Raw genomic sequence first — 56510 nt, 5'->3', positions numbered from 1 at the left:
CCTTCACGGTCTGGTTGATGGCGTTGTCGACCTCCTGCATGTCGACCTTGGAAACGATGTCGAATGACGGCATAGAACCCCCTAAAAAATTCAGGTTGAGGTTGAGGAAACCTTGACCTGCTTTATCTCTTGATGACCTGCACCCCCGAAGGGATCTTGAAGCTGAACTTGCCGCTGGAGATGCCGCGGTTCGTCCTCACGTTGCTGAAGTCCATCCTGGTCGTATTCCCGATCTGGTCTATCACCGTGGAGGAGACGACCGGGAAGGGGGTGGAGGGTTTTCCCTTGGCGATGAAGCTCTCGACCGCGTCGCCGGAGATGGTCAACTGCAGCTTCGCCATGGCGGCGCTCTTCTTGTGCGGGGTGAGCTCCAACTGGTAGTTGCCGTTTTTGTCCTTCGGGTTGTCGGCGAAGGCGATGGCGAAGTCCTTGGAGACCTGCCCGAGGCCGGTCAGGTAGTTCATGGCGATGCCGTTGCCCGCCTCGAACATCTGGGCCAGGTCCATCACCATGACCTGCTTCTGGTCCGGGATGTAGTACCAGACCGTCTTGCCGTTGGAAACGATCTGCTGCTTCGGTTTGGTGTAGTTGAAGCGGAACATGGAGTCCTTGCTCCCACCCTTCTTTATGAAGAGTTCGCCCCCCCCCTTCTCGTCGCGCCTGAGCGCTTTGACGTGGCTTTTCTGGCTGAAGTCCGCCTGGAGGTCGTTCAGGGAGGCGTACCCCTGCTCCAGGGTGCGCACCACCTGGGGGAGCTCGGCGCAGAGGGCGGAAGTGACGGAAAGGGTGATCAGGGCGAGACACAGGACGACGGTTCTGGCTAGTTTCATGTTCGACCTCTGAAAATTAGTGAAGGTCTCGGGCGTGAGCTCGGGACCCTCTTGGTGCCGCATAAGCGGCGGTTTGACCGGGCATTCTGACATACAACCGGATATCGTGCAACTGTTTCATTGACCGAGGGAGGCGAGCATGGCGCCCAGCGACGTGGGGGAGGGCATGAGGAAGATGCTCCCCCCGCAGCGCGAGTCGGAAACGTCGAAGACGGTGTCGATCATGACCACCTTTTCCCCGTCGGCCCCGGGCTCCATGGCGCGCTCGAGGATCTCCCGCCCGTTCCCGGAGCAAAGTGCCGGGACCGAGGGGAGCAGGGTCATCTTGAGCGAGTTCCCAAGGGCGTTCAGGCAGGCCGAGGCGAGGATGTTGCCGACCTCCATGAGGGTCGCCCTTTCCATCTCGGAAAGCGGTGCCCCGGGCTGCGGGACCGCCCCTAAGAGGAGCTCGAGGATCCGGTGCGCGTTCTCCTCGAGAAGCATGATCAGGATGCTGCCGCGCACGTTGCCGAGGATCTGCAGTTGCAGCGCGAACACCTCGCGCGACTCCATGAGTATGGTCATCCCCGGGCCGTCGAGCACCTGCAGGCGCGGCACCTGGATGTGCACCCCTTTACCCATGAGCTGCGACAGGGCTACGGCGGCGTGCTCCATGCCGAGGCTGCACACCTTGGTCAGCGTCTTCAGTTCCGCTTCGTATTCTGCCTGGTCAGCCATGTCAGCCTCCGGAGGTTCCCGCGATGAAGCGGGGTGACCGCGATGCGTCTTATAGAAGTTCGGATATGTCGAGGATGGTGACGATCTCGCCGTCGCCGAGCGTCGCCCCGCCGGCCACCCCCGCCATCCCGTCGAGCGGTCTTCCCAGCCGCTTTACGAACAGTTCGTGCTGCCCCAGCAGGCGGTCCACCACCATGCCGACGCGGCGCCCCTTGGCCTCGGTGACGAAGAGCGGGAGGATCCCGTCGGGGAAGCGCCCCAGGGGGAGCCCCAGCACCCGGTTCAGGGATAAAAGCGGGATCGACTCGTCGTCTAGCTGGAACATCTGTCTTCTCCCCACCGTCTCGATCTGGCGGCGGGAGAGCTCCACGGTGCGCTGCACCGCGTTCACCGGGATGGCGGTCTTGATCTGGCCGCACTGTACCAAAAGCGCATGGATGATGGCGATGGTGAGCGGCAGCTTGAGCGTGATGGAGGTTCCCTGTCCCGGCTCGGACTCGATGCCGAGGGTTCCCCCCAGTTTCGCGATGGCCGCGTTCACCGCGTCCATGCCGACGCCGCGCCCGGAGATGTCGGTCACCTCTTTGGCGGTGGAAAAGCCGGGGATGCAGGAGAGCATGAGCGCCTGGCGCGGGGAGAGGAGTTCCCCCTCTTCGGGGGTGATGAGCCCCTTGCGCACCGCGGCCTCGATCATCGACTGCGGCTCCATGCCGCGCCCGTCGTCGCGCACCGTGATGTGGATCCGGTCCCGGTCCCGGGACACCGACAGCTTGACGAGTCCGCGCGCCGGTTTCCCGGCCCGCTCCCGCTCCTCCCCGTCCTCGATGCCGTGGTCCACGGCGTTTCTAAGTATATGGTTCAGGGGATCGACGAGCTGCTCCAGTACGCCGCGGTCCAGGCCTATCTCGCGCCCGGTGAGCTCGAAGTTGATCTCCTTGCCGCTTTTCTTGGCGACGGCGCGCACCGAGCGCTGGAAGCGGTCGCTGATCGCCTCGAAGGGCATCAGGCGCACCTTCATCACCTCGTCGTGCAGGGCGCGCAACAGCTTGGAGGTCTCGGATACCGCGTCGTTCAGGGCGGGGGAGGCGAGCTCGCGGCCGATGCTCAAAAGGCGCTGCTTGTTGGTGACCAGCTCGCCGGTCAGGTTGATCAGGTGGTCGAGGAGCTCGGTCTTCACCCGCACCGTCCCCCCAAGCTCCGTGGTGCTCTCCTTCGCCCGTTCCGCTTCCGCGGCGGGGGCGGGCTCGGAGGCCTGCGCGGGCTCGGCAGCCGTAGGGGCGGCCTTGGGTGCTTCGTCCGGCTTCTTCGCCTTCTTCTCCGGGGCGGGGACGTAGGACGCGAGCCGCGCGGCGTAACCGTCGGTCGGGAGGCTAGAGGGGCGCTCCTCCTCGACGTCCTGCAAAAGCGCGTCGATCAGGTCGACCCCTTCGAGCAACAGGTCGGCCACCCCGGCCCCGAAGGGGAGGGCGCCGTCGCGCACTCGCGCCATCAGGTCTTCCATGCTGTGGGCCACCACGACCACGTCGCCGTACTCCATCGAGGCCGCCATCCCCTTCAGGGAGTGCGCGCCGCGAAACAGCGCGTCGATGGCGCTCCGATCGGCCGGGGACTGCTCGAGCGCCACCACCTGCTCGGCGATGGTTCTCAAGTACTCCCGCGATTCCGAAAGGAAGAGGGCTTTGTACTGCGACATGTCCATCGGTTACCCCTGGACCACTTCCCTGAGCACCCGGGTCACCAGCTCCGGGTTGAAGGGCTTGAGGATGAAGGCCTTGGCGCCCGCCTCGGTGGCGGCGGTGGTGAGGGCCTCCTGGCCTATGGCGGAGCACATCACCACGCGGGCGGCGGCGTCGTACGCCATGATCTCCTGGAGCGCCTCGATGCCTCCCTTGTTCGGCATGACGATGTCCATGGTGACCAGATCCGGGAGGGATTCGCGGTACCTGGCCACCGCCTCATCGCCGTCGGACGCCTCGGCGCATATCTCGTAACCTTCTTCGGTTAGGATGTCGCGCAGCATTTTCCTCATGAACAGGGAGTCGTCTACTATCATGACCTTGATGGCCATCAGTTACCTCCTGGGGCGGATTTGGGTGCGGCCGCGCGCAGATCGTCCTCAAGGGAGGAGAGAAGCGTCTCTAGTCTCACCAGGCGCAGGTTCCCCTGCGGGGTCTCGAGGAGCGCCTCGATGAGGGGCTCCTCGGAGCGGGTCGCCCCGGTGATGCTCTGCGCGTCGATGATCGAGCCGACGGCGTCCACCTTCAGGGCGAGGTGGGCGAGCTTCGTGTCGATCACGAGGAGTTTCCCGGGAAGGGGCCGGCTTCCCGCTCCCAAATACTGTGCGAAGTCGAGGAGGGCGGTCAGGTTGCCGTGAAAGTTGATGAGGCCCAGGTAGTAGGGAGGGGCGCCGGCAAAGGGGTAGCTTTGCTGCGGCTCCATGACCTCGCAGACCTCGGTCAGGTTCAGGGCGAAGAGCTCGCGCCCCACGCTGAAAACGAGCAGGCGCTCCGCAGTCACGCCTCGGGCTCCGGCGCGGTTCCCGGGTCGACCTGGAAGCGCTCCACCGAGTGGAGCAGCTCGTCGGCCAATTTCGCGAGCTCCTGGGTCTGGTACACCATCTCCTGCATCGCGGCGTGCTGCTCCTCGGTGGCCGCGGAGACTTCCTCGGTGGAGGCCGCGTTGTCCTCTGCCACCTTGGCGATCTCGTCCACCATGGTCACCATCTTGGCGGCCCCGGTGGTCTGCATCTGGGAGAGATCGGCGATGGAGTTGGCCTTTCTCTCGGTATCCACGACGGTCGCCAGGATCTCCCTGAAGGCCTCGGCGGTGGTGTCGAGGTTCTTCTTGCCGCCGATGATGCCGCGCGAGCTGTCGGTGATGGTCTCCTGCACCCGGCGGCTCTCCACCTTGACGAGGTCGATCAGCTCGACGATCTCGGTGGCGCTCTTGGCACTTCCGTCGGCGAGCTTTCTCACCTCCTCTGCGACCACGCCGAACCCCTTGCCGGACTCGCCGGCGCGTGCCGCCTCGATCGAGGCGTTCAGGGCGAGGAGGTTCGTCTGGCGCGCCATCTCCACGATGAAGTCGGCGATCTTGCCCACCTGCTGCAGCTTGCCGTTAAGGTCCATGAACTGCATCGAGATGAGCTCGACCGAGTCGAAGAAGCTTTTCATCCGCTCCACCGAGTCGGTGGCGAGCTCGCCCCCTTTTTGCGCGGTCTGGCTCGTCTCGCGCGCCGCCTTCGCGGTCTCCTTCGCGCGCCGCGCCACGAGGTCGATGGAGATCGCCATCTCGTGGATCACCTTGGCCCCCTTGGTCAGCATCTCGGCCTGGTTCTCCGCGCCGCCGGAGATGGTCTCGATCGCCTGGGCCACCTCCTCGGTGGAGGCGTTTATCTGCAGTGCGGTGGAGGAGAGGGTGCGCGCCGATTCGGAGACCCGCTCCGAGGTGTCGCGGATCTGGCGCACCAGAGCTCTCAGGCTCTCCAGCATGGTGTTGATGGACTGCGCCATGGAGTGGGTCTCGTCCGGGAACCTGGGCTCCGGGAAGTCGACGTCGCTCGAGAGGTCCCCACGGCTGATCGATTCGGTCGCGCCGGTCAGGATCGAGATGTTCTTGGTGAAGCTCTTGGAGAAGAAGGAGCCGAGGATGAGCCCGATGGTGAGCGCCACCACGTAGGAGATGACGCTGGTCATCTCGGGGGAGTATTCCAAAAGCTTCACACCGGAAGGTACGAAGACCACGGCGGCGACGACGGCCAGAAAGCCTAGGATGAACTTGTAGCCGATTTGGATGTACATGAAGCGAGCTCCTTTTTGCTGCAAGAATCGGTGCACTAAACGGCCCGGTAGATCCGTTCCACCGGGCAGACGGTCCTGAAACGCCTGCGGGCCGTGCCGAAGAGGGTCTCGGACTTGCCGAGCACGAGGTAACCGTCGGGTGCGAGGGCGTCGGCGAAGGCGTTCAGGATGGTTTCCTGCCGCTCCCTCTCGAAATAGATGAGTACGTTGCGGCAAAGGATCAGGTCGCAAGGCTCCCACTCCTTGCGGTGGTTCAGGTCGGCCTGGGAGAAGGCGACCATGCCGGAGAGCTCGGGGCGCAGGCGAAAACGTACCCCCTCCGGCTCGAACCAGCGCTCCAGTTGGCCCGGGGCGAGCTCGCCCAGCCGGTCCGGGTGGTAGATCGCCTCGCGCGCCTGCTCGAGCGTCGCGGCATCGACGTCCACGCCCCGGATCTCGACCTTCCCGGCGTGCTTGGCGAAGCGCTCCTTAAGGATCATCGCCAGGGTGTAGGGCTCCTCACCCCCCGCGCACCCGATGCTCATGAGCCTAAGCCGCTCGCGGGAGGCCAAGAGCTCGGGAAGGACCGTGCCGGCGAGCTTCTCGAAGACGGAGGGGTTTCTGAAGAAGTGGGAGACGTGGATGGTGAGGACGCGCAGCAGGTGGTCCTGCTCGGCGGTGCTTTGGCCCAGGAGTTCGCCGTACGCCTCCGGGGAGGGGGACTGGGTGGCGCGCACCCGGATGTGGATGCGCCTCTTGACGCATTTGTCCTTGTACCCGTCCAGGGTGAACCCGGAGCGTGTCTTAAGGATGCGCCCGATGACCTCGAAGGTTTCCGGGGCGATATCCGGCTCGGCGCCGCCGCTTATGCCGTCAAGCATATGCCGCGCCGCGGGCGTTTGTCGCCGCTGCCGTGCCTGGTGCAACCGAGGTCATGAAAAGCCCCTGTGAGCTGGTAGTTGGAGATGCCGTTCAAACAGCAAATCAGATAGCACAACTGCGGCTCAAAAGTCAATGAGGACGTCTACTTGCACGAAAAAAGCCCCGCCTTGTCCGGGCGGGGCTTTTTGTCCTTCACGCGTGAAGGGGTAACCCTAGGATGCGAGGTAGGCGGCGATGTTCTCGGTTAGGGTGCGGTAGATCTTGCGGCACTCCTCCTCGTCGCGCTCAAGGAGCGTCACGCGGAAGCCCAGAAGCTCGGTGTTGAAGGAGGAGAGCGGCACCACGCAGATCCCGGTGTGGGCGAGGATGTAGTAGACGAAGCGCTTGTCCGGGGCCACGCCCGGCTGGTTCACGATCCCCTCGACGAGGGCGCGGATATCCGGGTTCGCGATGGGGAGGCTCTGGGTGTCGTTCAGCACCCCCTTCTTGAAGGGGACCGCCATGTAGAACGCGCCGTTGGTGCGGTTCACCGACAGCTCGGGCACCTTGGCGAGCGCCTCGTACATGATGTTGCTCATCTTCTCGTAGCGGGTGATGCGCTCCTTCAGGTAGTTCTGGTACTCGGGGTGCTTCATCACGGCGGGGAGGCAGCGCTGCGGCAGCGTCGTGGAGCAGACCTCGTTCATCTTGGTGGAGAGGATGGAGTTCACGAACTTCTTGAAGCGCGCATCGCGCTCGCCGTTGTAGACCTCGATCCAGCCGCAGCGCGAGCCGGGCCACGGCAGCTCCTTGGAGATCCCCTTCATGGCGATGGCGGGTACGTCGCCGATCACGTCGGAGATCGGGACGGTGTGCTCGCCGTTGTAGACGATGTTGCCGTACACCTCGTCGGCGATCAGGAACAGGTCGTACTTCTTTGCGATCGCCACGATCTGCTTCAGCACCTCGGGGGGGTAGACCATCCCGGTCGGGTTGTCCGGGTTGATGATCATGATGCCGGAGATCTGCGGGTTGTACTTCACGTGGCACTCGAGGTCGTCCATGTCCGGGTACCAGTTGTCCTCGGGTTTGAGGCGGTAGCAGACCGGGACGGCGTTTGCGTGCGCCGCCTCGCCGATGGAGTGCGTCGTGTAGGTGGGGGAGGGCATGAGCACGCGGCTCTCGGCCCTCAGGTTCCCGTACACCTTGGCGATGGCGTCGCCTAAGCCGTTGAAGAAGATGATGTCGTCCGGGGTGATCTGCGCGCCGCCGCGGCTGTTGGTGATGCTGCAGATGAACTCGCGGGTCTCGAGGACGCCGCGCGTCGGGCAGTATGCGTAACTGTCGTCGTTCATCGCCTCTGCCGCCACGATCTCCTTCATCCAGAGCGGGATGATCTCGCCCTTGACGATGGGGTCACCGATGTTTTCCCAGTTGATCTTCACGCCTAAGCGCTGCACCTTCTCGGCCACGGTGACGATGTTTCGGATTTCGTAGGTCAGTTCTCCCGCGCCGGGAGTAACTATTTCGTTGCGCATCTCTTTCCCCCCTGATGGTATGTATGCAGCCGTTGTTCGAGCGAATTTTGTATAAAAAAAGGCCGTGGGGGTCCCCCACGGCCTTTAGTAGAAATCTTTTGTTTTCTAATCAGCAGTGGCGGCTCTGGAAGTTTCTGGCCGCTGCTGCTGCGTGGACGATGCCACGTGATGTAACGCTGTTAGTATACATGACGCCTTGGATAGCATGCGGAAATGCCAATGTCAACGTTTTTTCTTTCTACCGGGCCACTTCGGTAGCCACGGTGAGCCTGCCGTCAGGGTCGCGCCAGCGCATCCAGCCGGCCGGGCTCTCAAGGCGCGCCCAGGCGTCCTCCACCTCGAGGATGCGCACGCGCTGGTCGCGCGCGACGGCCCCCGCCGCGCTCCCCGCGGCACCCGGGGCGCTTTTCACCTGGTACCACTCCTTCTTCATGCCGGGGAGCACGCGCACGCTCCGTCCCGGCAGGAACTCGCGCCAGGCGAGGTAGCGCCAGCTCCGGTCGTCCTGCACCCAGCCCTGGCGCCCCGCATCGTCCAGGGCGACCCGGGACCACCCGCGCCGCCTCTCGTACACCGCGACGAGCGCGCCGTCGGGCGCTCCGCCAAGGTGCGGCAGGGAAAACGGGGCGAGCTCGGTGAGCCGCTCCACGCCCGGCTCGCGGTAGAGCGGGACCGTTGCCGGCTTACACCCCGGGGCGTCCTGCACCATGAGGACGCCGCTGCCGCTGTAGGGGCGCGGCGCCGGCGGGGCGCCTGCCGCGGCCCCGGCGGTAAGGGCCAGAAGCATGGCTCCTGGCAAAAAGCGTCTCACATCTCCACCAGGGCGAACTCGTTGCCGTCCGGGTCGGCGACAACCGCCATTTTGCCCCACGGGCTCTTCTCCAGGGGCTCGGTGAAGCGCACCCCCTCGCGCACGAGCTTCGCGTAGAGCTCTTCGAGACCCTTCACCGTGAAGGTGATGCCGGTGTGGCGTCCGACGAGCTTTATCGCGGCGTCGTGCATGGCGAGCGAGACGCCGAGCGCGGTACCCTCGCCCGGGAGGAACTCCATCATGTACTCGGTCTCCTGACCGGCGGGAAGCCCAAGCTGCTCGCGATAAAAGCGGCGCGCGGCCTTGATGTCCTTGACAAATACAACGATATTCTTAATTTTCTCTACCATGGAAACCACCTTGAATGGTATGTTGTGACAGCGTTTTAGTTACATAGCAGAGTGAGCGGGCGCTGGCAAGGTTAATCGCCGACGACTTATCGTCCGCGGGAGGGATACGTGACGCAGCATTTCAAGCCCAGGGAGGTCTACGTCGCCTCCTCGTACATGGCCCCGGTGGGGCGCTACAACGGCCGCGAGCGCGAGGCGCTCACCTTCCTTGAGATGGCGGAAAAGGCGGGGGAGGTCTTCTCCGGGAGCCGCATCCGGCGCAGCGACGTCGGCGCGGTCGTGGTCGGCTGCCAGAACCCGGTCGCCTTCTCCGGGGTGGACAACACCGCCGCCAAGATCGCCGGCGTGCTCGGCATCTCCGGGGCGAAATCGGTGCTGATCGACACCGCGTCCTCGTCGGGCGCCTCGGCGCTCGAGTACGCCTACCTGCAGATCGCCTCCGGGCGCTGCGACCACGTCCTCGCCATCGGGATCCAGAAGATGAGCGACGTCGCCACCGGGCAGGCGACCCGCATCGTGGCCGGGGTGATCGACCGTGACGAGGCGGAGTTCGGCCTCTCCATGCCCGCCTGCGGCGCGCTGGTCGCGCGCTCCCTGATCGAGCGGCTGAAGCTCTCCACCGAGGAGTGGACCGCCTTCTCGGCGCTTTTAACGCAAAGGGCGCACCGCTTCGCCGCCAGAAACCCGGAAGCGCACCTGAACTTCGAGATCCCGCTCGAGGATTACTACCGCCAGATCGTCACCGGGAAGAACTACCGCTACTGGTGGCCCTTGCGCTACCACGACTTCTGCCCCATGTCCGACGGGGTCGCCGCGGTGCTTCTCTCCGCCACGCCGCACGAGGTGGTCGTCGCCGGCGTCGGGAGCGCCACCGACATCCCCACCATCGCGGACCGCCCCTACTTCCACAGCTTCCCCGCCACGGTGCGCGCCGCGGCCGAGGCGTACGCCATGGCCGGGATCAAGAAGATCACCGACTTTTCCGGCAAGATCCACGTCAACATGCACGACCCCTTCAACGGCTTCGGCCCGATCAACATGGTGGACCTGGGCTTCGTGCACCGGCGCCGCATCCTCGACGGGCTTTTGGACGACGAACTCACCGGGGAGAACGGGGCCTTCCCGACCAACGTGACCGGCGGGCTCAAGGGGCGCGGCCATCCGCTTGGCGCCACCGGGATGATCCAGATCGTCGAGAACCACCGCCTCATCACGCAGGGGCGCTTTAAGGCGGGGCTTGCCCACTCCATCGGCGGCCCGATCAACAACAACGTGGTGACCCTGCTGGAGAAGACCTCGCATTACCGGCAGCGCCCCCGCCCCGAGCTCGCCCCGTGGGGGCTGCCCCCCCTCGGGCGCATGAAGCCCAAGAACCTCACCGTGAACGAGCTCGTAAACGGCACCCCGGTCGAGGCGCGCTTCGTCGCCGCCACCACCCGCTTCAACTTCAAAAACGGCGAGCCGGAAGGGATCGTCATCATCGTCTCCTGCTTCGCGGAAGGGAAGCGCTACTCCTTCCTTTTCGGCGTGGGGGGCGAGCACTACGCGGAGATCGTGCAGCTGAAAACCGGCGACCCGGTGAGCCTCGAGCGCTCCGGGGAAGAGATCCTCGTGAACCGGATCCCGGTACGGAAGTTCTACCGGCGCACCATGGAAGGGGTGCTGGAGCTTGCCGGCAGCGGCTGGAAGAAACTCACCGGCAACGGCTAGAGGGTTTGCCTTGACAGGGCGTGCCGGATCGGTATATTAGCCGCCGGTCCGGGGTGCCCCGGGCAAGCTAGCATTGAAGGAGCAGGAAGGATGACCATGCTGTTCAAGATCCTGGGCGTGATCTTCGCCCTTTTCATCGTTTTGTTCGTTGCCATCGTGATCGAGGAGTCCTTCCTCGGGGGACGCCGCAGGAGAAGGCTCGAGCGCAAGGCGCGCGCCGAGGCCGAGGCCAGGGGCGCCGAGAGGGGCTAAAGAGCCGTCGGCGGGCCGGGAGGTTGCTTCATGGATGGCGCGGTGAAGGTCGTCGCGATCGTTGGGAGCTACGTGAGGGGGGGCGTCGTCGATCAGGTGGTGGACGAGGTCCTTGCCGGGGTGGTCGCGGCGGGGGGGAGCGCTGAGAAGCTCTACCTCCTCGACACCCACGTGGAGTTTTGCACCAACTGCCGCCTCTGCACCCAAGAGCCCGGGATGGCGCGCGGCATCTGCCCGATCGCGGACGAGATGTCCCGGGTGCTCGACCTGGTGGAGGGGTGCCAGGCGCTCGTCCTCGCCTCCCCCACCAACTTCGGTTCGGTGACCGCCGTCACGAAGCGCTTCGTGGAGCGGCTCGTCTGCTACGCCTACTGGCCCTGGGGGACGCCGGCCCCGAAGACGCGCTCGCAGGAAAGGCCGCGGCGCGCCGTACTCGTCGCCTCCAGTGCGGCGCCGGCCTTCATGGCGCGCCTTTTCACCCCCGTGCTGAAGACGCTCAGGCAGAGCGCGGATCTTTTGGGGGCTCGTTGCGTGGGGACTGTTTTCGTCGGTTTCGCGGCGCGGCAGGAGCGCCAGGGGGCGGGCAAGCGCGCCCTCAAAAGGGCGCGTCTTCTGGGCGAGAAGTTGGTACGCGAGCGGTAGCGGGCGCTACCTGCGGGGTGCGGAGGTCGTGAAGCCGTCCTCGCGCCCCCAGATGCGGCGCGGGCGCCTTGCCGGTACGCGGGCCGGCGCCGCGGCGTGTCCCAGGGTGAGCAGGTGCGGCAGGGCGGCGGCCGCGGCCAAAAGGGCCACCGGGGCGGCGGCCGTTCCCGCCTCGGCAAAGCTCTTCAATATGGTGATCGTTTCGTGCGTCATGCTCCCTCCGTGGTTCCAAAGCTGCATCGGGATCGGGACAAGCAAGAGGCGTTCCTCCGGCGCAACCCGCCGGTATCGCAGGATTTAGCCTCCCGGATGACCCGCTTTTGACGGAGGTTTTTTTGACTTTTGTTCCTTTTGTGACGGGAATTTGACGCGCGGCGGGTTCGCCTCCCTCATGAGTATCCCGTTGATTTTTCACCGGCAACTTTAGTATATTGACCCGGATAGCCCAAAGCCAAAGGAAGGACTTATGGTACGAAAAATACTGACCTATCCGGACCCGGAGCTGAAGAAGCGCTCCCTGCCGGTCACCGTGATCACCGACAAGACCCGCGAACTCGTGCGCGACATGGCCGAGACCATGTACGACGCCCCCGGCGTGGGGCTCGCCGCGCCGCAGATCGGCGTGCACCAGCGCATCGTCGTCATCGACGTCTCCTGCAAGGACGAGAAGCCCGAGCTGATCGTCGCCATCAACCCCGAGATCATCCACGCCGAGGGTGAGGCCTTCGAGGAGGAGGGGTGCCTCTCGGTGCCGAAGTTCTCCGCCAACGTGCGCCGTCATGCCCGCGTCGTGGTGAAGATGCTCAACCTCGAGGGGGAGGAAGTGGTGATCCGCGCCGATGATCTCCTCGCCATCGCCTTCCAGCACGAGATCGACCACCTGGACGGCGTCCTCTTCATAGACCACCTCTCCCCGCTCAAGAAGGGGATCTTCAGGAAGCGCTATCAGCGCGCCCTGGAAGAAGCAAAGGAGCAGCATTGATGACCGGTTTGCGCATCATCTTCATGGGAACCCCCGAATTCGCCTGCCCGACCCTGCGCACCCTCATCGACCGCGGTGAGAACGTGGTGGCCGTGGTCACCCAGCCGGACCGTCCCAAGGGGCGCGGCCAGCAGACCCTCCCCCCTCCGGTGAAGGTGCTGGCCGAAGAGCACGGCATCAAGGTCTTGCAGCCGGTGAAGGTGCGCCTTCCCGAGTCGATCGAGGAGATCCGCGCCCTCGAGCCTGACCTCATCGTGGTGATCGCCTTCGGGCAGATCCTTCCGAAGGCGCTCCTCGACATCCCGAAACACGGCTGCATCAACGTGCACGCCTCGCTCCTGCCGCGTTACCGCGGCGCCGCGCCGCTTAACTGGTGCATCATAAACGGCGAGAGCGAGACCGGGGTCACCACCATGATGATGGACGTGGGGCTCGACACCGGCGACATGCTCCTGAAAAGCGCCACCCCCATCGATCCGGACGAGGACACCCAGAGCCTGCACGACCGGATGTCCAAGCTCGGCGCGGAGCTTCTGGCCGAGACCCTGGACCGCCTGGTCGCGGGCGAGCTCGTCCCGGAGAAGCAGGATGACTCCCTCACCTGCTACGCCCCGATCATGAAGAAAGAGGACGGCCTGATCGACTGGCAAAAAAGCGCCCGCGACATCAAGAACCAGGTGCGCGGCATGACGCCGTGGCCAGGCGCCTTCAGCTATCTCGACGAAAAGCTCCTCAAGGTGTACAAGGTGCAGACCGCGACCGGAACCGGCGTTCCCGGCACCGTGCTCGCCGCCTCGCGCGACGGCATCGAGGTCGCCTGCGGCGAGGGAAGCCTCCTGATCAGCGAGCTGCAGCTCGAGGGGAAAAAGCGGATGGCCGCCGGGGATTTCCTGGCCGGCTACAAGGTGCAGGCGGGACTTGCCCTAGGTAGAAAGGATGCCGCCGTTGGCGTTTAAAGGAACCCATCAGAAGCCGCCCCAGAAGCGGCTCTTCGTCGCCCTCATGGGAGTGACGTGCCTGCTCGTCGTGGGTCTCATCTACCTCGGGTGGTACGTTCCCACCATGGGGCTTGCCAACATCCATCCGGATCTCCCCCGTATCGTCGGCATGGTGTTCGCCGTCCTCTCCGGCATCGCGGTGCTCGGCACGGCGCTTCTCGTGCTCACCACCGCGCTCGGCAAGGACATCCTGGGTACCAAGTTCATGCGCGGCGTGGTGATCAAGTTCCTCCTGCCGCTCATCGAGCAGATGGGGAAACTCTGCGGCATCTCCAAGGACACCATCAGGCAGTCTTTCGTGGCGATGAACAACTCGCTGGTCATCTCGCAGCGACTCAAGGTGAAGCCGGACCGTATCCTCATCCTGCTGCCGCACTGCCTGCAGCTCGCCGAGTGCGAGATCAAGGTGACCGGCGAGATCAACAAGTGCATGCGCTGCGGCCGCTGCGACATCATGGGGCTTGCCGACCTGGCACAGCGCTACCAGGTGGACATCTCGGTGGCGACCGGCGGCACGCTCGCCCGCAAGGTGATCATCGAGAAGCGCCCGAAGCTCGTGCTCGCCGTCGCCTGCGAACGCGACCTCACCTCGGGCATCAAGGACTGCTACCCCCTTCCCGTGATCGGGGTGCTGAACGACCGCCCCTTCGGACCCTGCTTCAACACCCGCGTCGACGTCGAGAAGATCGACGCCGCGCTCCGCTCCGTGCTGGCCTAGACCCATGTCGATCCGCAAGACAACACCATGCCCTTCGGCGCCGCTACGTGTAGCGGCGCTTTGCTTTACGCTCATGATGCTCGCCGCCGCTTTAGCGACCGCCTCGGAAATCACCGGCTACCGCGTGATGCGCGAAGCGGTCACCGACCGCGCCGGGCGGGCGCTCTGGGCGGTGCGCGGTTTCAAGAAGGACGGCGTGGAGCACCGGCTCGCGGTCGATGCGGAGAGCTTCGCGAGCTTCGACCTCCCGGCCGCCCAGCTTTTTCCCGTCAAGGACGTCCCTGTCGACTCCTTCCGGCGCACGCGGCTTGGTCGCGCCGTGTACCGTTACACCGCTTCCCCCTACCGGCTGCAAAACGGCGGCGCCACACGCGCCGAGAGCGGCGCGGACGGCTGGTTCCTCACCGTCGACCTCTGCCCCTCCAAGCGCCCCTTCGAGCGCGAGCTTTTCGGGACAGCGGAGGCTTTGGGACAAGGGGCGCCGGTCCCGGTTGCCGTGATGGTCTCGGGGCTGTGGCTTTTAAGCCACCCGGATGAGGTCGCCTACCTGAAGGGGGAGGTCGCCTCGGGCAGGCTCGCCGTCACCTGGGTGAACCATTCCTGGCACCACCATTACGATGCGAAGGCGCCGCTCGCGGAAAACTTCCTCCTCGCCCCCGGCACCGACCTGACCGCCGAGGTGCTCCACGTTGAGGAGCTCCTCCTCGCGCGGGACCTCGTTCCCTCCCCCTTCTTCCGTTTTCCCGGCCTCGTGTCGGACCGTGCCGCCATGGAGCGCCTGGGCGAGCTCTCCCTGGTGCCGATCGGTGCCGACGCCTGGCTCGCCAAGGGTGAGGAGCCGCACCGCGGCAGCTTCATCCTCGTGCACGGCAACGGCAACGAGCCGAAGGGGATCAGGCTCGCGCTGCCGCTTTTGAGCGAGAAAAAGCCGCACCTGCTTCCCCTTTCAGAGGCCTTCGCCCGCTAAGCTTTCAGACTGCTCCCCAGTTGACGGGCCTGCGCGCCGTAGCGCTTCGGCCTGCGAAGTGGAGAGTGGGGGCGGTGGCCAAGGAAGCGATGGCTCCTTCCCCCACCCCCGTACCCCCTCCCGCAAGGGGAGGGGGCCTGACTGACAACGCAGCACTTTGTCGAGGTGCGTCATGAAGCCTTTCTTTCTCGTCATCCTCACCCTTGTCGCGACTCTCGCCGTCACCGCTCCCGGGCCCGCCGGGGCGGCCGAGCGACACGTCGTTGCCGTCTCTTATGCCCCGGTGCTGAACACCCCCGACTTTCCCGGCAGCTTCGGCGGCGCCGTCCGTCTCGACCCCTGCCGCGGCGTGCGTCCCGTCGAGTTCATCGCCCTGCCGGGAACCATCTTCACCGTGCAGGGCGAGCTCACGCGCTCCGGCGTGAAAATCCTGCGCGTCACCACCAACGACTACCCGTACCCCTCGAAGACCGGGCTCTTCGTGGACGAGCGCTTCGTGAAACAGGCGAGCGGTCCCGTCACGGAGCGCAGCCGGAACCTTCCGGCGCTCGAAGAGATCCGGAAACGGCTCCTATCCGCCATGGGCAAGCCGTACGTCTGGGGCGGGAACGTGAAGGACGGCGTGCCGCTTTTGAGGAAGTACTACCCGCAGGGGGACCCGCTCTCCGGGGTGGACTGCTCGGGGCTTCTGTACGAGGCGACCGACGGCTTCACGCCGCGCAACACCTCGACGCTCATCAACTACGGCGAGCCGGTGGCGGTGGCCGGGCTTTCCGCGGAGGCGATCGCGCGGAAGCTCGAACCGCTCGATCTTTTGGTGTGGAAGGGGCACGTGATGATCGTGCTCGATGCGGACTCGGTGATCGAGAGCCGGATGGGGTGCGGCGGGAAGCAAAGCGGCGTCATGATGACACCGAAGCTGGAACTCTTGAAGGGGATCATGAAGACGCGCAGGCCCGCGGACCGTTTCCCGGAGGGAAGCGCCGGAGACCGGGCCTTCGTGGTGCGCCGGTGGTTTTCCCGCGCGGGGGGAGGCGTTTAGGCGCGGGCGCTCTTGAGGCTTAAAGCCGCGCCCTTCCTGGCGATAAGCGGGACCTCCCCCTGCAGCTCTTCGGAGGTGGGGAGGGAGCCTTGCGGCACCACGTTGAGGAAGACCTCCACGACCCCCGGGTCGAGCGACTCGCCGCTCATGGCGGCCACCATCTCGCGCGCCTTGGCGAGGGGGTAGCGCTTGCGGTAGGAGCGGTCCATGGTGAGGGCGTCGTAGACGTCGGCGACCGAGACGATGCGCGCCTCGAGCGGGATCGCCTCGCCGGCGAGCCCCAGGGGATAGCCGGTGCCGTCGTATTTTTCGTGGTGGTGGCGGATGATGTTGCGGGCGACCTCGGAGAGCCTCGCCTTGTCCGCCAGGTCGGCGCCCCAGTCGGTGTGCATCTTCATGGTGGCGAACTCGTCCGCGTTCAGGCTGCCGCTGCCGTTAAGGATCACCTCGGAGACGCCGATCTTGCCGCAGTCGTGCAGCCAGCTGCCGTACTTGATCTGGCGCTGGGTCTCCTTGGAAAGGCCCATGGCGTCGGCGATCAGGAGGGCGTACACGGCGACCCGGTCGCAGTGCCCCTTGGTGCTCGGGTCTTTCAACTCGATGGTCTGGGCGAGGGAGCGGAGCACCGCTTCGTCCTCGCGGCGCATGGAGCGCACGGTGCGGTAGCGCTTCACCCCCTCCTGCACCACGTCGAGGATCTCCTGTTCCTTCCAGGGCTTCAGGAGGTAACGGTAGACTTCCGAGTTGTTGATCGCGGCGAGGGCGGTGGCGAGGTCTACGTAGGAGGAGATGAGCACCTTCACGGTGTCCGGCGAGACGTGGCGCAGCTCGGTGAGGAAATCCAGCCCCGACATCCCGGGCATCTGGTTGTCCGATACCACCACCGCGATCTCGTGGTGCCGGAAGAGCTCCAGCGCCTCCTCCGCGCTGCCGGCGGTGAGGAGGTCTATCCCCTTCGACTTGAAGAGATCGACGGATGCCTGCAGGATCAATTTGTTGTCGTCCACGAACAGAATTTCAGCCGCCATCGGTGCTTCCCCTCGTTCATAACATGCGCATATCCGCGCAGATGCGGTTCCGACCCCGGAGGTCGTTCGCGCTGCATGGTATGCCTTCATGAATTACTTGTCAATTCTAATCTAATGTAGGAAGAAAGCGCAGGAACCGGTCACTCGGCGCAGCAGGAGAGCTGACCCAAGTCCCTCTTGAAGGCCTGGGCGCAAAGGCGTAACCCTTCACCCATCGAGGGGTAGACGTGCAGGGTGTCGGCGAGTTCGGAGACGGTCATGCGGCAGCGTATGGCGAGCGCCGCCTCGTTGATGATGTCGGCGCCGCGGTGCAGGCAGAGGTGGACGCCTATGATGCGGTCGGTCGCGCGGTCGGCGACGATCTTGACCGCGCCGTCGAGCGAACCGGTGACGTGGGCCTTTGGGATCGCCGAGGCGGGGATGGTCTGGCACTCGACGTCGAAGCCCGCTTTTTTCGCGGACTCCTCGCCGTGACCGACCATGGCCACTTCCGGATCGGTGAAGATGGCCATCGGGAGGCTTTCGTAGTCGAGGGCGCAGTGGCAGCCGGCCTGCAGCATGTTTTCGACCGCGGCGATCCCCTCGCGCGCCCCGACCGTGGCGATCTGCATCCCGCCGGTCACGTCGCCGGCTGCCCAGACGCCCGGGGCGGTGGTGCGCATCTCGCGGTCCACCTTGATGAAGCCGCGCGCGTCCAGTTCCACGCCGGCCTGTTCGAGACCGATCCCCTCGGTGGCGGGGGCGGTCCCTACCGCGATCAGAAACTGCTGCGAGCGGAACTCGCGCGGCTCCCCGTCGATGAGCGCCTCCACCCTGACGCCTGCTCCTTCCTTTGCCACCGAGCAGACCGCGGCCCCGACCACCACCTGCATCCCCTCGTTTTCCAGCGCCTTTTGCAGGGCAAGCGCCGGCTCGGCCTCGACGGAGGGGAGGACCCGGGTGCCGTGCTCAAGGATGGTGACCGGAACGCCCAGGCGCAGGAACATCTGCCCAAGCTCAAGGGCGATCACGCCGCCCCCCACGATGGTGAGGCTCTCCGGGAGCGATTTCAGCATCAGCGCACTCTTGCTGGTCAGAAAGGGGGTCTTCTCGAGGCCGGGGATCTTCGGGACGCGCGGGTGCCCGCCGGTGGCGATGAGGATGCGGTCGCTTTCGATGACCCGGTCTCCCACCTGTATGGTCCCCGGGGCGGTGAAAACGGCCTTCCCCTTCACCAGGGAGAGCTCAGGCAGCCGCTGCAAAACGTCGAGGTACTTCTCCTCGCGAAGCCTTTGCACCACGGCGAACTTGTGCCCGTCGAGGATCTGGTACTCCACGCCGTCTCGGCGCACGCCGAGGCCGAGCCGCTCGCCAAGCTGCGCCTCGTGCCGGAAGAGGGCGCAGTGGATCAGGGTCTTCGACGGGATGCACCCCCAGTTGATGCAGGTGCCCCCGAGGATGCTCCGCTCGATCATGATCGATTTGACTCCGTGCTCCTTCGCTCTCAGCGCCGCGGCGAACGCGGTGGAACCCGAGCCGACTATGACGATGGTATCGCTGTCTCTCATGTGAAAGATCCCCCCCGATGAGTTTACCGTAAAGGGGTGACCGGTAAACAGAAGAATTCACCGGTTTTTTTCCTGCTCCCTTTACCCGCCCCCCGTCGCGAGGTTGCCGCAGCCCGGTTTTCCGCCCTTTTTCCGGTGATATTCCTTGACAGCGCACTTGCCGCTGTTGTAATCTGGCGAGCCTAACTGTTTGGATACAGTAAACTTTTTTCTGCCAAAAGCTGCACCACTTGAAAATATTGTTTAGATCGGAGGCGGCGTGTTGACATTTCAGGATCTGATCCTCTCCCTGCAGGGTTACTGGGCAGGGCAGGGGTGCGTAATCCAGCAACCCTATGATACCGAGAAGGGGGCGGGTACCTTCAACCCCGCCACCTTCCTGCGCGTGCTCGGGCCCGAGCCGTGGAAGGTCGCCTACGTGGAGCCTTCCCGTCGTCCCACCGACGGGCGCTACGGCGAGAACCCGAACCGTCTGCAGCACTACTACCAGTTCCAGGTGATCATGAAGCCCTCTCCCATGAACATCCTGGACCTCTACCTCGACTCGCTGCGCGCCTTCGGCATCGACCCGAACAAGCACGACATCCGCTTCGTCGAGGACGACTGGGAGTCCCCGACCCTGGGCGCCTGGGGGCTTGGCTGGGAGGTCTGGCTGGACGGCATGGAGATCACCCAGTTCACCTACTTCCAGCAGGCGGGCGGCATCGACCTGAAACCGGTCTCCTCCGAGATCACCTACGGCTGCGAGAGGATCGCCATGTACCTGCAGGGGGTGGACAACGTCTACGACCTCGAGTGGGTAAAAGGGGTCAAGTACGGCGACATCCACCACGAGAGCGAGGTCGAGTTCTCCACCTACAACTTCGAGGAGGCCGACGTCGACATGCTCCTCTCCCTCTTCAAGATGTACGAGAAGGAGTGCATCCGCCTGGTCGACAAGGGGCTCGTGCTCCCGGCCTACGACTACGTCATGAAATGCTCCCACACCTTCAACCTCCTGGACGCCCGCGGCGCCATCTCGGTCACCGAGCGCGCCTCCTACATCGGCAAGGTGAGAAACGTAGCGCGTCTTTGCGCCGAAGGTTACCTGCAGATGCGCGAGCGGCTCGGCTTCCCGCTCCTGAAAGGAGGTCGCTAATGGCTAAGGATCTGTTCCTCGAGATTGGATGCGAAGAGATTCCCGCCGGTTTCGTCCCCAAGGCGATGGCCGACATGGAAGCCCTCATGAAACGCGAGCTGGAGACGGCGCGCATCGAGTACGGCGAGATCGTGACGCTTGGTACCCCGCGCCGCCTGGTGCTCGCGGTGAAGGGGATGGCCGAGCGCCAGCCCGATGCCGAGCTGACCGCCATGGGACCTGCGAAAAGCGCCGCCTACGACGCCGACGGCAACCCGACCAAGGCGGCCCAGGGCTTCGCCCGCGGCCAGGGTGTGGACGTGGCCGACCTTAAGGTGGTCATGACCCCGAAGGGGGAGTACCTTGCCGCGATTAAGAGCGAGGTCGGACGCGACACCGCCGAGCTCCTCCCCGAGATGCTCCCGCGCCTGATCGGCGCCATCCCGTTCAAGAAGTCGATGCGCTGGGCCGATTTCGACGTCCGCTTCGCCCGCCCGATCCACTGGATCGTGGCGCTCTTCGACGGCGTCGTCGTTCCCTTCTCCTTCGGCAACATCGAAAGCGGCAGCGCCTCGCGCGGCCACCGCTTCATGGCCAACACCACCTTCCCGGTGCGCGACCTCGCGAGCTACTTGGAAGAGTGCGAGCGCCACTTCGTGATCCCGGACCCGGAGAAGAGAAAGGCGATCATCCGCCAGGAGATCGAGCGCGTGGCGCGCCAGGCGAAGGGGAACGTCCTTGCCGACGAGGCGCTCCTCGAGCAGGTCGCCTTCCTGGTCGAGTACCCCTCCGCGGTGCACGGCACCTTCTCCCCGGACTTCCTCGTCGTCCCGCGCGAGGTGCTCATCACCTCGATGCGCGAGCACCAGCGCTACTTCTCGCTGGTCGACGACCAGGGGAAACTGCTGCCGGGCTTCATCACTATCAACAACACCCTCACCGAGGACCCGTCCGTGGTGGTCAAGGGGAACGAGCGCGTGCTGAGGGCCCGCCTTTCCGACGCCCGCTTCTTCTTCGACGAGGACCACAAGGTGAAGCTTGAGTCCCGCGTGGAGAGCCTGAAGAGCGTGGTCTACCAGGCGAAGCTCGGCACCTCCTACGAGAAGATGGAGCGCTTCCGCGAGCTCGCCAAGGGGCTCGCGCAGCGGCACAACCCGGAGGTGGTCGAAAAGGCCGCCCGCGCCGCCACCCTTTGCAAGGCGGACCTCGTCTCCGGCATGGTGGGCGAGTTCCCCGAGGTGCAGGGGATCATGGGGCGCGAGTACGCCCTGCACGACGGCGAGGACGCGGCGGTAGCCAACGCCATCGCCGAGCACTACCTCCCGACCCAGGCGGGGGGCGAGCTCCCCGCCTCCGACATCGGCGCCTTCGTTTCCCTTGCCGACAAGGTCGACACCATCTGCGGCTGCTTCAGCGTCGGGCTCATCCCGACCGGCTCCGCCGACCCCTACGCGCTGCGCCGCTCCGCGCTCGGCATCATCAACATCATCCTCGAGAAGAAGTACCGCGAGCCCCTCTCCGGGCTCATCCGGGCTTCCCTCGAGCTCCTCGCCGCCAAGGCGACCCGGCCGGTCGAGGACGTCTACCGCGACGTGCTGGAGTTCTTCCGCGGCCGTTTCGTGAACCTCATGGCGGACCGCTTCCCCTCCGACGTGGTGGACGCGGTGGTCTCGGTCTCCTTCGACGATCTGGTCGAGGCGGCCGCCAAGATCGAGGCGCTTGCCGACTTCAGAAAGCGCGAGGACTTCGGCGCGCTGGCCGTAGCCTTCAAGCGCGTCTGCAACATCGTGAAGGACGGGGTGGACACACCGGTGGACGCGGCGCTCTTCCAGGAGGATGCCGAAGGCGGGCTCTTCCAGGCGCAGCAGGCGGTGAAAGGGAAGGTGGAGGCCGCCGTCGAGCGCGCCGACTACCTCTCCGCGCTCACCGAGATCGCCACCTTGAAGCCCGCCGTGGACCTCTTCTTCGACAAGGTGATGGTCATGGCCGAGGACGAGCGGGTGCGCGGGAACCGCCTGGCGCTACTCACCTCGATCGCGAGGCTCTTCGGTCGCCTCGCCGATTTCGCGAGGTTATCGGCATGATGAGACTGCGACAGCCGGAACCGGGATGCCGAAACCTCGGGAAGGGCGCCGCAGCGGTAACACTGAATATCTGACGCTCACGTAAACAGCCGTCCGGGTGAAACTCCCGGCGGCTGTTGCCTTTTTTGGATTATGTGTATACTTTAAGCTCCAAATTAATTAACAAACTGTAAGGAGGGTGCACATGGGAACGCAGTACGTTTACTTCTTCGGCGCGGGCAAGGCTGACGGCAACGCCAAAATGAAAGAGCTTCTGGGTGGCAAGGGGGCGAACCTGGCCGAGATGACCGCCATCGGTCTCCCCGTCCCGGCGGGCTTCACCATCACCACGGAGGTCTGCACCGAGTACTACAAGAACAACCAGCAGTACCCGGCCCCGCTCGCCGTAGAGGTCGAAGCGAACCTCGCCCGTGTGGAAGCGCTCATGGGGAAAAAGTTCGGCGACGCCAAGAACCCGCTCCTCGTCTCCGTCCGCTCCGGCGCCCGCGCCTCCATGCCGGGGATGATGGACACCATCCTGAACCTGGGGTTGAACGACACCACGGTGCAGGGGATCATCGCCCAGTCCGGCGACGAGCGTTTCGCCTATGACGCATACCGCCGTTTCGTGCAGATGTACTCCGACGTCGTCATGGGGATGCACAAGGACGAGCTGGAGCACCTCCTCGAGCGCAAGAAGGAGGCGCGCGGCGTGCACCTCGACACCGAGCTGGCCGCTTCCGACTGGAAGGAGCTCGTCTCCGAGTTCAAGGCGAAGATCAAGGCGACCCTGGGTGTGGACTTCCCCGAGGACCCGAAGGAGCAGCTCTGGGGCGCCATCGGCGCCGTGTTCGGCTCCTGGATGAACCAGCGCGCCATCACCTACCGTAGGCTGAACAACATCCCGGCCGACTGGGGGACCGCGGTCAACGTGCAGTCCATGGTCTTCGGCAACATGGGGGATGACTGCGCAACCGGCGTCGCCTTCACCCGCGACCCCTCAACCGGCGAGAACTACTTCTACGGCGAGTACCTGGTGAACGCGCAGGGCGAGGACGTCGTTGCCGGCATCCGCACCCCGCAGCCGATCAACCGCGCCAAGTACAAGCCGGGCGACCTCCCCTCCATGGAGGAGGTGCTCCCCGAGTGCTACCAGCAGCTCGTGCAGATCCGCGACATCCTGGAGCGCCACTACAAGGACATGCAGGACATCGAGTTCACCATCGAGAAGGGGATCCTCTACATGCTGCAGTGCAGAAGCGGCAAGAGGACGGCGAAGGCCGCCATCAAGATCGCGGTGGACATGGTGGCCGAAGGACTCATCGACGAGAAGACCGCGGTGCTGCGCGTGGCCCCTTCCCAGCTCGACCAGCTCCTGCACCCCTCCCTCGACCCCAAAGCCGAGAAGAAGGTGATCGCCAAGGGTCTTCCGGCTTCCCCGGGTGCCGCCTCCGGCGAGGTGGTCTTCACCGCCGACGAGGCGGAGAGCGCGGCGAAGCTCGGTCACAAGGTGATCCTGGTGCGCGTCGAGACCTCCCCCGAGGACATCCACGGCATGCACGCGGCGCAGGGCATCCTGACCGCCCGCGGCGGCATGACCTCGCACGCGGCGGTCGTCGCCCGCGGCATGGGCAAATGCTGCGTCGCCGGCTGCGGCGACATCAAGGTCGACTACCACGCGGGCCAGTTCGTCGCGAAAGACGGCACCGTCATCAAGAAGGGTGACGTGGTCACCCTCGACGGCTCCACCGGCGAGGTGATGAAAGGGGCGGTTCCCATGGTCGCAGCCGGCGTCGGCGGCGATTTCGCCACGGTCATGGCCTGGGTGGACAAGTTCCGCAGGATGAAGGTGCGCGCGAACGCCGACACCCCGCACGACGCGAAGACCGCGCGCGACTTCGGTGCGGAGGGGATCGGCCTTTGCCGTACCGAGCACATGTTCTTCGAGGCGGACCGCATCGCCGCGGTGCGCGAGATGATCCTTTCCGCCGACCTCGAGGGGAGGAAGAAGGCGCTCGCCAAGATCCTCCCGATGCAAAAGGGTGACTTCAAGGGGCTCTTCCGCGAGATGAAGGGGCTCCCGGTCACCATCCGTCTCCTCGACCCGCCGCTGCACGAGTTCCTCCCCCAGGAGGACAAGGACATCGAGGCGCTCTCCGCGACCATGGGCGTCTCCGCGCAGACCCTGAAGCACAAGGTCGAGTTCCTGCACGAGTTCAACCCGATGCTCGGCCACCGCGGCTGCCGTCTCGGCGTCACCTTCCCGGAGATCTACGACATGCAGGTACAGGCGATCATGGAGGCCGCCTGCGAACTCGTTAAGGACGAAGGCTTCCAGATCGTCCCCGAGATCATGATCCCGCTCGTCGCGGTGACCAAGGAACTCTCCATCATGCGCGCCAACGCGGTCGCCGTCTGCGAGGACGTCCAGAAGCGCTACGGCGTCAAGGTCGACTACCTGATCGGGACCATGATCGAGCTGCCGCGCGCCGCCATCACCGCGGACAGCATCGCCACCGAGGCCGACTTCTTCTCCTTCGGTACAAACGACCTGACCCAGACCACCTTCGGCCTTTCCCGCGACGACGCCGGCAAGTTCCTCCCCTTCTACGTGGAGAACGGCATCCTCGAGGACGACCCGTTCGTGACGCTCGACCAAAACGGCGTCGGCGCCCTGGTGCGCATGGGTTGCGAGAAGGGACGCGCAACCCGCCCGAACATCAAGCTCGGCATCTGCGGCGAGCACGGCGGCGACCCCGCCTCGGTCATCTTCTGCGACTCGGTCGGGCTCGACTACGTCTCCTGCTCCCCGTTCCGGGTGCCCATCGCGCGCCTGGCCGCTGCCCACGCCACGCTGAACGCGCAGGCGGCCGCTCCCGCCGCCAAAGGTGCCGCGGCGGGAAAGGCAAGTGACGCCCTTGAGCAGCCCGTGGCAGGCGCCTAGTCCGGCAGGCCCCACGGCGGGGACGTCGCAACCGCGCCGGAAACCTTGACATGCGGAAGTTAAACGTGTAATAGCCGATAACGCGTCCATGACGCGAGACGGGGGCGGCCGGCAACGGCCGCCCGACAAAAACGAAGGCAGTACCAGGAGAAAGAGAATGGCAAAAGGTGTAGTGAAGTGGTTCAACGACGCGAAGGGTTTTGGGTTCATCGAGCAGGAAAACGGGGGGGACGTGTTCGTGCATTTCTCGTCCATCCAGGGGGACGGCTTCAAGTCCCTCGCCGAAGGTGACTCGGTGACCTTCGACGTGGTCCAGGGCGCCAAAGGGCCCCAGGCCGCCAACGTGGTCAGGAACTAGGCTCGCCTTTGTCCTTGATCGGGCCCCGACGCTCTCGTCGGGGCCTTTTTTAGTGTCCGTCAGGACGGTGTCCCATGCGTATCAACGAAAAATCCGACTCCCGCTCCGTAGCAAAGAAGGAAAAGGGAAGCACCGCCCCGGCGAAAGGGGTGGCGGCCCCCGGCGCACCCCTGTTCGCCGGTCGGCTCGCCGCCGTCGCCAAGGCGAGTTCCGATTACCCGGGCGAGCTGCAGCGCCTGAAGGAGGAGATCGACCGGGCCGGGGACATCCTCGAGCAGGAGCCGACCATCGCGAACTTCAAGGCGTTTCGCGAGCTTTTGGGCACCATGGCGCGCAAGGTTTCCGCCGAGGCGTACCGGATGGAGCTTCTCGGGGGCGGGATGTCCGGGCGCAGCCACGAGGTGATCACCGTGATCGACAAGGAGGCCGACCTCCTCTACCACCTGGTCATGCGCGAGCAGAAGGACCACATCCGCATCGTCGCCCAGATCGTGAAGATCAAGGGTTTGGTCGTCGACTTCCTCCTCTAGCGGGAGCTTTCCGAATTAAAAAGGGGGACCGGTCATCCGGTCCCCCTTTTCGTCATTTGCACCCGCATCCCTTGGAGCCGTCGGGGCTCGCGGGCATTCTCTTGCCGCACTTCTGGCACCGCCAGAAGAGGCCCCCTCAGCCGGGCATCAGGATCATGAGCCCCTGGCAGTCGGGGCAGCTCTTCTCGTTGGTCATCTCTTGACCCTCCTTTTCATTGAATGTCATACCTCAGCGGACCGCGACGGCGATTTTGCCCACGCCGCCGATCTCGGCCACCACCTGGTCCCCGCTTTTGATCGGGCCGACGCCCGCGGGGGTGCCGGTCAGGACGAGGTCCCCGGGCTCCAGGGTGAAGACCGAGGAGAGGTAGCTGATAAGTTCCGGGATGCGGTGGATCATGAGGTCGGTGCCGCCGTCCTGGCGCTTCTCGCCGTTCACGGTGAGCGTGATGCGCAGGGCCTGCGGGTCGGAAACCTCCCTCGCCGGGACGAACCCGGAAAGGGGGCAGGCGGTGTCGAACCCCTTGGCGATGTCCCAGGGAAGCCCCTTCTTCTTGAGCTCGGCCTGCACGTCCCTGAGCGTCAGGTCGATCGCCACGGCGTAACCGGCCACGTGGGAGAGCGCATCTGCGGCCTCGATGTCCTTCCCTTTTTTACCGATGAGGAGCGCGAGCTCCGCCTCGTGATGGCAGTCGTTGGAGTAGGGGGGGATGACGATCTCCTCGCCCGCGCCGATGACGCTTGAGGCGGGCTTGGTGAAGATGACCGGGCGCTCCGGCGTCTCGTTCCCGAGCTCCTTTATGTGGTCCGCGTAATTGCGACCGATGCAGAGGATCTTGCCGATCCTGACCGGCTCCGCGCTTCCCTTCACTTGTACGCTTTTCATGACTCTCCCGTTTTCTAGGCCGCCCGGACCGCGCGGTCCAGCCGGCACCCCTGCCAGCTCCCGCGCCGCTTCAGCTCGTTCAGCACGGCATACCACATCTGGTTGTTTTTTAGGTTCCAGTTCGGCGCCACGCGGATGGAAAGCGGTGCCGAGCCGTAGAGACGCTGCACCGAGACCCGCGCCGGGAGCTCCTCCAGGAAGTCGCAGGCGGCGGCGATGTACTCGTCCACGCCGATCGGCTGCCAGCTCCCGTCGCGGTACATCTGGGCGAGCCGCGTGTTCTCGACGGCATGGAGCTGGTGCAGCTTGACCGAGGTGACCGGGAGGCCCGCGATGAGCCGCGCCGTCTTCAGGAACCCTTCGCGGGTCTCGCCCGGGAAGCCGTGGATCAGGTGGGTGCAGATCTCCATGCCCCGGCCCGAGAGGCGCTCGACCGCGTTCAGGTACTCGGCCAGGGTGTGCCCCCGGTTGATGCGCGAGAGGATGGCGTCGTCCATCGACTGAAGCCCCAGTTCGACGCAGACGTAGCGGTCGCGGGCGATCTCGCTCAAAAGGTCGATGGCACCGGGTGCCAGCGAGTCGGGCCGCGTCCCCACCGAGATGCCGAGCACGTCCGGGTGGTCGAGGGCGCGCCGGTAGAGATCGGCCAGCCGCTCCACCGGAGCGTAGGTGTTGGTGAACTTCTGGAAGTAGACGATGAACTTCTCGCTCCCGAGGCGCTCCCGGTGGTACGCCATTCCCGCCGCCATCTGCTCCTCGATCGGGATCACGGCCACCGTCTCCTTGGGCGAGAAGGAGCTGTTGTCGCAGTAGATGCACCCGCCGGTGCCGCGGCTGCCGTCGCGGTTGGGGCAGGTGAAGCCGCCGTCCACGTTCACCTTGCTGACGCGGCAGGAGAAGCGGCGCCTGAGGTAAGAGCCGTAGGAGTTTATGCGCAGGTCGCTATGGATCAGTTCGCTCGTGGTCATCTAGTCGTTGTGCTCCAGTGGGGGGAGCTGTGCCAGCAGTTTCTTCGCGGCGTCGCGCGGCTCTTCTGCCGAGAGTATCGCGGAGATGAGGGCGATGCCGTGGACGCCGCAGGCGACCGCCTCGGCGCAGTTCTCCTGGTTCACCCCCCCGAGTGCGAAGACCGGGATCTGCAACAGCTCGGCCACGTGCGCGAGCTTTTGCAGCCCGACCGGCTCGCCGTACTCCGCCTTGCTCGGCGTATAGAAGACCGGGCCGAAGGTGATGAAGTCGGCCCCCATCTCCTGCGCGGTGATCGCCTGGGTCTGGTTGTGGCAGGAGACGCCGATCAGCCGACGCTCCCCTATAAGCCTCCGCACCTTGTAAAGCGGCAGGCTCGAGCTCCCTATGTGGACCCCGTCGGCGTCGACGGCTAAGGCCACGTCGGTGCGGTCGTTGATGAAAAGCTTCGCGCCGTAGCGCGCGGTGAGACGCCTCAGTTCATGCGCGGTCTCGTACAGCTCCTTGCTGCTCGCCCCCTTGTCCCTTAGCTGCACGGCGCGCACGCCGCCGCGCAACGCCTCCTCGACGACGAACTCGAGGTTGCGCCCCAGGGTTTCCCCGCGCCCGGTGATCAGGTACAGGTTGAAGTCGATCCAGGGGGAGTGGAGTTCTCTCACGAGATGAGGCCCGCAAGCGGTGACGAGGCGCTCGCGTAGAGCTTCCTCGGGATGCGCCCCGCCTTGTAGGCAAGGCGCCCGGCGCGTACCGCCATGTTCATGGCGAGCGCCATGGCGACCGGGTCCTGGGCCCCGGCGATCGCGGTGTTCATGAGAACGCCGTCGCAGCCAAGCTCCATGGCGATGGCCGCGTCGGAGGCGGTGCCGACACCGGCATCGACGATAACGGGGACCTTCACCGTCTCCAGGATGATCTGGATGTTGTACGGGTTGCGGATGCCGAGTCCGGAGCCGATCGGAGCGCCCAGCGGCATGACGGCGGCGCACCCCATGTCCTCGAGACGCTTGCAGATGATGGGATCGTCGCTCGTGTAGGGGAGCACGGTGAACCCTTCGGCGATGAGGACCTTGGCGGCCTTCAGGAGTTCCTCGTTGTTGGGGTAGAGGGTCTTCTCGTCGCCTAGCACCTCGAGTTTCACGAAATCGGAGAGACCGGCCTCGCGGGCGAGCCGACAGGTCCTGATGGCGTCGTCGGCGGTGTAGCACCCCGCGGTGTTCGGCAAAAGGGTGTATTTCTTCAGGTCGATATGGTCGAGGAGGGACTCCTTGGTCCGGTCCGAGATGTTGACGCGTCTCACCGCGACGGTGATGATCTGGGCGCCGGAGACCTCGATGGCGCGCACCATCTGCTGGAAATCGGCGTATTTGCCGGTCCCCACCATGAGGCGGGAGTCGAATTCACGTCCTGCGATGACGAGCTTGTCGTTTGATTCGGGCATCACTGTTCTCCAATCGGTGTGTCGCGTTGGTCGGCTCCGGTCGCTTGCCGCAAGGCTAAAGCGCGGAGGAAAGAGGCCGTGGGGCTGGGTCAGGCGCGCGCGGCCCCGCCGCCTACGAAGTGGACTATCTCCAGGGTGTCCCCATCCTTCAGCTGCGTGGTCTCGTACTGCGCCTTCGGGAGGATCTCGAGGTTCAGTTCTACCGCAACCCGGCGCGGGTCGATGCCGAGGGAGACCAGGTACTCCTGAATGGTAAGGGGATCGATCGATACGGCTTCGCCGTTGGTGGTGATGTTCACTGCTGCTCCGTCTTTAAGCGTGGGGTTCGTTGCTGCCGGTGTGGTGGGGGCAAAAAAGCCGGGTACGGGGATGCCCCGACCGTAAACTAGCAATACGGCCCCTCCCTGTCAATCGTTTTCTTCCGCGCAGTTGCGGCCGGAAGGGGGCGTTTTGCGGGGGATGTGGCGGATTTGTATACGGCTTAGGCCGGGGCGGAGGATTCGGCGTCCGCGTCATCGGGAGCCGGCAGGGAAGGGGTCGGGGCGGGGTGCAGCGGCAGCACGACGGTGAAGGTGGTCCCCACCCCCTCCTGGCTCTCCACTTCGATCCTTCCCCCGTGCTCCTGGATGATGCCGTAAGAGACGGAGAGGCCGAGCCCGGTCCCCTTGCTCGACTTGGTGCTGAAGAAGGGGTCGAAGATCTTGTCCAGGTTCGCCTCCGGAATGCCGCAGCCGTTGTCTGTGATCTTCACGGAGGCGGTCTCCGTTTTCTGGTCGAACCCGGTCACCACGATGAGCATCCCTTCCCCCATCATGGCGTGTCCCGCGTTGACGAACATGTTGACCAGGACCTGCTCGATCTGGTTCGAGTCGAGGTGCAGCGCAGGGAGCCTGCCCGCGTATTGCCGCACTATGGTGACGTCCTGGAAAAGGATCTGGTGCCGGACCAGTTCGAGCGCGGCGTCGGAGATGTCGTTCAGGGAACAGGGGGCCTTCTGCGGCGGGGCGCAGCGGGCGAACTCGAGCAGCCCCTTGACGATGTCGGCGCAGCGCTTGGTCTCCCGCAGGACCGTCTCGATGTCGCGCTTCAAAGCCGGGTCGAGGGTCGGCGCGCTCTGGACCAGGGAGGAAAACACCATGATCCCGGTGAGCGGGTTGTTGATCTCGTGCGCGATCCCCGCCACCAGCTCACCCAGCGAGGCGAGTTTTTCCGAGCGGATCAGCTGCGCCTGCATGCGGGTCACCTCGAGGGTGCGCTGCTGCACCATCTGCTCCAGGTCGCGCCCCCACCCCTCGAGCTCCTCACGCGCCTTCTTCAGGTTGAGCGTCATCGCGTTGAAGGCGTCGGCGAGTTCGCCCAGTTCGTCGTTCGCAAAGCTTGCCACCGAGCCGTCGAGCTCCCCGCGGGAGAGCATGTGCGTGTGCGCGAGTAGCTCTCGGACCGGGCGGTTCACGAGCTTTTGGGTGAAGTAGGTGAGACTGATCGAGGTGAGGGTGATGAGGAGCAGGGTGAGAAGGAGCATGCGGTCGCGGTAGGCGACGATCAGGGAGTGCATGCGATCAAGCGGCACGACCACGTCAAGCACCCCGAGCACCTTGAGCTTTTCGGGATGGAAGTGACAACTCGCCGTGTAGCAGCTCTCCTCGTTGTAGATGGCGTTGGTGATGCCGAGGAACTCCTCCCCGGAAGGGGAGTAAAAGCGGCGGCTGCGGTGCATGGAGGACGCGGTGAGCAAAAGCTGCGGTCCGCCGTGGCAGACGCCGCACACCTCGGAATACTTGCTCAGAATGGTGCCGATCTCGGCATCGTCGGTGGAAAAGATGATGCGGCCGGTCTTGTTGATGAGGCGGATCCTCTCCACCCCCTGCTGAGCGCCCAGCTCCTGTATCGTCTTGTAAAACAGCGGCCGGTCGTCCCTGAGCATCTGGTTGTGCGTGGTTCTGATGATGGTCTCGGAGACGCGATCCGCTTCGGCGATGGCCTCCTGCAGCAGGAGGCCCTTAAGACTTCTCAGATTAAGATAGGCGAAGAGGGCGATGGTGCAAAGGAGCACGAGGCCGGTGGCGAGGGCAAGCTTGGAAATGAGGTTGAGGCGCACGTTCGCCCTCCGCCGGCTTGCCGGCGCCCAAGGGGGCACCGGGTAGTCAAGATGCCAGTACGGCGTTACTTTTTTGGGGCTTGACTTCTTTAGAACATAATTCTATATTTTGGCTACAAACTGTCCCCGAGGGGCTTATTTTCCCCTGTATGACGGGACTGCTTGTTTTAACCCAGCGTCATACCATACATGATGCGCGGTTTGGGATAAGGCGAGTTTAAACACATTAAAAGGGTTTATCAAGCGATTAATTTTCTTGACACGGCTGGTCAAATGGCCTAGTTACTATTGTTTGAAATTTTTTTGACATAAGAATAGGTGCAGCCAATGGCGAAAAAAGAGAAATCAGAGTACATCATCCAGGCCGTCTCCCATGCGCTCGACCTCCTGGAGCAGTTTCACGACGAGGTGGACGAGCTGGGGGTGACCGAGCTCTCCAAACGGCTGAAACTTCACAAGAACAACGTTTTCAGACTCCTGGCGACCCTTGAGTCCAGGAACTATATAGAGCAGAACAGGGTCACGGAAAACTACCGGCTGGGGCTCAAGACGCTCGAGCTCGGGCAGACCTTCATCAAGCAGATGGGGCTTTTACGCCAGTCCCGCCCGGTGCTCGAGGCGCTGGTCAAGGAGTGCAACGAGACCACCTACGTCGCCATCCTTAAAGAGTTCCACATCGTCTACCTCGACGTGGTCGAGACCGACCTGACGGTTCGGGTCGTGCCGCGCGTCGGCGCCCGTCTCCCGGCCTACTGCACCGCGGCCGGCAAGGTCCAGATCGCCTACATGGCCGACGAGGAGCTGGAGAATTACCTCCCCACCAAGGAGATGAAGCGCTACACCCCGAAGACGGTCACCGACCGCGAGGAGCTCAAGAAGCACCTGAAGGTGATCGCCGACCAGGGGTACGCCATCGACGACGAGGAGATGGATGTCGGGGTCAAATGCGTGGGGGCTCCGATCCGCGACTACACCCGCCGCATCATCGGCGCGGTCAGCATCTCCGGTCCCTCGATGCGCTTCACCGACGACCGTATGGAAAAGGAGCTCATCCCGCTGGTGATCAAGGCGGGCGAGGAGATCTCCCACAAGCTCGGCTACCACAAGTAAGCCGCACCGCATCCCGAACGAAAAAAAGGCCCCGTCACCACTGGGGCCTTTTTCATTTCGGGGAGCCGGAGCCCTAACGGCGCTCCGCTTCCCGATGCGCTATCTCTTCCTCCCACAGCCTGAGTACCTGGGCCTCCAGTTCTTCCCTGCTTCCCCGGTTGTCGATGACGACCCTGCCGAGTCGCTTCTTCTCTTCCATGGGCATCTGCGACGCGATGCGCGAGAGCGCCGCCTCGCGGGAAAGGCCGTCCCGCTCCATGAGCCGCTCCAACTGGGTCTCCCGGTCGAGGTATACCACCCAGACCTCGTGCACGCGGGAGGTGATCCCCGCCTCGATGAGAAGCGGCGCGACGTAGAACACGGTCCCCTCTCCCGCCTCCCGGAGCCTTTGCAGCTTTTCTTCTGCGAGCATCCTTATCGCGGGGTGGGTGATCCCCTCCAGGATGCGGCGCGCCGCCGGGTCGGCGAAGACCACCGCCCCCAGTTCGGCCCGGTTCAGGGTGCCGTCCGGGTTCAGGACCTTCGCGCCGAAGGCGTCGACGATGCGGGCGAGCCCTTCCGTCCCCGGTTCCACCACTTCCCGCGCCAGTTGGTCCGCGTCGATCACCGGCACCCCCTGCTTCTCGAAGAGACGGGCCACGGTGGTCTTACCCGAGGCGATCCCCCCGGTGAGTCCTATGATGCGCATGCTGCTCCTTTTCAGTAGGTGATCCCTTCCTCCCCGAGGGTGAAGGTCGGGGAGGTCAGGTCCTCCTCGATTTGTGTGACGCTCGAGCCGATCCTGATCTGCGCGCCGAGGAAGGCGTCCCGCTCGACCTCCACACGCGCCTGCGCGTTGATCTCCATCCGTTTTTGCAAACGCTTTTTCTCGCCGGTCAGTTCGGCGATCTCACCCTGGTACTTGGTGTAGATCCGCTGTTTCAGATTGAAAAGCCCAGGTTCCATGCTCCCGGGATTTTCCTGAACGTAGGCTATGGTCTTCGTCAGTTCATCCATCTGGCGCTGCTTTTCCGCCAGGGTTTCCTGCACCATTTCAAGTTTCCGGTTGAGGGCCGGGTCGACGCCGACCTCTATCACGGTGGGGACGCCGGCATGCGAACCGATCACCACGGCGTGGACGAGGGTGGCCGCGCGGCAAAGCCCGCCGATGACGTGTCCCTTGCGCCCCCCGCGCTCGCCGACCAGGATGCTTCCTCCGGAGGTGAGGTCGCTCTGCATGGCTAGTTCGCGGATTACGATGTCGCCACCGGCGGTTATGACGGCGTTCTCGGCGAACTGCACCGTCACCGTTCCCCCCGCCTCAAGTTGGGCCATCTCCTGCCTGCTGACCATCCTTCCCTGAACGGCGTGGCCGTGCCCGATCACCCCTCCTACCACCACGATGTCCCCGCCGGCCTTGAGCCTTGCCGCTTCGACGATCCCGCCCACCGTGATGTTTTCGGTGGCGGCGACCTCCATCCCGTCGCAAACGTCGCCGGAGATCTCCAGGGACCCCTTGAAGTGGAGGTTCCCCGTGGAAAGGTCGACGCGTTTCAGCTTGAAGATCGGGTCCACGATGACCCCGCGCGGCACTATGACCGGGTATCCGGAGATGGCTGCGACGAGGAGGTCGCCGTCTTCAAGGTCGCAGGCGATGCCGGTCAGGTTGTCGGCGAAGGGGATGTCGACGCCGTCGGTGGTGGGTAGTTCCACCCCCAGCAGGTTCACCCCGGAGATTCCCTGGGTGGGGCGCGTTCTGCGCATCAGGGGGTCGCCCAGGCTCACGCTGACGATGTCCCCCAGGTTGCGGTAGTCCGCCGTTTCGTCGTCGGAGAGCTGCGGTATCTGCGCGGCCATCTCCGGGATGAGGCTGATGAACTGGCTGTCCTCGCCGGGGACTGGCGGGGTGCCCTGGGCGATCACGAGCCTGGATGCCTTGCCCACCGCCAGGGCCTCCTTGATCTCCTCGTAGAGGATGCCGCAGACCACCCCGAGCCGGGTCAGCTCCTTCTCCACCTCTTCGAAGGCGATGGTGCGGCCGCCGTAGGCGGGCTGTATCGTCATCGTCGCCGTCATGGCGTCGTCGGATAGCTGGACCGCGAGGGTCGCGTCGCGCCTCTCGCCTATGCGCTGCGTAAAGCCAAGCGGGGTCACGGTGCATTTCTGCAGCAGCTGTTCCAGCGCCTCTGTGGGGACGAAGAACTCCCCGAAACCGAGCTCGGTAAGTGCCTCCTGGAGCTGACTTGCCTCGAGGACGCGACGTTGGACGAGCGGGGTGAACTGCGCCTGGAGCGACTGCCCGTCCGGGGTGAGCTGGAGGGTCAGGCCGGTGCCGTCGAGCAAGTTGTTCTTCTCCATGAACGCCTCCGAAAACGCCCAGTGGGTATTCATGGGCGCTTTGCCATTATTATCGGCGCGGCCCGGCAAAAGTTGAGTCTTCTTGATGCGGCTTGCGGCAGCACGGGGTGTCGTACTCGGAGCGGACGGGGCGATGTTATGGGGGATCTGAGATAAAAACAACCATTAATTGCAGCCATGCAAGCGCGCGACCTGCGGGGCGGGGCGCCGCTTTGTATACGGCGTACAACGGCGATAATCCGAATGATTTTTCGCTTGATTAGAGGGGAGTGATGTGGTAAAAACTGGATACTGTATACAATGTGACCGGCATAATTTACTTAATAAATGTAAATATTTAGCCGATAAAGCGGCAGATTTTACAGCTATTTCGGAGGCCTAAGTGGCAGAGGTGGTTTTTTCCAGCTGGGGCAGAAACATAGTTGACAACCGCAAGGGTGGCGAGAAGAAGGACGTGTCCTTCAAGCTGCCCGCCACCTACGATGGAGAGCGCCCGCTTTCGGCCTTCATCGGGTGGGACGGGATCATCCTGTACAACAAGGATGTCGACATTCCGGCCATGGTGACCGAGTACATGAAGCGCGTGCAGACGAAGTACGTCTGCGGCAAGTGCACCCCGGGCAAGAAGGGGACCCGCGTCATCATGGACGCCCTCGCCGGCATCCTCGAGGGGCGCGGCAGCGAGGAGGATCTCGACACCATCCTCGACGTCGGCAGCGTGCTCGCCCATTGCAAGTGCACCCTCTGTCCCAGCTCCTCGGTGCCGGTGATCGACGCGGTCACCCACTTCCGCGACGCCTTCGTAAACTACATCCGCGGCGCGAAGAGCCTCTCCTCCGAATTCCGTTACGTCGAGAAGTACACCGCACCCTGCATGGACAAGTGTCCGGCGCACATCGACATCCCGACCTACATCGAGTCGGTGAAGGACTACCGTTTCGGCGATTCGCTTGCCACCATCCGCGAATCGATGCCGCTTCCCTCGGTCTGCGGGCGCGTCTGTCCGCACCCGTGCGAGACCGCATGCCGCAGGAAAAACGTCGACGAGCCGATCAACATCATGGTGCTCAAGCGCAGCGCCTCCGACTACGAGTGGCAGCACGGCCATCTCCCCCCCATGGTGCCGGCGGAGAAGAAGTCGAAGAAGGTCGCCGTCGTGGGCGCAGGCCCCGCCGGTCTCGCCGCCGCCTACTACCTGGCGCTTGAAGGGTACCCGGTCACCATCTACGAGGCGCTCCCGCTCGGCGGCGGCATGGTCGCCGTCGGCATACCGCCGTACCGGCAGCCGCGTCACCTGTTGCAGCGCGACATCGACATCATCGCGAGCCTCGGCGTCGAGATCGTGTACGGCACTAGGGTCGGCAAGGATGTGACCCTCGACGAGCTGAGGCAGAAGTTCGACGCCGTCTTCCTGGCGCCGGGCGCGCATCGCTCCAAACCGATGGGGGTCGAGGGTGAGGACAAGGGTTACAAGGGCTTCCTGACCGGCGGCATCGACTTCCTGAGAAACGTCTACCTGGGCCTTCCGACCGGAATGGGCAAGAAGGTCTTCGTGGTCGGCGGCGGCAACACCGCCATCGACTGCGTGAGGGTGGCACTGCGCGAGGGGGCCGAGGAGTCGGTGCTCGTCTACCGCCGCTCCCGCAACGAGATGCCGGCGGACGTCTGGGAGGTCGACGGGGCGGACGAGGAAGGGGTGCGTTTCGAGTTCCAGGTGCTCCCGACCAAGGTCATCGCCAACGAGCAGAACGAGGTCACCGGCGTCGAGCTGATCAGGATGGCGCTGGGCGAGCCGGACGCCTCCGGGCGCCGCCGTCCCGAGCCGGTACCGGGGTCCGAGTTCGTCATCGAGTGCGACACCATCATCCCGGCCATCGGCCAGGATGCCGACCTCTCCTTCATCCCGGCCGACGCGGGGATCGACACCACCAAGTGGAGCACCATCGTCACCAAGTACGTCCCGCTCAAGGGGCATGACGGCAAGGACCTGAAGGACGGCATGGGGAACATGCTTTCCAGGAACCTCATCACCGATTGCGGCGGCGTCTTCGCCGGCGGCGACGCGGAGATCGGCCCGCTCACCGTCGTGGCCTGCATCGGCTCCGGCCATCGTGCGGCCAAGGTGATCCAGCGCTACCTCGAAGGGAAGGGGGTCGAGCTCACCGACGACGAGAGGATGGAGGACATCCTCACCTACTTCGGCGTCTACGACAAGAACGAGGACGTGCAGTGGCTCGATTCCGCTTCCCGCGAGCACCAGAAGGAGGTGCACGGGGCGCAGAGGGCCAGCTACAAGAACTACTGCGAGGTGGAGCTCGGCTACGCCAACAGCCAGGCGGTGCGGGAGGCCGAGAGGTGCCTGCGCTGCTACCGAGTCGCCATGGTGGCCGTCTAGGCGACACGCCGGCCCCGACCTAGTTGAATTCATTACACCGAATACTGAGGTTTTTATATGGTCAGCTTAACCATTGATGGCAAGAGCGTGCAGGTCGAAGAAGGTACCACCATACTGGAGGCCGCGGCCACGGTCGGGATCAGGATCCCGACCCTTTGCTGGCTGAAGAAGGTCTCCCCCACCGGCGCCTGCCGCGTCTGCGCGGTAGAGGTGGCCGGGGTGGAGCGTACCATGACCGCCTGCAACACGCCGGTCAAGGAGGGGATACAGGTCACCACGGACACGCCCGCCCTCAGGGAGGCGCGGCGCAAGATCATGGAGCTCATGCTGGTGAACCACCCGCTGGACTGCCCGGTCTGCGACGCCGGCGGCGAGTGCGACCTGCAGGACTCCTGCTACGCGCTGAACGCGACCAAGCAGGACTACTCGGCGATCCTGGAGCGCCGCCGGATCCGCTACGACTGGCCCCTCATCGAAAGCGACCCGAACCGCTGCATCCTCTGCGAGAAGTGCGTGAAGGTGGACCACGAGATCGTCGGCTGCGACGCGATCAAGGTGGTGAACAAGGGTGAGGACGCCATCATCGACACAGTCGACGGCAAACCGCTGAACTGCGAGTTCTGCGGCAACTGCGTCGCGGCCTGCCCGACCGGCGCCCTCATCTCGAAACCGTTCAAGTTCAAGGGACGCCCCTGGACCTTCAACCGGATCCCGAGCGTCTGCGCCTTCTGCGGCACCGGCTGCCAGATCGACTATCACGCGAAGGAAGGGCGCGTCGAGCGGGTGACCAGCGAGGACGACGGCTACAACAACGGCAACCTCTGCATCAACGGCCGCTTCGGCTACCGCTACCTCGACTCCGACCAGAGGCTTTCCGAGCCGATGCTGAGAACCGATGCGGGTGCCCTCGGCAAGACCGACTGGGACACCGCCCTCAACACCGTGGCGGCGAAGCTCAAGGAGATCGTGGCGCGCGAAGGGGGCAAGGCGGTGGCCGGCCTCGGCTCCCCGAGGGTGACCAACGAGGAGAGCTTCCTCTTCCAGAAGATCTTCCGCGAGGCGCTCGGCAGCGGCAACGTCGATTCGGAGGCGGGGCTCGGCTTCGCCCAGGCGCAGGCCCAGATGCAGAGACGTTTCGGTTTCACCGGCGCGAGCAAGCAGCTCGACGCGCTGGATGAGGCCCAGGCCATCCTGGTTTTCGGCTGCGACCTGAACGCCGAGGCGACCAACGCCGAGTACCGCGTCATCAAGGCGGCGACGAAGAAGGATGCGCGCCTGGTCCTCGTGAACATGCGCGACGTCAAGCTGAAGAAGTTCTCCAACGTGCATCTGAAGAATGCGCCCGGCGCCGAGCTGCAGGTGATCTACGCCCTGATGAAAGGGCTCATCGCGGCAGGCGTCGCCGTCCCCGCCGGGGCCGAGAGCGTCAAGGAAGGGCTCGCCCAGCTTTCCATGGCGGAACTCTGCGAGCAGGCCGGCATCTCCGAGGCGGCGCTCGAGAGCGCGGTGCAGCAGCTCGCCGGGATGAGCCGCGTGGCCATCGTCTTCGGTGCCGACCTGATCAGGAGCGCCGATGCTTCCGTGAAGATCGCAGCACTTGCCGACTTAGCCGTGCTCACCGGGTCCTCCGACGCGCAGGGCGGCGGCATCTACCCGATCGACGCGAAGAACAACAGCGTAGGCCTCCTCGACATGGGGGTGGTCCCCGGGGCGGACGGCAAGGACATCTGGGGCATCGTCGAGGGGATCGAGGCGGGGAGCATCAAGGCGCTCTACCTCATGGGGTGCGACCTGGCCGGCTTCCCGGACAACCAGCGCATCAGGAAGGCCCTCGCGAAGCTTGAGCTCCTGGTGGTGCAGGACGTCTTCGAGGGCGACTCCCTCCAGTACGCCCACGCCGTGCTCCCGGCCGGTGCCGCGGCGGAGAAGAGCGGCTCGTTCACCTCGCTGGACAACAGGGTGCAGGCGATCTTCAAGGCGGTCGACGCCCCCGGTCATGCAAGGGAAGACTGGGCCATCCTGGCCGACCTCTGGAGCCGCCTCACCTCCGGCAACGAGCGCATCACCCCGGCAAGCGTCATGGCCGAGATCAAGACCAAGGTCAAGGCATACGCGGCGTTTGACGGTTCCCGTGACGGCGTGACCAAGGGTGCGACCGCCGCCAGGGTCGACGCCCCGCTCGCACCGATCGCCAAACCGGCAAGCTCCGCCAAGGCTAAGTTCCAGCTCCTGGTCGGACCGGTCGGTTACCACAACGGGACCTCCACCACCCGCTCCTCCGCGAACCTCGAGGTCTGCCCGACCGGGTTCGTGGAACTGCATCCCTCCGATGCCGCCTCCCTGGGGGTCGCGGAAGGAGCGAGCGTCAAACTCTCCTCCGGCAACGGAGCCATGACCGCCCAGGCGCGCATCAGCGACAAGGTGCAGCCCGGACTGCTCTTCGCCCCGTCGCACTTCAGGGAGCTGAACGCGAACGCGCTTCTCAAGGGGAACTGCAACCTCGTCGAAGTGAAAGTGGAAAAGGGATAGGAAGTTATGCCGTGCACGGCATGAAAAACGAAAAGGCCCCCGAAGCAGCGCTCGGGGGCCTTTTTTTGTGGCGGTACCGGACGTGTGATGATAATCTGCCGGTCCAACTGCAGCGAGATCACTGTGGAGGTGGCAAACGATGGAAGACAAGCTGACGCAGATCGCCGCGATGGCGGGGAAAAACGACAAGATCGCCGACAAGCTTGAGCAGATGCTCTCCGGCCCCAACGACCGTGCCTACGTGGTCTGCAGCTACGAAGACTGCAAGCTCCACCTCAAGGGGCGCTGCACCATCTACACCGTGCTGGACGTGCCGCGCATGAAGACTGGGCAGCCCTGCAACAGCTACGAGAAGCACCAGGCGGCTGAGAACTGATGGGGGATCAGCTGTAGAGGGAGTCTTCTTCCTCGGGGGGCATCCTGCCGTTTCGTTCCAGAAAGTCCAGTTGCTCCTGTTTCCTTCCGAGCTGGTCGCTGCAGAAGGTCCAGATCCGGTAGCTTTCCAGGCAGAGGACGGTGAAACCGGCGCCGAAAACGGCCCAGTAGTTGTCGGCGAGCGCGTCGGCAACGTAGTAGAAAAGGTAGAACCCGAGCGCGTAGCCGACGTGGCAGAAGCTGCTTTTGTGGTACACGCCCGCCATCATGCGAGAAAGGCTCAGGATGATGGCGGAAAAGGTGTAAAGCACCAGCACCATGCTGATCATGAACGGGGTGGGGGGCGTACCCATGGCCGCCACGAGCTGCTGCGGGGTGGGGAGGAAGGTGAATCCCCGCCACGCCACGGTACTGGCGATTATGAAGAGCGACAGTGCGAAGAGCCCGCGGTTCGAGAAGCGCCGCAGCCTCGCCATGTCATCCATGAGCCCCTGCCGCAGCACGCTCTTCGCGTCCCGGGCGGCGCTACCCGTCGCCATCTTGTCTTTGCCTGCCGCTTCCATGGAGCACCCGTCCGCTTTCATGACTGGCCTGCTATCGGTTAGGATCTGCGTTGGGAGAAGGATTCACCCGGTTCGGTTCGACGTTGTCCAGCCTTTTCCTGATACAGTAGAAAGACTGTGCGATCCTGTCAAGCTCATAGGGGAGTTTCGGCGGGTGCAGTGCAGTACCTCCCTCCTCGTTTTTTTCCGCAAAATCCTGCAGCTTCCTCATAGGCACAAGCACGATCATCTTAAGTAGTGCGATCACCCCCGCCATTGTCAGCACCAGCGTCAGAATCGAGAAGATGATCATCTGCAGACGGATCGATGCCAGCGAGGCGAGAGTAGCTTCCTGCGAAAGGCCGATATCCAGGGTCCCCAGCACCTTCTGGTCGGCCGGGTGGAAGTGGCAGGCGGCGTTGGCGCATTCGGGGTCGTTGTAGATCGGCGCGGTGATCGCGATGACGTCGGCACCGAGGTTGTTCTTGAAGCTGCGGGCCTTCTGCATGCTGCCGAGCGTGGTGATGGGCTGCGCCTTCTCGTGGCAGACGACGCACCCTTCCGCTTTCTTGTCGAGCTGGCGGTTCACCTCTTCCGGATGCGACGAGACCACCACGGTCCCTTTCTTGTTGAAGATCCGCACGTGCTGGACGCCCTTTTGCTCACTTATGTTCCTGATGATCGCCTGGTTGAGCTCGCGGTCCGATTTGAGCATGGCATGCCGCGTGGACTTAAGCACGATTCCCGCCAGGTTGTTCGCGTGTTCCACCGAGTCCCGCAGCACCACGTTCTTGATCGCCGCGTACAGGAGCACGAAGCAGACCACGAGGAAACCGGTTACCACGATCCCGACCGGGACCAAAGCCCTCCCTGCTATGCGCTCGAACATGGTGCACCTCCGTTTTAACTTATCCCCGGCGACGCGGGTTGCTACGGCACCGGGGTGGCTGCCTCAACTATGCTGGTTGTCGGGTATGTGCTGCATGCACTCCGGGTAATGCCGCACGGGACGGTACCCCCTGGGTGCGCCCTGCTGCTCTTCGGCCACTTCGTGGTGCTCCTCCACCTCTTCCCACCCGAAGATCATCGGCTTAAGGTAGGAAAGCGGAGTGGCGCCGAGGGTCGCCAGGTAGACGTGGGTGCAGAGGAAGGCCACCAGCGAGCAGGCGAGGAGAAAGTGCAGCGCGACGATGAACTTGATCCCTCCGGTCATGAGCACCAGCACCCTGAGCGGGGTGACGTTCATGAGCAAAAGGCCGCTGAAGATGACGAACGGCTCCAGCATGAACATGACCACCAGGTACGCCGCCTTCTGCATCGGGTTGAACTTCACCTTGGGTGTCGCGTGGAAGGGGCTCGGGCGCCCGAGGAAGTACCAGAAGCAGTAGTAAAGAAGCTGTCTCACTATCCCGTGCTTGATGTCTTCCTGGTTCGGGATGTAGATGTCGTCCAGGTTGTTCTTCACCGTCGCGTAGTAGAAGAACCAGATCAGGAAGGAGAAGGACACGATCAAGCCGGCGGTGTTATGGACCCTGATCGCGGTCTGGTAGCTCCCGAGAAAACTGAGCGTTTCGGGAAAGCGGATCTGGGCGCCCGTTACTGCGAGCGTGATGATGCCGAAGGCGTTCAGCCAGTGCCAGACCCTGATCGGGATGGGCTGCAGGTATATTTTAGTTTTCTCGCTCATGACTCATGCTCCTTTTTCTCTCTGTTTTTGCGGGTAAGGAAGCGGAGGAAGCCATGCCCGACAGGCATGATCAGGCCGCCGCAGATGATGGCGAGGCCGATGCGGTTCAGGTTCTGGTTCTTCGTGGATCCCATGAGGTAAAAATCAGGGGTGCCGTACAGGGCGTCGAATATGGCACCCTTCTCGACCGCCACCCGCTGGTAGGTGCCGTCCCTGCCGGGGAAGGTGAGGTAGCTCGTCTGCATGACGGTGGAACCCGAGGTGTGGCAGAAGGAGCAGTTGCGACGGTTGTCGAGGATCTCGAAGTTGTGGGTCACCGTTTCCGGGGTCATCATCCCCTGCAGGTGCAGGTTTTTGTGCGCCGGGTCGTTGTTGAAGTTGCGCAGTTCCTGGATGGAGATGTAGTTGTCGTGGTTCTTGTCGACCAGGGCAACGATCTCCGCGCCCCCGGCGATACTTTTCAGTTCGTCGTAGCTTGCCACCTCCTGTTTTCCGAAGCGCGAGCCGTTTTGTCCTTTCACGATGTACATGCTGATGTAGTAACTCTTCGCCCCGGTATGGCAGGTGATGCACGGCAGCATCCTGATGTGCAGGTCCGCCTGGGGCAGCCACTGCCCGTGCGTCGCCGTCATCTTGAGGACGTCATGGCAGTTTGAGCACATGGTGTTGATCTCCTGGCCGGAGAGTTCCTCCGGAGACTTCACCTTGTGCGGGTTGTGGCAGCCGGCGCACCTGGTCTTGCCGGCATGGATGCTGGAGCCGTACTGTTGGGCGATCTCCGAGTGGCACTCGGCGCACTCGGCCCTGGCCGGCACTCCCCCTTGCGGATGGGCCGCTGGCATGGAGGCGTGGCATGACGGGCATCCGATCTTGGCGTGGGTGGTGTGCGTGTAGCGCGCGGGATCGATGAGCATTTTCCCGCTTACGGCGGCGGGGTTCGCGTGGCAGGAGAGGCAGTTGCCGCTTTTTCCCTCGGTGCCGCCGAAGGAAAAGCCTTCCGCCCTGCAGACGGCCGCGCTTGCCAAGACGAGCAGTGCCATCAGGAAAAGGGGTATCAGGTTCTGGTTCGTGTGACGGTTCACGTTGGCCTCCTTTTTACGGCAGTTATCTCTTGGACAAATCGCTAACCGCGGTCTGCGCCACCCTATGCGCCAGCCTGATGCGGAAAATCGGCAGGAGCTGCGTGGTGATGATGACGGCGCAGAAACCGAGGAAGAGGTAGGTCAGCCCTGCGGTGGCAAATCCCGCCCCCTGGATGGCGAGGGTAAGGGCCGCACCGATGACAACGGCCAGAAGCGTCATGAGGCATGCGACGTGCCTGGCCGGCGCCGCCATCCTGGTGTTTTTCTCTCCGACAACGCCTTTGCGGCCGTTTTCGATGTTCTTTCTGAAGGCACATCCTACCGCCGCTTCCAGTTCCTCGGTGTCGGTCGGATCGGCTGGTTTCAGGGCGCAGTAGAAAATCCCCTCGTTGTGGACGCGGCGAGCAAGCGTCGCCGGGACGTCGTCGCATACCAGTATCACCTGGAGGTTCGGGTTGCCGCGTTTCAGCAGGTGGAGCAGGTCCGCGGAGGCGATATGGGGATCGAACTCCCCGTCCAGCAGCAGTACGCCACCCTGTATCTCGAAGACCCCCTGCAGCAACTCGGCGGCGGTATCCATGGTCGTCACGGAATACCCCAAGGTCCTGAAGCTGTCCGCCATCCGGTCGCGCCGCACTGCGTCGTGTTCCGCTACTACGACTCTGAGCTCTTTCATGGCCCACCTCGATCGGCCTCAGCCGGCACCGACTACTTGCTGTCGGTTTCTACGGGAACGCGGGATTTTTTGCTGACCAGGGAGTAGACCCCCTTGAGCATGGCACCCAGAAGCATGATCCCCGGGATCACCTGGACCACGATCACCGCACCGAGAAAGAGGAAGAAAACCTTGGACATGGTCCCTTCATGCCCGGTGAGGTCAACGACGCCGGAGATCATGGCGGCACCGGCCAGGACCAGACCGATGATGGAGCAGGTGACGATTTTCGCTTTCTGATTGGCTAGCTTTTTCATGGCATCCTCCTTGGTCTCGGGAATTGTGCTTGTTAGCGGTTTCCGTGCTTAGCCGATTCTAGTGTTGCGGCTCTTTACCGCCTGTTCCCGCTTGGCATTGGCGCCGAAGAGTCCCTTAAGGAGTCCTACGAAGAGCGCTGCGCCGGGGAAAAGCTGGAATATGAACACGGTGGCCGCGAAGGTAATGAAGAAGGTGACCGCGAACCCGTTCCAGGCAGGAGCCGAGTCCTGGGCTGCTGCAAGGGCCTGGGGTACGGAGGCGAGAAGAGCTATGATCAAGGTGGCGAGCGCTTTCATGATTTCCTCCCTGTCGCGGGCAGATCGTCATGCCCGGATCTTGCTTTCCAATTAGCATCGACCATGCCATTTTTATAAAAATTGTAAACGCGCGAATTTGTTAAATAAAATTGACGGGTGCGTTCCGGGTGCGATGAAGGTCTTCGCGAATCTGTATAACTCTTTAATACAGCTCCGCGTGGCGGGAGGAAGCGCAAAACCGCTGTTGCCGAAGGCAGGTGACGCAATTTCAGCAGGTTATCCGCGTCCGGCACGGTGTATAAAGGCGGGATACACTCCAGGAGGTACGGTGCGGCTTTACTGTCTCGAGCCTTTTGTTTCTTTATCTGCAACGGCATGGAAGGTTGCAGTGAGGAACATGCCGTTTACAATGCTTGAAGTTGACACGAAGATGTTTGTGGGCTATTGAATAACAGCACATGAATGACATCTTTTGTTGACGTCGACCGGCGAGGTGATCGAGCCTGTAACCTTGAATGAGGTATGGTGAGCCTATGAACATCCTGGTTGTAGATGATGAAGCTGTAATTCGGGAGGGGCTTTCACGGATTCTGGAGGGGGGCGGTTACGAGGTAGAAACCGCCAAGAGCGGTATCGTAGCCATCCCGTTGCTGCAAAAACAGGAATTCGATCTCATCATCACCGATTTGAAGATGCCGGGCATGAGCGGTTTCGAGGTGCTGGACACGGTGAAGACGCTGCAGCCCGGAGTTCCGGTCATCATGATCACCGGGTTCGCCACGGTGGAGACCGCCGTCGAGGCGATGCGCCGGGGCACCGTCGATTACCTCGTCAAACCGTTCGCTCCGGACCAGATCCTCGAAAAAGTCAAGCTCGCCCTGGAACAGCGCAAGCTCCCCCCCGAAGACCTCTTCCTCAAAAACGAATTGCAGTGCCACCAGGGCTTCGACCTCTTCGTGGGGCAGAGCCCGGAGATGCAGAAGGTTTACCGGCGCATCCTGCAGGTTGCACCCACGGCGAGCACGGTCCTCGTCTACGGTGAAAGCGGTACCGGCAAGGAGCTGGCGGCGCGCGCCATTCACAACAACAGTCCCCGCAGGGACCGTCCCTTCGTGGCCGTCGATTGCACGGCACTCGCGGAAGCCCTTCTGGAGAGCGAGCTTTTCGGCCATGTGCGCGGCGCCTTCACCGGTGCGGTGCAGACGAAGACGGGCCTCTTCAAGGTGGCCGACGGCGGCACCCTTTTCCTGGACGAGGTGTCCAACATAAGCCTTTCCACGCAGGCGAAGCTTTTGCGCGTACTGCAGGAGCGAAAGGTCACCCCGATCGGGGGGACCCAGCCCATACCCTTTGACGTGCACCTGGTCGCCGCGAGCAACCGGAACCTGAAGACCATGGTCGCCGAGGGGACCTTCCGCGAAGACCTCTTCTTCCGCCTGAACATCATCCCGCTGGAACTCCCCCCCCTGCGCGAGCGCAAGGGGGACATTCCGCTGCTCGCGCGGCACTACCTCGAAAAATTCGTGGGAGACATGGGGAAGGATATCCGGGGCATCTCCCAGGAGGCGATGCAGTTTCTCGAGCGCTACCCGTTCCCGGGAAACGTGCGCGAGCTGGTGAACTGCATCGAGCGAGCCGTGGTCCTCACCCAGGGAGAACTGGTCCAGCAGGAGGACCTGGAGCTTGGAGACGCGGTCGCTTCCGGGAGGGATGATGCGGAGGGGGGCGATGAGTTCGGCTGTCTGGTGCCGCAAAACGTCGAGGACCTGAAGGAGATGAAGCGCCAGATCCGCGACAAGTCGGTGGAGAGCGTGGAAAAGGCCTTCGTGATCAACGCGCTCAAGAAGACCCAGGGGAACATCTCGCGGGCCGCCGAGGAGACCGGCATGCTGCGCCCTAACTTCCAGACCATGCTGAAGCGTCTCGGGATCTCGGTGAAGGATTATTTCGGCAAGACGTAACCCCTTTACTTGCCGCATGAAAAAAACGCGGGCCGCCGCTTCTTCGTGAAGCGACGGCCCGCGCTGCGTTTCAAGGTCCCGTATCAGCCGCGGACGTGGCAGGAGTCACAGTTGCCGTTGACGGTGAAGGCACCCTTGCCGTCGTGGCATGCCCCGCACGACCTTGCCTTCTTCATCTCGGACATCGAGACCGGCTTGTTGCCGCTTCTGGTCGGGAAGGTGCGCGTATGGCAGTCCTGGCACTTGTACATCTGCAGGTGCGAGGTGTGGCTGAATTTTACGTCGCCGACCTTGGCCACCTTGAAGTTGATTTCCCGAACCGGATGGCATTTTTCGCACTTGGCCAGGGCGAAGGCCTCTTTCGCGTTGTGGCAGGCGCCGCAGGATTTCCCCTTCTGCATGGCCGCCATGGAGACCGGCTTGTGACTGGGTGACAGCGAGTAGATGGCGGAGTGGCACTTGCCGCAGCTGTAGAGCCCGGCGTGTTTGCCGTGGTCGAAGACGGTAGGGCCGGTCTGCTTCACCTTGAAGACCACCTGCTTGGGCGAAGGATGGCAGGCATCGCACCGGTCGATGCTGAAGGCTTTGCTGCCGTTATGGCAAGCACCGCACGATTTCCCCCTCTTCATCTCCGCCATGGTCGTCGGCGGGTTGTGGCCCGTGGTGAAAATGGCGTCGTGGCACGCGGTGCACTGCATGCTCTTCAGGTGATTGGCGTGGCTGAAGTGCACCGGGCCGGTCTGCTTGATCTTGTAGGTGATGTTTTTCACCTTGTGGCATCCGGTGCATCGCGCGACGGCGAAGGCGTGCTTGCCGTCATGGCACTTGCCGCACGATTTTCCCTTTTCCATGTCCGCCATGGTTGCCTTGATTTTCGGCGCGTCGGCGTCCTCGTGGCAGCTTTTGCAGGTCGTTTTCCCCCCCTGGGCGTTTTTAGCCTTCAGATGAGCCGCGTGGCTGAATACCACCTTCCCCGCCCCGTTAGTCTCGTACACTACGTTCTTCAGCTCCAGTGCCATCGCTCCGGATGCTGCCAGTGCCAATGCGGCCAACACGGCGAATGCGGATCTGCGTCCCATGGTCTGTCCCTCCCGGTTTGTGGATTGATGTACCGTACTGCCGTTTCTCGAGCAGGTTGTTTTCAGAGAGGACCTTTTGCATCACGCGTGCCGGAATAACCGGTGCTGTGTCGGGGTGTCGTGTCGGGTAAGAAAAATCGCGGACTTAGAGGTGTAGACGTGGACGGCTCTGCGCGCCGCGAAGAGGACGCTGTATAGCGACGCTATACACGCCGAGCGCGTTCAGCTGCGGTCCGGGGGGCGGGTGGGGGAGGCGGGGCGAGCCCGCCGTGTCAGTAGGGGCCGACCGTGGCAAGGATGATGTGGACCAGGATGATCTTGCCTATCGTGGCGAACGGGAAGACGCAGGCGTACCCCTGGTCGGAGAGGTCGTTGCCGGTCTGTTCCTTGATGTATCCGAGACCCGGCGTGGAGGTATGCATCCCCGCGACGATGCCGACGGCGAGCGTCATCGGGAGCTTCAGGATCTTGTGCGCGATGAAGAGACCAAGGAAAGCGGTGACCGCGGTGAGGCAGACCCCGGCGATGAAGATGGCGCCGCCCCCACCCTCGGTCAGCGTGGTGAGCAGGCTGTAGCCGGAGCGGGTGCCGATCCCGGCGAGGAACAGGACGAGCCCCACCTGCTTCAGCGTCATGCTGGCGCTGTAGGGGAGGCTCCAGACCATCTTGCCGGTCCTGCCGAAGGTGCCGAGGAGGATGCCTACGATGAGGGGGCCGCCCGCGAAGCCGAGCTGCATGCTCCCGTCACCCGGGAAAGGGAAGGGGATGAGGCCGAGGACGAGACCGATGACGAGGCCCAGGCTGAAGGTCATCACGTCCACCTCGCTCACCTTGCGGTACGAGTTGCCGAAGAACGCGGTCACCGCATCCATGTCGCTTTTGTGCGCCAGGACCCGGATCACGTCCCCCAGCTCCAGCACCATCTCCCCGTCCGGAAGCAGCTCGCTGTCGCCGCGGCGCACCAGCGTGATCACCTCGCCGAAACGCTGGTCGTGGTGCAGCTCGTCGATGGTGCGCCCGATCGCCTGCGGGCTCGAGACGAAGATGCGGCGGTACTCGTACTCGGTGCGGTCAAGCCCCAGGCGCTCCTTGCTCCTTCTTTCCCCGAGTACCGCCGCGAGCTTTTCGATCTCCTGCGGCAGGCCCGCCACCATGACCAGGTCCCCCGGCTGCAGCACGGTGGCGGGGCCGGCGTAGAAGAACTCTCCGGCGCGCTTCACCCGGCTGAAGATCACCTCGCAGTTGTTCGATTCGTTCAGCCTCTGGACGGTCGTGTCCGGCGGCTCCACCGTCTGCACCTTGATGGTGCAGTGCACCAGCGACTTGCGATCCTCGGGCTTGTGCAGGACCCGGTACTCGGCCTGGTAGTCCACCTTCCAGAGCTTCTGGCAGACGTTTATCGTCAGCATGAGTCCGATGACGCCGATGGGGTAGGCGACCGAGAAACCGACGACGGGCTCGGCCAGGAGATTCTCGAGGAGGTTCTCCGGCGCGGTCTGGCGGATCGATTCGAGCGCGCCCCCAAGCGCCGGGGAGGCGGTGAGGCTGCCGCAGAAAATCCCGGCGGCGATCCCCGGCTTCAGTTCCAGGTAGCGCTGCAGTGCTATGCAGAGCGCGGCCGATGCGCAGAGCACCCCTCCGGCGACGGCGTTGTTCATGACGCCGTTTCTACGGAAGGTCGAGACGAAGGAGGGGCCGGCCGAGAGCCCGACGGTGTAGACGAAGAGCGCCTGCCCCATGATGTACACGATGGCGGGCGCCTTCATGTCGGGGTGGAGCATGCCGAAGCCGAGCCCCACGAAGAGGACGGCGCCGACCCCTAAGGTTATGCCGTAGCACTTGATGCGCCCGAGCGGGTAGCCGAGCGCAGCCACCATGAGCAGAAGCATCAACGGGTTCTCGAGGAGAATCTTGATCATGATCGCACCTCATCTCGCTGTCATGACCGGGCGTCGCGCGCCCAGTGATCTGCTAGCTCAGCTTGAACTGCCCGACCAGTTTCTGCTGTTCCTCGGCGAGCCGTGACAGAAGCGCCGCGGACGCCGCCGATTCCTGGGCGTTCTTCGCGGTGTCCTGCACCACCTCGTTTATGTTCTGGATGTTGTTGCTGATCTCCACCGTGGTTGCGGTCTGCTCTTCCGCAGCGGTGGCGATCTGGTTCACCTGGAGGGTGACCGAGCCGATCTGCCGGAGGATCTCCTCCAGTGCGGCACCCGATTTCGCCGCCTCGACGGTGCCCGCCTCGACACGGGTGACGCCGGACTGCATGGCGCCGATCGCCCCTTTGGTCTGCTGCTGCACGGCCTTGATCATGTCTCCTATCTCGCGCGTGGCGCTCGAAGTCCTTTGCGCCAGGGCGCGCACCTCGTCGGCGACGACTGCGAAGCCGCGCCCCTGCTCCCCGGCGCGCGCCGCCTCGATGGCGGCGTTCAATGCGAGGAGGTTCGTCTGGTCGGCGATGTCGTTGATGGTGTTGACGATGGCGCCGATCTGCTCCGACTTCTTGCCGAGATCGCCCACCGTCACCGCGGAGGCACGGACCTGCTCGGCGATCTGGTTCATCCCCTGGACCGTTTCCTTCACCACGCAGGCGCCCGCCTCGGCGGCGTCATTCGCCTGTTTCGACCCTCCCGCCGCCTGCGTGCAGCTCACCGCGATCTCGTTGGAGGTAGCCGCCATCTCCTCGCTGGCCGTGGCCACGGTGGCCGCCTGTCCGGCGACCTGGGCCGCGCCGGCGGCCATCTGCTCGGCGGCGCAGGAGAGCTGCGTGGAGGCCGAGGCGACCTGGGCGGTGTTCTGGGAAACCCGCGAGAGCACCTCGTGCAGGTTCACGACGATGTTGTTGATGCTCTCGCAGATGTCGCCGATTTCGTCGCGGGTGCCGGTCTTGATGCGCCTGGTCAGGTTTCCGGCGGCGATCTCGGCGGTCACGAGCTTTGCGTGGGCGAGCGGGCGCGTGATGGAAGCGATGATGCGCAGGCTGATCACGAAGGAGATGATGATCACGGCCGCCGAGACCGCGATCATCACGTAGGAGAGGAGGGTTGCGTTGTCGACCGCGCGGCGCACGCCGGTCAGGATCTGCTGCTGGTTCTCGCCGATGCTTTTTACCTGCTCCTCGCTTTTTTGCGCCTGCTCGCGCGAGATTCCCTGCGCCGACTCCAGCGCCTTCTGCATGGCGAGGTTGCTGCGGATCACCCCGAGCTTGGTCGAGTCGATCTTCCGGATCGATGCGCCCGCTTTGCGGATGATGCCGGAGACATCGGTGATGTTCCGCGCGAGGTCCTTCTGTCCGGAGTCGAGCAGGAGCTTCCTCGCCGCGGCTATGTTGGCCTCGATCCTCTTCTGGGACTGGGCGAGCGTTCCCGACAGCTTGCCGACCTCTGCCTCAGTGCCGCTCAGCATGATCTGGCGCACCCCGGCGTTCAGCTCCTTCACGTCCACGCTGATGTTGCTGCCGGCTTCCATGACGCCGTTGGCCGCATTCTGGAATCCCAGCGACGACACCACCTTGTTGCGGTCCTTCACGATCTGCAGCTCGAGGGTGTCGATGGTGTTGAAGATCTTCTTGCTGTTCTCGTCGAGCGGTTTCATGACCTCGCGCGCCTTGTTCGCGTACTGCTCCGCATCCGCTTTTTCCGGGTTGTTCAGCATCTCCTGTCTGAGGGCGAGAAGCCCCCCCTCCTCGGCGCCGATCCGGTTCAGGATCTCGGTCGCCACCCCCTTCACCTCCTTGATGGCCGGGTTGTCCCCGGGATCCACCTCGATGTTGCGGGTGAGCTCGACGGTGTTCTTCAGCCTTTCTTTCAGGGGGGCGATCTTGAACTTGCTCTTCACCAGTTCGAGGTCCGCCATGAAGATGTTGATGTCCTTCAGCCGGCTTTGCAGGGTGAGGAGTTTCTTGATGGAGCTGTTTACCTGGAGGTTGGCCGCCTGCGAGGAATTGATGTTGGAGAGGGCGCTGTTTCCCATCTGGCTGATCTGCCGTCGCATGGCGCTGACGCTTCCCTCGGCTTTCAAAAGCTCCGCGTTCACCGAGGCGATCTCGCTTTTGAAGAGGGACATATCGCTGAGTCTTTGCGAGGCGACCTGCACCACGGTCTTTTCGATGTCGCGCAGCACCGCAGTGTCGACGCCGCTTGAGGCTGCACCCCCCTTGACGATGTCGTCGTTCAGGGTCTCCATCCTCTTGATGCGCGTCGTTATCGACTCGGACAGGCGCGTCACCTCGGCAGGCTCGGTCGTCATCTCGAGGCGCATGAAATCGGCGGAGACCTTTTCCACCGTCTGCTGCAGCTCCAGCATCTTAAGGTGCAACGGCGTCGACTTTCCCGTCAGGATCTCGATGCTCGACTTCACCTTCGCTATGGAAAAAAGACCGATTCCCGCGAGAACCGAGATCCCCACGATGGTCAGCGCGATGTTGCCCCAGAGCTTGCTTTTGACGGTCATTGCCACGCCCCCGGAAATAAGATGCCGTGCCGAGGGAACCGGGCCGCAGGCGGGTGCGGCGCCGGTTCCCGACCTGTCGTCGTTCCTGCGCTACTTCATGGATACAAGCTTGTTACCGTTGACGACCTGCAGGTAGACGTTGTCCTGCCCCTGGTGATCCTGCGGCGTGAAGGTGAGCTTGATCCCCCCCATGTCGGCGTCCTTCATCGCCTCGTAGGCCTGGATGAAGCCTGCCTGGGTGGGGGGATTGCCGGCTTTCTCCAGCGCCATTACGATGGATTTGGCCGCCATGCATCCTTCCATGCTGACCGAGTTGAAGCCGACCTCTTCGGGGTTCTTCTCGATCGCCTCCTTGCACTCCCTGGTGATGGGAAGGCTGAGGTCGTCCAGTTCGGGCACCACCTGGCTCATGATGACCCCCTCGGCCGCCTCGGGCCCCACCGCTTTCACGAGGTTCATCCCCCCCGCGAAGGAGCCGGAGGCAAGCCGTGCGGTCACCCCTTCCTTGCGCGCGAGCTTTATGAACTCGGCCCCCGGCTTGTACACCGCGCCGACGATGATGGCGTCCGGCTTGCCCTCCATGATGGCGGCAAGCCCTGACGTCACCGCCACCGTGTTCCGTTCGAAGGAGCCCTTGGAGACGACGGAGAGTCCGTGGCGTTTCACCGCCTTCTCCGTGGAGGCGAGGATGTCGGTGCCGAGCCCGTCGTTCTGGTAGAAGACCGCGAAGCGCTTCGCCCCCTGCTTAACCAACTGGTCCACGATCTTGTCCACCTCCTGCTGGTAGCTGGCCCGGACGTGGAAGACCTCACGGACCACCGGGGTGCGCAGTTCGGTGGCGCCGGTCCTCGGGTTTATGTACGGGAGCTTGTATTCCTTGACCACCGGGAGGCTCGCGACGCAGTTCGAGGTGCCGACCGAGCCGACCACCGCGAATACCTTCTGTTCGTCGGCCAGTTTCAGCAGGCAGTCGATGGTCTTGTCCGTCGTCATCTGGTCGTCCATGGCGACTAGCTCCAGCTTCCTGCCGTTAACGCCGCCTTTCGCGTTGATCGCCTTGAAGTAGGCGTCGACGCCGACCTTCATCCCTCTTCCGGAGCCTTTGTTGGCCCCGCTCTGGTCGTTCACCATGCCGATCTTGACGACGTCGCCTGCCGCCCCCGCAGCTTGTGCCGTCGGAGCGATCATCATCAGCACCACGGTGAGGAAAATCATCTTTCTCATGACAACCTCCTTTTCTCTGGGTAGGCTCGCGCAGGGGCCACATGGGGACAGCCTGCGTCGTTGCTGGAAGCACAATCATCCCGGGCTGTTGCGAATGGGCTCCATCCAGAGGATGGTGTATTTTAAAAGCCCGCAAATAATAAACTACTAATGATTGGATGGCAAGGCTTTCTCTTAGAATGTTTTTATGGTGGGAGGTGCATCGGGGAGGGGGGCAGGAAAAAGAAAAGCCTGCTCGCAGGCAGGCTTCGTTGTGACGGCAGGTTGTAATCCGTGGCAGGGGGCGTCAGCCGAAGATGCGCTTGAAAAGCCCCTTCTTCTCGGCCTCGCGCCGCTCGGTGATCAGGCGCATCCCCCCGAGGGCGTGCGCGTCGTGCGCGTTCAGCTTCAGGGCCTTCTGGAATTCCCCTTCGGCAAGCCCGTCGCGTCCCTCGTCGAGGAGCATCCAGCCGCGGAAGGCGAAGGCCTCGGCGGTGCGCTCGGCTTGCAGGCTCTTGGTGAGGAGCATCCGGCACTTCTCGAGGGCCCCGGCGGAGCGCCGGTTGCCCGGGTTCTTATAGATGGACCAGGCCAGGTAGGCGCTCGTACGTGCGTCGTCCGGGGCGAGCGTGTAGGCGTCCTGCAGCGCGCGCTCCGCGTTGCCGAAGTCCTCCATATCCAGGAAGACCTTGCCGGACTGGAACTGGATGCGGGCCTGCAGTTCGTCGTCGCGCTTCCCGCCGAGCCCTATGGTGTTCGCGTTCAGCATCTCGTCGTAGCGTTCCTTGGCGATGACGCTGGAGAGGGTGTTGTAGGCGTTGGCGTAATGGGAAAGGACGTCCTGGGCGCGGCCTAAAATGGCGCCGGAGAGCTGCATGAATTTCTCGGGCGAATACTCGCGCGTCTTGGCGAAGTAGGCCTCCTTCAAGGCGTCGAAACTGAAGCTGCCGGGACTCATGCCGAAGATCTCGTAGTAGTTCTTGTCCTGGATCGCGGCGTAGTCGCGCTGCACTTCCTGTTCGAAATCGATCTCGCTTGAGGAGAGCGGCGCGGCCATCCCGGTTTCCCCCACCACCAGTTCGATGGAGTCGGAGACCTCGTCTACCAGGTCTTCGAAGCTCATGGTTGCCGCCTGCAACTCGGCTACCTCCTCGATGGGGCGGTTGAAGAGGCGCTTCTGCGGGAAGTCGGGGGCTTGGTCGGAGGCCTGTGCGCTGTTCAGGGTGAGCATGCCTGTACCGGCGAGCAGGTCGAGGAACGCGCCGCCCCGGGCGGGCTTTTCCAGGCCGGAGAGGATGGCCCGTACCGTCTTCCCCTGTCCGAGCTGCTGCAGGAGTTCGATCTCTTCCTGCCCCAGGTTGAGTAGGTTGGCCAGGCGGAAATAGGTCTGCGTCAGCGTCGGGAACAGTTCGCCGGCGCGTGCGAGATAGGCGACGAGGTCGAAGGGGGTGGCATCGGCGGCCTGGTGCAAAAGACGCGGCAGGCAAAGGGGGGTGAGCGGAAGTTCGACCGCGGCAAGCTCCTGGGAGAAGCGCGGCGCCTGCTTTTGCGCGAGCGCCTCGATGAGGGTGCGTGACAGGAAGAGCCGCGACTGCTCCAGGAGCTCCTCGTAGTTCAAAAGGCCCGCCTCCACGAGGGGGAGCCGTCCGGGACGAGCAGGGGGGAAGTGCTCCAGGTCCGCGCGCTGCAGGTGGTTTCCAAGGACGAGAAAGGGGACGAACCTGGGCGACGAAAAGCTCGCCGGTTCACCCCCGATGACGAATACCCTGGTGCCGCCGCGCAGTTCGAGCGTGCCGCTCTTGCCGTCGCGGAAAAGCTCGAGAAGGAGGCGGCCAAGCTCCTTTCCTCCCGGTCCCTGCTCGAGGGCTCCCTCGACGGCCTTCAGGAAGTCGTCCCTGCCGAAGGGCTTCTCGAGGTACGCCGAGACGCCCAGCTTTGCCGCCGCCTGGGCGTAACCCGCGCCGCGGAAGACGCCGGTCATGATCACGACGGGGAGTTCCTTGAGCGCTGCGCTGCGCCGCACGTGCCGCAGGAGGTCCACCCCGTTCATGCCGGGAAGCTTCAGGTCGAGGACGAGGAGATCGAAGCGCTCCCCCTGCAACAGGGCGAGGGCCGCGTCACCGCTGGTCGCGCAACGCACCTCGTGCCCGCGCGCCTCGAGGACGCCGCGCAGCATGGTGCAGAGCCGTTCGTTGTCCTCAACCAGCAGGACTCTGCCCGTCATCTGGCTCCTCCCCGGGGCGCCGCGCTCGGCGCCTTAAGGTACCTGTTGACCGCGTCGTTGTGGGACGCGAGGTCGTTCGAGAACTGGTGGCTGCCGTCCCCCCGTGCCACGAAGTAGAGGTAAGGGACCGCAGCGGGGTGCAGCACCGCTTCCATCGCATCCTTGCCCGGGTTGCCGATCGGGCCGGGGGGGAGCCCCGGGATGAGATAGGTGTTGTAAGGGGTCGGCTTCAGGATGTCGTCGCGGGAGACCTTGCCGGCGAAGGCGCGCACGCCGTAGAGTGCCGTGGGGTCGCTCTGCAGTCGCATGCCGATCTTGAGACGGTTGCGGAACACGGCGGCGATGAGAGGCTTCTCCTGCGGGAGCACCGCTTCCTTTTCCACCATCGAGGCAAGGACGAGCAGTTCCCGCATCGATACCCCCTTGGCCCTGGCCTGTCCGTCGATCGATCCGGAAAGCACCTCTTTCTGCCGCTTGATCATCTCGCGCACCACGTCGTGCTCGTTTCTGCCCGGGAGGATGTTGTAGCTCCCCGGGAAGAGGTACCCTTCGGCGCTCGGTGCATCGATCCCCATCTCCTTCAGGAGCGCCCGGTCGCTGCATGCCGCGAGGAAGCTCTCCCTGGTGAAGATCCCCCGTTTTTCGAGCATCTCGGCAGCCTGGTAGCTCGAGTACCCTTGCGGGAGCGCGAACAGCCTCAGATACACGTCGCCGGCGATCATCTTGGCGAGGATCTCTCCCGGCCTCAGTCCGTCGTCGAGCTGGTACGGACCGGCCTTGAGACGCGCGTCGCCGCCTTTCAGGCGGGCATAGAATACGAAGAGCCGGGCGCTGGTGATGATGCGCCGCGCCTCGAGGTCGGCGGCGAAGGCGCGCAGCGAGCGTCCTCGGCTCAGTTCCACTATTTCCACGCGCTTTCCGTCGCCGGCGGGAAACAGGAGAAACCTGGTGAAACGGGTGATGGGAACCAGGATGACTATCAGAAGCAGTGCGATGCAGAGTTTGCGCTGCTTACGGAACATGTCTTTGAGGCTGGAAGCGATGATGGCACTATCCTAGGTGAAAATAGGGCTTTTGCTAACTCAGCACTAGGTTTAGGGGAAATCGGTAACTGTGTCAAGGCTAAATGCCT

At 63.8% G+C, this 56510-nt stretch carries 53 protein-coding genes (1 of these 53 cut by a window edge); 18 read left to right on the top strand and 35 right to left on the bottom strand.

Annotation, left to right across the window (positions count from 1 at the left end; genetic code table 11):
- The 11 genes from D6Z24_RS14095 to D6Z24_RS14045 form a co-directional block, all read right to left on the bottom strand.
- On the bottom strand, nucleotides 1-73 hold the beginning of the coding sequence (locus tag D6Z24_RS14095) for a YajQ family cyclic di-GMP-binding protein (RefSeq protein ID WP_129127239.1). 413 nt of this gene lie to the left of the window's left edge; the window shows 73 of its 486 coding nt (coding positions 1-73); the start codon lies at nucleotides 71-73; its stop codon lies off the left edge, out of view.
- A gap of 49 nt (nucleotides 74-122) precedes the next feature.
- Entirely contained in the window at nucleotides 123-830 is a 708-nt protein-coding gene (locus D6Z24_RS14090) for a LolA family protein (protein WP_129127238.1), read from the bottom strand.
- Nucleotides 831-947: 117 nt separating this feature from the next.
- A complete protein-coding gene (locus tag D6Z24_RS14085; RefSeq protein WP_129127237.1) occupies nucleotides 948-1547 on the bottom strand; it encodes a chemotaxis protein CheC in 600 nt (199 codons plus the stop codon).
- A gap of 49 nt (nucleotides 1548-1596) precedes the next feature.
- Nucleotides 1597-3240: a chemotaxis protein CheA gene (locus tag D6Z24_RS14080; protein ID WP_342782872.1), complete on the bottom strand. Its 1644-nt coding sequence runs from the start codon at nucleotides 3238-3240 to the stop codon at nucleotides 1597-1599.
- A 9-nt stretch (nucleotides 3241-3249) separates the two neighbouring features.
- Entirely contained in the window at nucleotides 3250-3615 is a 366-nt protein-coding gene (locus D6Z24_RS14075) for a response regulator (protein WP_129127235.1), read from the bottom strand.
- Nucleotides 3615-4064, bottom strand: coding sequence for a chemotaxis protein CheW (locus D6Z24_RS14070; protein WP_129127234.1), 450 nt, complete (start codon nucleotides 4062-4064; stop codon nucleotides 3615-3617). The genes D6Z24_RS14075 and D6Z24_RS14070 overlap by 1 nt, the downstream gene beginning before the upstream one ends.
- Nucleotides 4061-5347, bottom strand: coding sequence for a methyl-accepting chemotaxis protein (locus D6Z24_RS14065; RefSeq protein ID WP_129127233.1), 1287 nt, complete (start codon nucleotides 5345-5347; stop codon nucleotides 4061-4063). Before D6Z24_RS14065 ends, D6Z24_RS14070 begins: the two co-directional genes overlap by 4 nt.
- Nucleotides 5348-5382: 35 nt before the next feature.
- On the bottom strand, nucleotides 5383-6207 hold the full coding sequence (locus D6Z24_RS14060; RefSeq protein WP_129127232.1) for a CheR family methyltransferase: 825 nt from the start codon (nucleotides 6205-6207) through the stop codon (nucleotides 5383-5385).
- Between the two features lie 213 nt (nucleotides 6208-6420).
- Entirely contained in the window at nucleotides 6421-7725 is a 1305-nt protein-coding gene (locus D6Z24_RS14055; RefSeq protein ID WP_129127231.1) for a pyridoxal phosphate-dependent aminotransferase, read from the bottom strand.
- A gap of 238 nt (nucleotides 7726-7963) precedes the next feature.
- Nucleotides 7964-8524 carry an SH3 domain-containing protein gene (locus D6Z24_RS14050; RefSeq protein WP_246014673.1) on the bottom strand — a complete coding sequence of 187 codons (561 nt, stop codon included), beginning with the start codon at nucleotides 8522-8524 and terminating at the stop codon, nucleotides 7964-7966.
- An 8-nt stretch (nucleotides 8525-8532) separates the two neighbouring features.
- The gene (locus D6Z24_RS14045; RefSeq protein ID WP_129127230.1) at nucleotides 8533-8886 is read right to left on the bottom strand and encodes a VOC family protein; all 354 of its coding nucleotides are present in this window, start codon (nucleotides 8884-8886) and stop codon (nucleotides 8533-8535) included.
- A gap of 108 nt (nucleotides 8887-8994) precedes the next feature.
- Between D6Z24_RS14045 and D6Z24_RS14040 the strand changes: the two genes are divergently transcribed.
- From D6Z24_RS14040 to D6Z24_RS14035, 3 genes are all read left to right on the top strand, one after another.
- Nucleotides 8995-10596 (top strand): thiolase family protein, encoded by a 1602-nt coding sequence (locus tag D6Z24_RS14040; RefSeq protein ID WP_129127229.1) that lies wholly within the window; start codon nucleotides 8995-8997, stop codon nucleotides 10594-10596.
- A 90-nt stretch (nucleotides 10597-10686) separates the two neighbouring features.
- Entirely contained in the window at nucleotides 10687-10848 is a 162-nt protein-coding gene (locus tag D6Z24_RS21525; RefSeq protein WP_162605137.1) for a hypothetical protein, read from the top strand.
- A 30-nt stretch (nucleotides 10849-10878) separates the two neighbouring features.
- Entirely contained in the window at nucleotides 10879-11490 is a 612-nt protein-coding gene (locus tag D6Z24_RS14035) for a flavodoxin family protein (RefSeq protein ID WP_129127228.1), read from the top strand.
- 6 nt (nucleotides 11491-11496) lie between these two features.
- Here the strand turns inward: D6Z24_RS14035 and D6Z24_RS14030 are convergent, their stop codons facing one another.
- Nucleotides 11497-11703, bottom strand: coding sequence for a hypothetical protein (locus tag D6Z24_RS14030; protein WP_129127227.1), 207 nt, complete (start codon nucleotides 11701-11703; stop codon nucleotides 11497-11499).
- 253 nt (nucleotides 11704-11956) lie between these two features.
- Here D6Z24_RS14030 and def point away from each other — a divergent pair, with 253 nt between their 5' ends.
- From def to D6Z24_RS14005, 5 genes are all read left to right on the top strand, one after another.
- A complete protein-coding gene (gene def / locus D6Z24_RS14025) occupies nucleotides 11957-12472 on the top strand; it encodes a peptide deformylase (protein WP_129127226.1) in 516 nt (171 codons plus the stop codon).
- Entirely contained in the window at nucleotides 12472-13428 is a 957-nt protein-coding gene (gene fmt / locus D6Z24_RS14020) for a methionyl-tRNA formyltransferase (protein ID WP_129127225.1), read from the top strand. Before def ends, fmt begins: the two co-directional genes overlap by 1 nt.
- 46 nt (nucleotides 13429-13474) lie before the next feature.
- Nucleotides 13475-14188, top strand: a complete 714-nt coding sequence (locus D6Z24_RS14015) for a DUF116 domain-containing protein (RefSeq protein ID WP_198419563.1) — start codon at nucleotides 13475-13477, stop codon at nucleotides 14186-14188.
- 4 nt (nucleotides 14189-14192) lie between these two features.
- Nucleotides 14193-15155: a polysaccharide deacetylase family protein gene (locus D6Z24_RS14010; protein WP_129127223.1), complete on the top strand. Its 963-nt coding sequence runs from the start codon at nucleotides 14193-14195 to the stop codon at nucleotides 15153-15155.
- Between the two features lie 172 nt (nucleotides 15156-15327).
- Entirely contained in the window at nucleotides 15328-16197 is an 870-nt protein-coding gene (locus tag D6Z24_RS14005; RefSeq protein ID WP_129127222.1) for an NlpC/P60 family protein, read from the top strand.
- Here the strand turns inward: D6Z24_RS14005 and D6Z24_RS14000 are convergent.
- Together D6Z24_RS14000 and merA are read right to left on the bottom strand one after the other, a co-directional pair.
- Complete coding sequence (locus D6Z24_RS14000) at nucleotides 16194-17225, bottom strand: HD-GYP domain-containing protein (RefSeq protein ID WP_129127221.1); 1032 nt, start codon at nucleotides 17223-17225, stop codon at nucleotides 16194-16196. The two genes, D6Z24_RS14005 and D6Z24_RS14000, sit on opposite strands and share 4 nt — an antisense overlap.
- 140 nt (nucleotides 17226-17365) lie before the next feature.
- Entirely contained in the window at nucleotides 17366-18772 is a 1407-nt protein-coding gene (gene merA, locus D6Z24_RS13995; RefSeq protein WP_129127220.1) for a mercury(II) reductase, read from the bottom strand.
- Nucleotides 18773-19034: 262 nt separating this feature from the next.
- Between merA and glyQ the strand changes: the two genes are divergently transcribed.
- The 5 genes from glyQ to D6Z24_RS13970 all read left to right on the top strand — a co-directional run bounded on the left by glyQ (nucleotide 19035) and on the right by D6Z24_RS13970 (nucleotide 25784).
- The gene (gene glyQ, locus D6Z24_RS13990) at nucleotides 19035-19910 is read left to right on the top strand and encodes a glycine--tRNA ligase subunit alpha (protein WP_129127418.1); all 876 of its coding nucleotides are present in this window, start codon (nucleotides 19035-19037) and stop codon (nucleotides 19908-19910) included.
- Nucleotides 19910-21973: a glycine--tRNA ligase subunit beta gene (gene glyS, locus D6Z24_RS13985; RefSeq protein WP_129127219.1), complete on the top strand. Its 2064-nt coding sequence runs from the start codon at nucleotides 19910-19912 to the stop codon at nucleotides 21971-21973. Before glyQ ends, glyS begins: the two co-directional genes overlap by 1 nt.
- A gap of 184 nt (nucleotides 21974-22157) precedes the next feature.
- On the top strand, nucleotides 22158-24896 hold the full coding sequence (gene ppdK, locus D6Z24_RS13980; RefSeq protein WP_129127218.1) for a pyruvate, phosphate dikinase: 2739 nt from the start codon (nucleotides 22158-22160) through the stop codon (nucleotides 24894-24896).
- Nucleotides 24897-25053: 157 nt separating this feature from the next.
- Nucleotides 25054-25254 carry a cold-shock protein gene (locus D6Z24_RS13975; protein WP_129127217.1) on the top strand — a complete coding sequence of 67 codons (201 nt, stop codon included), beginning with the start codon at nucleotides 25054-25056 and terminating at the stop codon, nucleotides 25252-25254.
- A gap of 74 nt (nucleotides 25255-25328) precedes the next feature.
- A complete protein-coding gene (locus tag D6Z24_RS13970) occupies nucleotides 25329-25784 on the top strand; it encodes a YaaR family protein (protein ID WP_129127216.1) in 456 nt (151 codons plus the stop codon).
- A gap of 229 nt (nucleotides 25785-26013) precedes the next feature.
- Here D6Z24_RS13970 and D6Z24_RS13965 read toward each other — a convergent pair whose 3' ends face one another.
- From D6Z24_RS13965 to D6Z24_RS13940, 6 genes are all read right to left on the bottom strand, one after another.
- Nucleotides 26014-26670 carry a fumarylacetoacetate hydrolase family protein gene (locus tag D6Z24_RS13965; RefSeq protein ID WP_129127215.1) on the bottom strand — a complete coding sequence of 219 codons (657 nt, stop codon included), beginning with the start codon at nucleotides 26668-26670 and terminating at the stop codon, nucleotides 26014-26016.
- Between the two features lie 14 nt (nucleotides 26671-26684).
- A complete protein-coding gene (locus D6Z24_RS13960) occupies nucleotides 26685-27638 on the bottom strand; it encodes a TIGR01212 family radical SAM protein (protein ID WP_129127214.1) in 954 nt (317 codons plus the stop codon).
- Nucleotides 27639-28295: a thiamine phosphate synthase gene (thiE, locus tag D6Z24_RS13955; RefSeq protein ID WP_129127213.1), complete on the bottom strand. Its 657-nt coding sequence runs from the start codon at nucleotides 28293-28295 to the stop codon at nucleotides 27639-27641.
- The gene (locus D6Z24_RS13950) at nucleotides 28292-29074 is read right to left on the bottom strand and encodes a thiazole synthase (RefSeq protein WP_129127212.1); all 783 of its coding nucleotides are present in this window, start codon (nucleotides 29072-29074) and stop codon (nucleotides 28292-28294) included. The genes thiE and D6Z24_RS13950 overlap by 4 nt, the downstream gene beginning before the upstream one ends.
- A gap of 89 nt (nucleotides 29075-29163) precedes the next feature.
- Nucleotides 29164-29373, bottom strand: a complete 210-nt coding sequence (gene thiS, locus D6Z24_RS13945; protein WP_129127211.1) for a sulfur carrier protein ThiS — start codon at nucleotides 29371-29373, stop codon at nucleotides 29164-29166.
- Nucleotides 29374-29555: 182 nt separating this feature from the next.
- Nucleotides 29556-31172, bottom strand: coding sequence for a sensor histidine kinase (locus tag D6Z24_RS13940; RefSeq protein ID WP_129127210.1), 1617 nt, complete (start codon nucleotides 31170-31172; stop codon nucleotides 29556-29558).
- Nucleotides 31173-31499: 327 nt separating this feature from the next.
- Here D6Z24_RS13940 and D6Z24_RS13935 point away from each other — a divergent pair, with 327 nt between their 5' ends.
- Nucleotides 31500-32282 carry an IclR family transcriptional regulator gene (locus D6Z24_RS13935; protein WP_129127209.1) on the top strand — a complete coding sequence of 261 codons (783 nt, stop codon included), beginning with the start codon at nucleotides 31500-31502 and terminating at the stop codon, nucleotides 32280-32282.
- Between the two features lie 73 nt (nucleotides 32283-32355).
- Here the strand turns inward: D6Z24_RS13935 and coaE are convergent, their stop codons facing one another.
- Nucleotides 32356-32970, bottom strand: coding sequence for a dephospho-CoA kinase (coaE, locus tag D6Z24_RS13930; RefSeq protein WP_129127208.1), 615 nt, complete (start codon nucleotides 32968-32970; stop codon nucleotides 32356-32358).
- Nucleotides 32971-32981: 11 nt separating this feature from the next.
- Complete coding sequence (locus tag D6Z24_RS13925; RefSeq protein ID WP_129127207.1) at nucleotides 32982-34619, bottom strand: DUF342 domain-containing protein; 1638 nt, start codon at nucleotides 34617-34619, stop codon at nucleotides 32982-32984.
- Nucleotides 34620-35001: 382 nt separating this feature from the next.
- On the opposite strand from D6Z24_RS13925, the gene D6Z24_RS13920 reads away from it, so the two are divergent.
- From D6Z24_RS13920 to D6Z24_RS13910, 3 genes are all read left to right on the top strand, one after another.
- Entirely contained in the window at nucleotides 35002-37014 is a 2013-nt protein-coding gene (locus D6Z24_RS13920; RefSeq protein ID WP_129127206.1) for an FAD-dependent oxidoreductase, read from the top strand.
- Between the two features lie 57 nt (nucleotides 37015-37071).
- The gene (locus tag D6Z24_RS13915; protein WP_129127205.1) at nucleotides 37072-39543 is read left to right on the top strand and encodes a molybdopterin-dependent oxidoreductase; all 2472 of its coding nucleotides are present in this window, start codon (nucleotides 37072-37074) and stop codon (nucleotides 39541-39543) included.
- Between the two features lie 139 nt (nucleotides 39544-39682).
- Entirely contained in the window at nucleotides 39683-39919 is a 237-nt protein-coding gene (locus D6Z24_RS13910) for a hypothetical protein (protein ID WP_129127204.1), read from the top strand.
- A gap of 7 nt (nucleotides 39920-39926) precedes the next feature.
- Here D6Z24_RS13910 and D6Z24_RS13905 read toward each other — a convergent pair whose 3' ends face one another.
- The 7 genes from D6Z24_RS13905 to D6Z24_RS13875 form a co-directional block, all read right to left on the bottom strand.
- Nucleotides 39927-40502 carry a menaquinol oxidoreductase gene (locus D6Z24_RS13905; RefSeq protein ID WP_246014672.1) on the bottom strand — a complete coding sequence of 192 codons (576 nt, stop codon included), beginning with the start codon at nucleotides 40500-40502 and terminating at the stop codon, nucleotides 39927-39929.
- 10 nt (nucleotides 40503-40512) lie between these two features.
- A complete protein-coding gene (locus D6Z24_RS13900) occupies nucleotides 40513-41349 on the bottom strand; it encodes a cytochrome C (protein WP_129127203.1) in 837 nt (278 codons plus the stop codon).
- A 63-nt stretch (nucleotides 41350-41412) separates the two neighbouring features.
- A complete protein-coding gene (locus tag D6Z24_RS13895) occupies nucleotides 41413-42147 on the bottom strand; it encodes a cytochrome b/b6 domain-containing protein (RefSeq protein WP_129127202.1) in 735 nt (244 codons plus the stop codon).
- On the bottom strand, nucleotides 42144-43229 hold the full coding sequence (locus tag D6Z24_RS13890; RefSeq protein ID WP_246014671.1) for a cytochrome c3 family protein: 1086 nt from the start codon (nucleotides 43227-43229) through the stop codon (nucleotides 42144-42146). Before D6Z24_RS13890 ends, D6Z24_RS13895 begins: the two co-directional genes overlap by 4 nt.
- A gap of 22 nt (nucleotides 43230-43251) precedes the next feature.
- On the bottom strand, nucleotides 43252-43905 hold the full coding sequence (locus tag D6Z24_RS13885) for a DNA-binding transcriptional response regulator (RefSeq protein WP_129127201.1): 654 nt from the start codon (nucleotides 43903-43905) through the stop codon (nucleotides 43252-43254).
- A 32-nt stretch (nucleotides 43906-43937) separates the two neighbouring features.
- A complete protein-coding gene (locus D6Z24_RS13880) occupies nucleotides 43938-44201 on the bottom strand; it encodes a hypothetical protein (protein WP_129127200.1) in 264 nt (87 codons plus the stop codon).
- Between the two features lie 48 nt (nucleotides 44202-44249).
- Nucleotides 44250-44498: a hypothetical protein gene (locus D6Z24_RS13875; RefSeq protein ID WP_129127199.1), complete on the bottom strand. Its 249-nt coding sequence runs from the start codon at nucleotides 44496-44498 to the stop codon at nucleotides 44250-44252.
- Nucleotides 44499-44992: 494 nt separating this feature from the next.
- Between D6Z24_RS13875 and D6Z24_RS13870 the strand changes: the two genes are divergently transcribed.
- Nucleotides 44993-46420 (top strand): sigma-54-dependent transcriptional regulator, encoded by a 1428-nt coding sequence (locus tag D6Z24_RS13870; RefSeq protein ID WP_129127198.1) that lies wholly within the window; start codon nucleotides 44993-44995, stop codon nucleotides 46418-46420.
- A gap of 83 nt (nucleotides 46421-46503) precedes the next feature.
- On the opposite strand, the gene D6Z24_RS13865 is transcribed toward D6Z24_RS13870, so the two are convergent.
- The 6 genes from D6Z24_RS13865 to mltG form a co-directional block, all read right to left on the bottom strand.
- Nucleotides 46504-47499, bottom strand: a complete 996-nt coding sequence (locus D6Z24_RS13865; RefSeq protein ID WP_129127197.1) for a c(7)-type cytochrome triheme domain-containing protein — start codon at nucleotides 47497-47499, stop codon at nucleotides 46504-46506.
- Between the two features lie 272 nt (nucleotides 47500-47771).
- Nucleotides 47772-49418: an aspartate:alanine exchanger family transporter gene (locus D6Z24_RS13860; RefSeq protein WP_129127196.1), complete on the bottom strand. Its 1647-nt coding sequence runs from the start codon at nucleotides 49416-49418 to the stop codon at nucleotides 47772-47774.
- A gap of 52 nt (nucleotides 49419-49470) precedes the next feature.
- Entirely contained in the window at nucleotides 49471-51951 is a 2481-nt protein-coding gene (locus D6Z24_RS22130; protein WP_129127195.1) for a methyl-accepting chemotaxis protein, read from the bottom strand.
- A gap of 90 nt (nucleotides 51952-52041) precedes the next feature.
- Entirely contained in the window at nucleotides 52042-53175 is a 1134-nt protein-coding gene (locus D6Z24_RS13850) for an ABC transporter substrate-binding protein (RefSeq protein ID WP_129127194.1), read from the bottom strand.
- Between the two features lie 286 nt (nucleotides 53176-53461).
- Nucleotides 53462-55378 (bottom strand): response regulator, encoded by a 1917-nt coding sequence (locus D6Z24_RS13845; protein WP_129127193.1) that lies wholly within the window; start codon nucleotides 55376-55378, stop codon nucleotides 53462-53464.
- On the bottom strand, nucleotides 55375-56400 hold the full coding sequence (gene mltG, locus D6Z24_RS13840; RefSeq protein WP_129127192.1) for an endolytic transglycosylase MltG: 1026 nt from the start codon (nucleotides 56398-56400) through the stop codon (nucleotides 55375-55377). Before mltG ends, D6Z24_RS13845 begins: the two co-directional genes overlap by 4 nt.
- Nucleotides 56401-56510: the final 110 nt, after the last annotated feature.

Source organism: Geomonas oryzae, from assembly GCF_004117875.1.
GTDB lineage: Bacteria > Desulfobacterota > Desulfuromonadia > Geobacterales > Geobacteraceae > Geomonas > Geomonas oryzae.
The sequence above is the reverse complement of the archived record's forward strand: the minus strand, read 5'-3'. Positions and strand labels throughout refer to the sequence as shown.

Bases quoted from the DNA above. Each gene is read 5' to 3' on its own strand.
- D6Z24_RS13910 (WP_129127204.1), top strand. From the start codon at position 39,683: ATGGAAGACAAGCTGACGCAGATCGCCGCGATGGCGGGGAAAAACGAC.
- D6Z24_RS14085 (WP_129127237.1), bottom strand. From the start codon at position 1,547: ATGGCTGACCAGGCAGAATACGAAGCGGAACTGAAGACGCTGACCAAG.
- D6Z24_RS13845 (WP_129127193.1), bottom strand. From the start codon at position 55,378: ATGACGGGCAGAGTCCTGCTGGTTGAGGACAACGAACGGCTCTGCACC.
- D6Z24_RS13880 (WP_129127200.1), bottom strand. From the start codon at position 44,201: ATGAAAAAGCTAGCCAATCAGAAAGCGAAAATCGTCACCTGCTCCATC.
- D6Z24_RS13950 (WP_129127212.1), bottom strand. From the start codon at position 29,074: ATGCCCGAATCAAACGACAAGCTCGTCATCGCAGGACGTGAATTCGAC.
- coaE (WP_129127208.1), bottom strand. From the start codon at position 32,970: ATGCGCATCATAGGACTCACCGGGGGGATCGCCTCGGGTAAGACCACC.
- D6Z24_RS13915 (WP_129127205.1), top strand. From the start codon at position 37,072: ATGGTCAGCTTAACCATTGATGGCAAGAGCGTGCAGGTCGAAGAAGGT.
- D6Z24_RS13905 (WP_246014672.1), bottom strand. From the start codon at position 40,502: ATGAAAGCGGACGGGTGCTCCATGGAAGCGGCAGGCAAAGACAAGATG.
- D6Z24_RS14030 (WP_129127227.1), bottom strand. From the start codon at position 11,703: ATGACGCACGAAACGATCACCATATTGAAGAGCTTTGCCGAGGCGGGA.
- ppdK (WP_129127218.1), top strand. From the start codon at position 22,158: ATGGGAACGCAGTACGTTTACTTCTTCGGCGCGGGCAAGGCTGACGGC.
- D6Z24_RS13865 (WP_129127197.1), bottom strand. From the start codon at position 47,499: ATGGGACGCAGATCCGCATTCGCCGTGTTGGCCGCATTGGCACTGGCA.
- D6Z24_RS14060 (WP_129127232.1), bottom strand. From the start codon at position 6,207: ATGCTTGACGGCATAAGCGGCGGCGCCGAGCCGGATATCGCCCCGGAA.
- D6Z24_RS13870 (WP_129127198.1), top strand. From the start codon at position 44,993: ATGAACATCCTGGTTGTAGATGATGAAGCTGTAATTCGGGAGGGGCTT.
- D6Z24_RS14015 (WP_198419563.1), top strand. From the start codon at position 13,475: ATGGGAGTGACGTGCCTGCTCGTCGTGGGTCTCATCTACCTCGGGTGG.
- fmt (WP_129127225.1), top strand. From the start codon at position 12,472: ATGACCGGTTTGCGCATCATCTTCATGGGAACCCCCGAATTCGCCTGC.
- D6Z24_RS13965 (WP_129127215.1), bottom strand. From the start codon at position 26,670: ATGAAAAGCGTACAAGTGAAGGGAAGCGCGGAGCCGGTCAGGATCGGC.
- D6Z24_RS13900 (WP_129127203.1), bottom strand. From the start codon at position 41,349: ATGTTCGAGCGCATAGCAGGGAGGGCTTTGGTCCCGGTCGGGATCGTG.
- D6Z24_RS13850 (WP_129127194.1), bottom strand. From the start codon at position 53,175: ATGAGAAAGATGATTTTCCTCACCGTGGTGCTGATGATGATCGCTCCG.
- D6Z24_RS22130 (WP_129127195.1), bottom strand. From the start codon at position 51,951: ATGACCGTCAAAAGCAAGCTCTGGGGCAACATCGCGCTGACCATCGTG.
- D6Z24_RS14045 (WP_129127230.1), bottom strand. From the start codon at position 8,886: ATGGTAGAGAAAATTAAGAATATCGTTGTATTTGTCAAGGACATCAAG.
- D6Z24_RS14010 (WP_129127223.1), top strand. From the start codon at position 14,193: ATGTCGATCCGCAAGACAACACCATGCCCTTCGGCGCCGCTACGTGTA.
- D6Z24_RS13885 (WP_129127201.1), bottom strand. From the start codon at position 43,905: ATGAAAGAGCTCAGAGTCGTAGTAGCGGAACACGACGCAGTGCGGCGC.
- D6Z24_RS13875 (WP_129127199.1), bottom strand. From the start codon at position 44,498: ATGAAAGCGCTCGCCACCTTGATCATAGCTCTTCTCGCCTCCGTACCC.
- def (WP_129127226.1), top strand. From the start codon at position 11,957: ATGGTACGAAAAATACTGACCTATCCGGACCCGGAGCTGAAGAAGCGC.
- D6Z24_RS13970 (WP_129127216.1), top strand. From the start codon at position 25,329: ATGCGTATCAACGAAAAATCCGACTCCCGCTCCGTAGCAAAGAAGGAA.
- D6Z24_RS13895 (WP_129127202.1), bottom strand. From the start codon at position 42,147: ATGAGCGAGAAAACTAAAATATACCTGCAGCCCATCCCGATCAGGGTC.
- D6Z24_RS13975 (WP_129127217.1), top strand. From the start codon at position 25,054: ATGGCAAAAGGTGTAGTGAAGTGGTTCAACGACGCGAAGGGTTTTGGG.
- D6Z24_RS13960 (WP_129127214.1), bottom strand. From the start codon at position 27,638: ATGACCACGAGCGAACTGATCCATAGCGACCTGCGCATAAACTCCTAC.
- mltG (WP_129127192.1), bottom strand. From the start codon at position 56,400: ATGTTCCGTAAGCAGCGCAAACTCTGCATCGCACTGCTTCTGATAGTC.
- D6Z24_RS14035 (WP_129127228.1), top strand. From the start codon at position 10,879: ATGGATGGCGCGGTGAAGGTCGTCGCGATCGTTGGGAGCTACGTGAGG.
- D6Z24_RS14090 (WP_129127238.1), bottom strand. From the start codon at position 830: ATGAAACTAGCCAGAACCGTCGTCCTGTGTCTCGCCCTGATCACCCTT.
- D6Z24_RS13860 (WP_129127196.1), bottom strand. From the start codon at position 49,418: ATGATCAAGATTCTCCTCGAGAACCCGTTGATGCTTCTGCTCATGGTG.
- D6Z24_RS14065 (WP_129127233.1), bottom strand. From the start codon at position 5,347: ATGTACATCCAAATCGGCTACAAGTTCATCCTAGGCTTTCTGGCCGTC.
- glyS (WP_129127219.1), top strand. From the start codon at position 19,910: ATGGCTAAGGATCTGTTCCTCGAGATTGGATGCGAAGAGATTCCCGCC.
- D6Z24_RS14075 (WP_129127235.1), bottom strand. From the start codon at position 3,615: ATGGCCATCAAGGTCATGATAGTAGACGACTCCCTGTTCATGAGGAAA.
- D6Z24_RS21525 (WP_162605137.1), top strand. From the start codon at position 10,687: ATGACCATGCTGTTCAAGATCCTGGGCGTGATCTTCGCCCTTTTCATC.
- merA (WP_129127220.1), bottom strand. From the start codon at position 18,772: ATGAGAGACAGCGATACCATCGTCATAGTCGGCTCGGGTTCCACCGCG.
- D6Z24_RS14005 (WP_129127222.1), top strand. From the start codon at position 15,328: ATGAAGCCTTTCTTTCTCGTCATCCTCACCCTTGTCGCGACTCTCGCC.
- D6Z24_RS14055 (WP_129127231.1), bottom strand. From the start codon at position 7,725: ATGCGCAACGAAATAGTTACTCCCGGCGCGGGAGAACTGACCTACGAA.
- D6Z24_RS13935 (WP_129127209.1), top strand. From the start codon at position 31,500: ATGGCGAAAAAAGAGAAATCAGAGTACATCATCCAGGCCGTCTCCCAT.
- D6Z24_RS14000 (WP_129127221.1), bottom strand. From the start codon at position 17,225: ATGGCGGCTGAAATTCTGTTCGTGGACGACAACAAATTGATCCTGCAG.
- D6Z24_RS13925 (WP_129127207.1), bottom strand. From the start codon at position 34,619: ATGGAGAAGAACAACTTGCTCGACGGCACCGGCCTGACCCTCCAGCTC.
- D6Z24_RS14080 (WP_342782872.1), bottom strand. From the start codon at position 3,240: ATGTCGCAGTACAAAGCCCTCTTCCTTTCGGAATCGCGGGAGTACTTG.